At 62.7% G+C, this 55,757-nt stretch carries 53 protein-coding genes and 1 riboswitch (1 of these 54 running past the window's edge); of the genes, 25 read left to right on the top strand and 28 right to left on the bottom strand.

Annotated elements, in window-relative coordinates; translation table 11 throughout:
• Positions 1-49 precede the first annotated feature (49 nt).
• Both WH303_RS06845 and WH303_RS06840 read right to left on the bottom strand, forming a co-directional pair.
• On the bottom strand, positions 50-1,507 hold the full coding sequence (locus WH303_RS06845) for a SulP family inorganic anion transporter (RefSeq protein WP_339517587.1): 1,458 nt from the start codon (positions 1,505-1,507) through the stop codon (positions 50-52).
• Positions 1,508-1,798: 291 nt separating this feature from the next.
• Positions 1,799-3,454 carry an NAD+ synthase gene (locus WH303_RS06840; RefSeq protein WP_339517586.1) on the bottom strand — a complete coding sequence of 552 codons (1,656 nt, stop codon included), beginning with the start codon at positions 3,452-3,454 and terminating at the stop codon, positions 1,799-1,801.
• Between the two features lie 196 nt (positions 3,455-3,650).
• On the opposite strand from WH303_RS06840, the gene WH303_RS06835 reads away from it, so the two are divergent.
• The 3 genes from WH303_RS06835 to WH303_RS06825 all read left to right on the top strand — a co-directional run bounded on the left by WH303_RS06835 (position 3,651) and on the right by WH303_RS06825 (position 6,365).
• Positions 3,651-4,724, top strand: a complete 1,074-nt coding sequence (locus tag WH303_RS06835; RefSeq protein ID WP_339517585.1) for a threonine aldolase family protein — start codon at positions 3,651-3,653, stop codon at positions 4,722-4,724.
• Positions 4,725-4,767: 43 nt separating this feature from the next.
• Positions 4,768-5,994, top strand: a complete 1,227-nt coding sequence (locus WH303_RS06830) for a GNAT family N-acetyltransferase (RefSeq protein WP_339517584.1) — start codon at positions 4,768-4,770, stop codon at positions 5,992-5,994.
• 173 nt (positions 5,995-6,167) lie between these two features.
• On the top strand, positions 6,168-6,365 hold the full coding sequence (locus WH303_RS06825; RefSeq protein ID WP_021025136.1) for a CsbD family protein: 198 nt from the start codon (positions 6,168-6,170) through the stop codon (positions 6,363-6,365).
• 251 nt (positions 6,366-6,616) lie between these two features.
• On the opposite strand, the gene WH303_RS06820 is transcribed toward WH303_RS06825, so the two are convergent.
• Together WH303_RS06820 and WH303_RS06815 are read right to left on the bottom strand one after the other, a co-directional pair.
• Positions 6,617-7,303, bottom strand: a complete 687-nt coding sequence (locus tag WH303_RS06820) for an RBBP9/YdeN family alpha/beta hydrolase (RefSeq protein ID WP_339517583.1) — start codon at positions 7,301-7,303, stop codon at positions 6,617-6,619.
• A gap of 90 nt (positions 7,304-7,393) precedes the next feature.
• Positions 7,394-8,320 carry a LysR family transcriptional regulator gene (locus WH303_RS06815; protein ID WP_021025134.1) on the bottom strand — a complete coding sequence of 309 codons (927 nt, stop codon included), beginning with the start codon at positions 8,318-8,320 and terminating at the stop codon, positions 7,394-7,396.
• 191 nt (positions 8,321-8,511) lie between these two features.
• On the opposite strand from WH303_RS06815, the gene WH303_RS06810 reads away from it, so the two are divergent.
• The 3 genes from WH303_RS06810 to WH303_RS06800 all read left to right on the top strand — a co-directional run bounded on the left by WH303_RS06810 (position 8,512) and on the right by WH303_RS06800 (position 11,309).
• Positions 8,512-9,147, top strand: a complete 636-nt coding sequence (locus WH303_RS06810) for an FMN-dependent NADH-azoreductase (RefSeq protein WP_339517582.1) — start codon at positions 8,512-8,514, stop codon at positions 9,145-9,147.
• Between the two features lie 235 nt (positions 9,148-9,382).
• On the top strand, positions 9,383-10,261 hold the full coding sequence (locus WH303_RS06805) for a DMT family transporter (RefSeq protein ID WP_339517581.1): 879 nt from the start codon (positions 9,383-9,385) through the stop codon (positions 10,259-10,261).
• 334 nt (positions 10,262-10,595) lie between these two features.
• The gene (locus WH303_RS06800) at positions 10,596-11,309 is read left to right on the top strand and encodes a Crp/Fnr family transcriptional regulator (RefSeq protein WP_021025131.1); all 714 of its coding nucleotides are present in this window, start codon (positions 10,596-10,598) and stop codon (positions 11,307-11,309) included.
• A 184-nt stretch (positions 11,310-11,493) separates the two neighbouring features.
• Here the strand turns inward: WH303_RS06800 and rnhA are convergent, their stop codons facing one another.
• Both rnhA and WH303_RS06790 read right to left on the bottom strand, forming a co-directional pair.
• Positions 11,494-11,943 (bottom strand): ribonuclease HI, encoded by a 450-nt coding sequence (gene rnhA / locus WH303_RS06795; RefSeq protein ID WP_027010474.1) that lies wholly within the window; start codon positions 11,941-11,943, stop codon positions 11,494-11,496.
• Between the two features lie 105 nt (positions 11,944-12,048).
• Positions 12,049-12,912, bottom strand: coding sequence for a class I SAM-dependent methyltransferase (locus WH303_RS06790; RefSeq protein ID WP_339517580.1), 864 nt, complete (start codon positions 12,910-12,912; stop codon positions 12,049-12,051).
• On the opposite strand from WH303_RS06790, the gene gloB reads away from it, so the two are divergent.
• The 3 genes from gloB to WH303_RS06775 all read left to right on the top strand — a co-directional run bounded on the left by gloB (position 12,911) and on the right by WH303_RS06775 (position 15,680).
• The gene (gene gloB, locus WH303_RS06785; RefSeq protein WP_339517579.1) at positions 12,911-13,684 is read left to right on the top strand and encodes a hydroxyacylglutathione hydrolase; all 774 of its coding nucleotides are present in this window, start codon (positions 12,911-12,913) and stop codon (positions 13,682-13,684) included. The genes WH303_RS06790 and gloB overlap by 2 nt on opposite strands.
• On the top strand, positions 13,684-15,234 hold the full coding sequence (locus WH303_RS06780; protein WP_339517577.1) for a transglycosylase SLT domain-containing protein: 1,551 nt from the start codon (positions 13,684-13,686) through the stop codon (positions 15,232-15,234). Before gloB ends, WH303_RS06780 begins: the two co-directional genes overlap by 1 nt.
• A gap of 113 nt (positions 15,235-15,347) precedes the next feature.
• Positions 15,348-15,680 carry a tetratricopeptide repeat protein gene (locus tag WH303_RS06775; RefSeq protein WP_339517575.1) on the top strand — a complete coding sequence of 111 codons (333 nt, stop codon included), beginning with the start codon at positions 15,348-15,350 and terminating at the stop codon, positions 15,678-15,680.
• A 79-nt stretch (positions 15,681-15,759) separates the two neighbouring features.
• On the opposite strand, the gene gsiD is transcribed toward WH303_RS06775, so the two are convergent.
• From gsiD to WH303_RS06735, 8 genes are all read right to left on the bottom strand, one after another.
• Positions 15,760-16,722, bottom strand: coding sequence for a glutathione ABC transporter permease GsiD (gene gsiD, locus WH303_RS06770; protein WP_339517574.1), 963 nt, complete (start codon positions 16,720-16,722; stop codon positions 15,760-15,762).
• 15 nt (positions 16,723-16,737) lie between these two features.
• Entirely contained in the window at positions 16,738-17,658 is a 921-nt protein-coding gene (gene gsiC, locus WH303_RS06765) for a glutathione ABC transporter permease GsiC (protein ID WP_339517573.1), read from the bottom strand.
• 3 nt (positions 17,659-17,661) lie between these two features.
• A complete protein-coding gene (gene gsiB, locus WH303_RS06760; protein ID WP_027010471.1) occupies positions 17,662-19,194 on the bottom strand; it encodes a glutathione ABC transporter substrate-binding protein GsiB in 1,533 nt (510 codons plus the stop codon).
• A 101-nt stretch (positions 19,195-19,295) separates the two neighbouring features.
• The gene (locus WH303_RS06755; RefSeq protein WP_339517572.1) at positions 19,296-21,200 is read right to left on the bottom strand and encodes a dipeptide ABC transporter ATP-binding protein; all 1,905 of its coding nucleotides are present in this window, start codon (positions 21,198-21,200) and stop codon (positions 19,296-19,298) included.
• A 328-nt stretch (positions 21,201-21,528) separates the two neighbouring features.
• A complete protein-coding gene (locus tag WH303_RS06750) occupies positions 21,529-22,548 on the bottom strand; it encodes an isoaspartyl peptidase/L-asparaginase family protein (protein WP_339517571.1) in 1,020 nt (339 codons plus the stop codon).
• A gap of 53 nt (positions 22,549-22,601) precedes the next feature.
• A complete protein-coding gene (locus tag WH303_RS06745; protein WP_339517569.1) occupies positions 22,602-23,483 on the bottom strand; it encodes an alpha/beta fold hydrolase in 882 nt (293 codons plus the stop codon).
• Positions 23,484-23,491: 8 nt separating this feature from the next.
• Positions 23,492-23,953 carry a type II 3-dehydroquinate dehydratase gene (aroQ, locus tag WH303_RS06740; protein WP_021025119.1) on the bottom strand — a complete coding sequence of 154 codons (462 nt, stop codon included), beginning with the start codon at positions 23,951-23,953 and terminating at the stop codon, positions 23,492-23,494.
• 157 nt (positions 23,954-24,110) lie between these two features.
• Positions 24,111-24,458 (bottom strand): hypothetical protein, encoded by a 348-nt coding sequence (locus tag WH303_RS06735; protein WP_027010469.1) that lies wholly within the window; start codon positions 24,456-24,458, stop codon positions 24,111-24,113.
• 207 nt (positions 24,459-24,665) lie between these two features.
• Between WH303_RS06735 and WH303_RS06730 the strand changes: the two genes are divergently transcribed.
• Positions 24,666-26,483: a glutamine--tRNA ligase/YqeY domain fusion protein gene (locus tag WH303_RS06730; protein WP_339517566.1), complete on the top strand. Its 1,818-nt coding sequence runs from the start codon at positions 24,666-24,668 to the stop codon at positions 26,481-26,483.
• 77 nt (positions 26,484-26,560) lie between these two features.
• On the opposite strand, the gene WH303_RS06725 is transcribed toward WH303_RS06730, so the two are convergent.
• Positions 26,561-28,207 carry an acyl-CoA synthetase gene (locus tag WH303_RS06725; protein ID WP_339517564.1) on the bottom strand — a complete coding sequence of 549 codons (1,647 nt, stop codon included), beginning with the start codon at positions 28,205-28,207 and terminating at the stop codon, positions 26,561-26,563.
• A gap of 136 nt (positions 28,208-28,343) precedes the next feature.
• On the opposite strand from WH303_RS06725, the gene dnaG reads away from it, so the two are divergent.
• The 5 genes from dnaG (at position 28,344) to WH303_RS06700 (ending at position 35,275) form a co-directional block, all read left to right on the top strand.
• Positions 28,344-30,407, top strand: coding sequence for a DNA primase (dnaG, locus tag WH303_RS06720; RefSeq protein ID WP_339517562.1), 2,064 nt, complete (start codon positions 28,344-28,346; stop codon positions 30,405-30,407).
• A gap of 352 nt (positions 30,408-30,759) precedes the next feature.
• A complete protein-coding gene (rpoD, locus tag WH303_RS06715) occupies positions 30,760-33,225 on the top strand; it encodes an RNA polymerase sigma factor RpoD (RefSeq protein ID WP_027010614.1) in 2,466 nt (821 codons plus the stop codon).
• A 139-nt stretch (positions 33,226-33,364) separates the two neighbouring features.
• Positions 33,365-34,195, top strand: coding sequence for a formate dehydrogenase accessory sulfurtransferase FdhD (fdhD, locus tag WH303_RS06710; RefSeq protein ID WP_052329793.1), 831 nt, complete (start codon positions 33,365-33,367; stop codon positions 34,193-34,195).
• Positions 34,196-34,502: 307 nt separating this feature from the next.
• Positions 34,503-34,808: a winged helix-turn-helix transcriptional regulator gene (locus tag WH303_RS06705; protein ID WP_027010615.1), complete on the top strand. Its 306-nt coding sequence runs from the start codon at positions 34,503-34,505 to the stop codon at positions 34,806-34,808.
• A gap of 113 nt (positions 34,809-34,921) precedes the next feature.
• Positions 34,922-35,275, top strand: a complete 354-nt coding sequence (locus tag WH303_RS06700; RefSeq protein WP_116925004.1) for an FKBP-type peptidyl-prolyl cis-trans isomerase — start codon at positions 34,922-34,924, stop codon at positions 35,273-35,275.
• A 100-nt stretch (positions 35,276-35,375) separates the two neighbouring features.
• Here the strand turns inward: WH303_RS06700 and WH303_RS06695 are convergent, their stop codons facing one another.
• Positions 35,376-37,412, bottom strand: a complete 2,037-nt coding sequence (locus tag WH303_RS06695) for a VC_2705 family sodium/solute symporter (RefSeq protein WP_312988692.1) — start codon at positions 37,410-37,412, stop codon at positions 35,376-35,378.
• Positions 37,396-37,674 carry a hypothetical protein gene (locus WH303_RS06690; protein ID WP_339517558.1) on the bottom strand — a complete coding sequence of 93 codons (279 nt, stop codon included), beginning with the start codon at positions 37,672-37,674 and terminating at the stop codon, positions 37,396-37,398. The genes WH303_RS06695 and WH303_RS06690 overlap by 17 nt, the downstream gene beginning before the upstream one ends.
• 212 nt (positions 37,675-37,886) lie before the next feature.
• On the opposite strand from WH303_RS06690, the gene WH303_RS06685 reads away from it, so the two are divergent.
• The 4 genes from WH303_RS06685 (at position 37,887) to WH303_RS06670 (ending at position 41,832) form a co-directional block, all read left to right on the top strand.
• Positions 37,887-39,098 (top strand): ABC transporter substrate-binding protein, encoded by a 1,212-nt coding sequence (locus tag WH303_RS06685; RefSeq protein WP_339517556.1) that lies wholly within the window; start codon positions 37,887-37,889, stop codon positions 39,096-39,098.
• 151 nt (positions 39,099-39,249) lie between these two features.
• On the top strand, positions 39,250-40,182 hold the full coding sequence (locus WH303_RS06680; protein ID WP_339517554.1) for a hypothetical protein: 933 nt from the start codon (positions 39,250-39,252) through the stop codon (positions 40,180-40,182).
• Positions 40,183-40,273: 91 nt separating this feature from the next.
• On the top strand, positions 40,274-40,846 hold the full coding sequence (locus WH303_RS06675; RefSeq protein WP_021025586.1) for a sigma-70 family RNA polymerase sigma factor: 573 nt from the start codon (positions 40,274-40,276) through the stop codon (positions 40,844-40,846).
• Positions 40,843-41,832 (top strand): hypothetical protein, encoded by a 990-nt coding sequence (locus tag WH303_RS06670; RefSeq protein ID WP_339517915.1) that lies wholly within the window; start codon positions 40,843-40,845, stop codon positions 41,830-41,832. The genes WH303_RS06675 and WH303_RS06670 overlap by 4 nt, the downstream gene beginning before the upstream one ends.
• Before the next feature lie 110 nt (positions 41,833-41,942).
• Here the strand turns inward: WH303_RS06670 and WH303_RS06665 are convergent, their stop codons facing one another.
• The 5 genes from WH303_RS06665 to WH303_RS06645 all read right to left on the bottom strand — a co-directional run bounded on the left by WH303_RS06665 (position 41,943) and on the right by WH303_RS06645 (position 45,472).
• Positions 41,943-42,590 (bottom strand): LysE family translocator, encoded by a 648-nt coding sequence (locus WH303_RS06665; RefSeq protein ID WP_021027395.1) that lies wholly within the window; start codon positions 42,588-42,590, stop codon positions 41,943-41,945.
• A gap of 193 nt (positions 42,591-42,783) precedes the next feature.
• A complete protein-coding gene (locus tag WH303_RS06660) occupies positions 42,784-43,641 on the bottom strand; it encodes a siderophore-interacting protein (protein ID WP_339517551.1) in 858 nt (285 codons plus the stop codon).
• Between the two features lie 278 nt (positions 43,642-43,919).
• Positions 43,920-44,525, bottom strand: coding sequence for a lipocalin family protein (locus WH303_RS06655; RefSeq protein WP_339517550.1), 606 nt, complete (start codon positions 44,523-44,525; stop codon positions 43,920-43,922).
• Between the two features lie 131 nt (positions 44,526-44,656).
• Complete coding sequence (locus WH303_RS06650; RefSeq protein ID WP_339517549.1) at positions 44,657-45,157, bottom strand: MgtC/SapB family protein; 501 nt, start codon at positions 45,155-45,157, stop codon at positions 44,657-44,659.
• Positions 45,158-45,262: 105 nt separating this feature from the next.
• Positions 45,263-45,472 (bottom strand): CsbD family protein, encoded by a 210-nt coding sequence (locus WH303_RS06645; RefSeq protein WP_021027398.1) that lies wholly within the window; start codon positions 45,470-45,472, stop codon positions 45,263-45,265.
• A 277-nt stretch (positions 45,473-45,749) separates the two neighbouring features.
• On the opposite strand from WH303_RS06645, the gene WH303_RS06640 reads away from it, so the two are divergent.
• Together WH303_RS06640 and WH303_RS06635 are read left to right on the top strand one after the other, a co-directional pair.
• The gene (locus WH303_RS06640) at positions 45,750-45,974 is read left to right on the top strand and encodes a hypothetical protein (protein ID WP_148293193.1); all 225 of its coding nucleotides are present in this window, start codon (positions 45,750-45,752) and stop codon (positions 45,972-45,974) included.
• Between the two features lie 205 nt (positions 45,975-46,179).
• Positions 46,180-46,476 carry a DNA-directed RNA polymerase subunit alpha C-terminal domain-containing protein gene (locus tag WH303_RS06635; RefSeq protein WP_021027399.1) on the top strand — a complete coding sequence of 99 codons (297 nt, stop codon included), beginning with the start codon at positions 46,180-46,182 and terminating at the stop codon, positions 46,474-46,476.
• A gap of 53 nt (positions 46,477-46,529) precedes the next feature.
• On the opposite strand, the gene WH303_RS06630 is transcribed toward WH303_RS06635, so the two are convergent.
• Positions 46,530-47,768 carry a voltage-gated chloride channel family protein gene (locus WH303_RS06630; RefSeq protein ID WP_339517545.1) on the bottom strand — a complete coding sequence of 413 codons (1,239 nt, stop codon included), beginning with the start codon at positions 47,766-47,768 and terminating at the stop codon, positions 46,530-46,532.
• 81 nt (positions 47,769-47,849) lie between these two features.
• A riboswitch (Fluoride riboswitch) is annotated at positions 47,850-47,915 on the bottom strand.
• 182 nt (positions 47,916-48,097) lie between these two features.
• On the opposite strand from WH303_RS06630, the gene WH303_RS06625 reads away from it, so the two are divergent.
• Positions 48,098-49,438, top strand: a complete 1,341-nt coding sequence (locus WH303_RS06625; protein ID WP_445228105.1) for a serine hydrolase domain-containing protein — start codon at positions 48,098-48,100, stop codon at positions 49,436-49,438.
• 251 nt (positions 49,439-49,689) lie between these two features.
• On the top strand, positions 49,690-50,025 hold the full coding sequence (locus WH303_RS06620) for a Rap1a/Tai family immunity protein (RefSeq protein ID WP_339517543.1): 336 nt from the start codon (positions 49,690-49,692) through the stop codon (positions 50,023-50,025).
• A 189-nt stretch (positions 50,026-50,214) separates the two neighbouring features.
• Here the strand turns inward: WH303_RS06620 and WH303_RS06615 are convergent, their stop codons facing one another.
• Both WH303_RS06615 and WH303_RS06610 read right to left on the bottom strand, forming a co-directional pair.
• Entirely contained in the window at positions 50,215-50,793 is a 579-nt protein-coding gene (locus tag WH303_RS06615) for a hypothetical protein (protein ID WP_339517542.1), read from the bottom strand.
• A 271-nt stretch (positions 50,794-51,064) separates the two neighbouring features.
• Complete coding sequence (locus tag WH303_RS06610; RefSeq protein WP_339517541.1) at positions 51,065-51,262, bottom strand: hypothetical protein; 198 nt, start codon at positions 51,260-51,262, stop codon at positions 51,065-51,067.
• A 1,465-nt stretch (positions 51,263-52,727) separates the two neighbouring features.
• Here WH303_RS06610 and WH303_RS06605 point away from each other — a divergent pair.
• Together WH303_RS06605 and WH303_RS06600 are read left to right on the top strand one after the other, a co-directional pair.
• Positions 52,728-53,411: a hypothetical protein gene (locus WH303_RS06605; protein WP_339517539.1), complete on the top strand. Its 684-nt coding sequence runs from the start codon at positions 52,728-52,730 to the stop codon at positions 53,409-53,411.
• A gap of 35 nt (positions 53,412-53,446) precedes the next feature.
• Positions 53,447-54,034 carry a hypothetical protein gene (locus tag WH303_RS06600; RefSeq protein ID WP_339517537.1) on the top strand — a complete coding sequence of 196 codons (588 nt, stop codon included), beginning with the start codon at positions 53,447-53,449 and terminating at the stop codon, positions 54,032-54,034.
• Between the two features lie 8 nt (positions 54,035-54,042).
• Here WH303_RS06600 and WH303_RS06595 read toward each other — a convergent pair whose 3' ends face one another.
• The 3 genes from WH303_RS06595 to WH303_RS06585 form a co-directional block, all read right to left on the bottom strand.
• The gene (locus tag WH303_RS06595) at positions 54,043-54,309 is read right to left on the bottom strand and encodes a hypothetical protein (protein WP_339517536.1); all 267 of its coding nucleotides are present in this window, start codon (positions 54,307-54,309) and stop codon (positions 54,043-54,045) included.
• Complete coding sequence (locus WH303_RS06590) at positions 54,306-54,596, bottom strand: hypothetical protein (protein WP_339517534.1); 291 nt, start codon at positions 54,594-54,596, stop codon at positions 54,306-54,308. Before WH303_RS06590 ends, WH303_RS06595 begins: the two co-directional genes overlap by 4 nt.
• Positions 54,597-55,549: 953 nt before the next feature.
• On the bottom strand, positions 55,550-55,757 hold the end of the coding sequence (locus WH303_RS06585) for a Panacea domain-containing protein (protein ID WP_312462912.1). Its footprint extends 371 nt past the window's final position; the window shows 208 of its 579 coding nt (coding positions 372-579); its start codon lies off the right edge, out of view — the gene reads right to left on this strand; it ends in the stop codon at positions 55,550-55,552.

Genomic DNA, 55,757 nt, shown 5'->3' with positions numbered 1-55,757 from the left:
GGCCAAATCTCCAGGCAATGGCAGCCCAAGCCCTGGCCCCATCCGATGTCTAAACGCCGTCCAGCCGCAGGTCCAAACGGGCAGCCAACGCCTGGCTTTGGGCGTTCAGGCCCGTCACCCGCACGGCGCTGCCATGCTTGCGCAGCCGCGCGCAGACCTTGGCGAGCGCCTGCACCGCCGTGATGTCCCAAAGATGCGCCTGCGCCATGTCGATGCGCACCGGCCGGCCCTCGATCTCGCGCACATCAAAGGCATCGACCAGCAGATCGGCCGACGCAAAGAACAGCTGGCCACGCACGGCGTAGACCAGCTCGGCATCGCCGCTGCGCTGCACCTGCAGCAGCCTGGACACCTTGAACATGAAGAACACGCCGCTCAGCAGCACGCCCACCGCCACGCCAGCGGCCAGGTTGTGGGTGGCGATGGTGACCACCACGGTGGCGAGCATCACCAGGCTCGACAGCTTGGGATGCTTGAGCAGCGCGCGGGCCGATCCCCAGTCCAGGGTCGAGGCCGACACCATGACCATGATCGCCACCAGCGCCACCACCGGCACCTGGGCCACCCAGGGCTTGAGCAGCACCATCAAGCCCAGCAAAAAGGCACCGGCAAACAAGGTGGACAGCCGGCCACGCCCGCCATAGCGCACATTGCTCACACTCTGGCCAATCATGCCGCAGCCTGCTATGCCACCAAAGCAGCTGGCCGCGATATTGGCCAGGCCCAGGCCGCTGCATTCGCGGTTCTTGGCGCTGGGGGTATCGGTCTGCTCATCGACCACGCTGGCCGTCATCAAGGATTCGAGCAGGCCCACCATCGCAATGGCCAGCGCCGGCAGCGCAATCAGCTGCAGGGTCTGCCAGGACAGCGGCACATCGGGCAGCGCCCAACTGGGCAAGGTAGCGGGCAGGTGGCCCAGGTCGGCCACAGTCTTCAGGGGCAGATCCAGCGCATGGGCTGCGCCCGTCAGCACCAGGATGCAGATCAGTGGCGAGGGGATGGCCGCGCTGATGCGCGGCAGCCCATAGATGACCACCAGGCCCAGCGCCAGCATGGCCCAGGTCGCGCCATTGGCGCCCACCAGGTGCGGCAGCTGGGCCGCAAAAATAAGCATGGCCAGCGCATTGACAAAGCCGGTGCGCACCGAGCCCGATACAAAGCGCAGCAGCACGCCCAGGCGCAGCCAGCCAAACAGCACCTGCATGGCGCCCGCCAGCAGGCCCGCTGCCAACAGGTACTGCAGGCCATGGGCCTGCACCAAGGGCGCTGCGACCAGGGCCACCGAGCCGGCAGCGGCCGACACCATGGCCGGCCGGCCACCCACAAAGGCAATCACGATGCTGATGACAAAGGAGGCGAACAGGCCCACCGATGGATCCACACCGGCGACAAAGGAAAAGGCGATGACCTCGGGGATCAGCGCAAAGGTGGCGACCGCGCCGGCCATCAGCTCGCGCGGCACGCTCGGCGCCCACTGGGCGCGAAAATAATGAACAAAAGGGGACATGGCAAAGCGCGCACCCGGCAGCGCCGGGTACAGCTCCAAAAAGACGAAGGAATGGCGGCGGCGCAGGCGAGCCGCGCGATGCCGCGATCAAAGGAATTGAGGGACGCGCGCCGCGCTATGGCGGATTGAGCCGCGAAAAGCCTGACTGGCGCGTGGCGACCTGGCGCGCCATGCGTGCGCGCACAAAGCTCAGGAAACGCGCAGCCCCCAGCCGCCCCGCGTCAGGCGCGAGGGGTGGGCAGGCACAGCGCATCAAAGGCATGGGCAAGGCGTGGGCAGCGGCTTGGCCGCTCAGCCCCGGAAACCGTTGGTGATGGGGTAGCGCCAGTCGCGGCCAAAACCCCGGGCCGACAGGCGCGGGCCCACGGCAGCCTGGCGGCGCTTGTATTCGTTGATGCGTATCAGGCGCACCACCCGCTCCACATCGGCGCGGGGGTAGCCGGCAGCCACAATGCTGTCGATGTCGGCGTCCTGCTCCATATAGCGCGCAATGATCGCATCCAGCACTTCATAGGGCGGCAGGCTGTCTTGGTCCTTCTGGTCCGGGCGCAACTCGGCACTGGGCGGGCGGGTGATGATGCGCTCGGGGATCGGGTTGCGGCCAGTGCCATAGGGGTCATGGGCATTGCGCCAGCGCGCCAGCTCAAACACACGGGTCTTGGGCACATCGCGCAGCACCGCAAAGCCGCCCGCCATGTCGCCGTACAAGGTGCAGTAGCCAGTGGCCATCTCGCTCTTGTTGCCGGTGGTCAGCACAATGGAGCCAAACTTGTTGGACAGCGCCATCAGCAAGGTGCCGCGAATGCGGGCCTGCAGGTTTTCCTCGGTCGTGTCTTCGGCACGGCCGGCAAAATCCTGCGCCAGTGCGGCCTTGAAGGCTTCGAACTGGGGCGCAATCGAGATCTCTTCATAGGCCACCGACAGGCGCTCGGCCATCTCGCGCGCATCGATCCAGCTGATGTCGGCCGTATAGGGCGAGGGCATCATCACCGTGCGGACCTTGTCGGCCCCCAGCGCATCGACCGCAATGGCCAGCACCAGGGCCGAATCGATACCGCCCGACAAACCCAGCACCGCACCAGGGAAACCGGTCTTGCCCAGGTAGTCGCGCACTGCCACCACCAAGGCCTGCCACAGCTGCTGGTTGGTGTCGCCAGGCTGGGCGATGGGGCCGGACAGCTGCAGGCCCGTGGCCGTGGCCTCGACCTGCACCGACAGCAGATGTTCGTCAAAACCCGGCGCGCGGGCGGCCACCTGGCCATCGGCATTCAGCGCAAACGAGTGGCCATCGAACACCAGCTCATCCTGCCCACCCACCAGGTGGGCATAGACCAGCGGCAAGCCGGTCTCGCGCGTGCGCTCGGCCAGCAGGGCCTCGCGGTGGCCGGGCTTGTCCATCTGGAACGGTGAGGCATTGATGACCGCCAGCAACTGCGCACCCGCCGCCTTGGCCGCCCGCGCGGGCTGGCTGGCCCAGGCGTCTTCACAGATCAGCAGGCCAATGCGGCTGCCCGCCACCTCGAACACACAGGTCTGCGTGCCTTCGACAAAGTACCGGGTCTCGTCAAATTCACGGTAGTTGGGCAGCAGCTGCTTGCGGTAGCAGTCCAGCACCTGGCCGGCGCGCAGCACGCTGGCGGCGTTGTAGCAGCGGCCATGGGCGGCATGCTGCGCCGCCTGCGGGTGGCCCAGCACCACCGTCAGATCCGGCCACTGGCGGCTGGCCTCCAGCACCTGCGCCACGGCGGCATCGCAGGCCGCCAGGAACGAGGGGCGCTGGAACAGGTCCTCGGCGGCATAGCCGCAAATGCCCAGCTCGGGGGTCAGCAAGAGCTGCACCCCCTGGGCCGCAGCCTGGGCCGCCGCATCAATGATCTTGCGGGCGTTGCCCGGCATATCGCCCACAACAAAGTTCAGCTGGGCGCTTGCAATGGAAAAATAGGACATGGATGACTCGATGGCAAAGGGGCAGTGCACCAGGGCCACAAGGGGGCTGGGCAGGGCCCGCACCTGGCGCAGCCAAAGAGTCTAGCCTACAAAGCCCCAGGGCTGGGAAGCGGCGCGCAAATCCCGCCAATCCGGGACAGCTGGCGCGCGGTTTGCGGGCAGAATCAGGCTTTTGCACCACTACCTGCAGCGTCCCATGAACTTTGGCAGCGACAACCAAGCCGGCGTCTCCCCCCGCATCCTGCAAACCCTGGTGGAGGCCGCCAGCGGCATCCAGTCCGCCTACGGCAACGACGAATGGAGCCAGCGCGCCGAGCAGATGCTGGGCGAGGCCTTTGGCACCCCTGTGAAAGTGTTCTTCGTCACCACCGGCACGGCGGCCAACTGCCTGGCGCTGTCCACCATCGCCCAGCCCTGGAACGCCGTGGTCTGCCACAACATGGCCCATATCGCGGTCGATGAGAACAGCGCCCCGGCGCTCTTCACCGGTGGCGCCAGCCTGCTGCCGATGGCCACGGACAACGGCAAAATCAGCGCCGAGGACCTGGCCGCGTTTGTGGAACGCACCCCCCATGACGCGCCCCACAACATGGTGATCAGCGGTCTGAGCATCTCCCAGGTGACCGAGAACGGCCTGGTCTACCAGCCCCAAGAGATTGCCGCACTGGCCGCCCAGGCCCATGCGCTGGGCCTGGGCCTGCATATGGATGGCGCGCGCCTGGCCAATGCGATTGCCGCGCTGCAGTGCCACCCGGGCGATATCACCTGGCGCGCAGGTGTCGATGTGCTGAGCCTGGGCGCGTCCAAGAACGGCGCGTTGATGGCCGAGGCGGTGGTGTTCTTCGACCCGGCACTGGCCCAGAACTTCTCGCTGCGCATCAAGCGCAGCGGCCAGTTGGTGTCCAAGAGCCGAACCATCGGCGCGCAGTTCTGCGCCTGGCTGGAGGGCGGCCACTGGATGGAGCTGGCCCGCCATGCCAATGCAATGGCAGCCAAACTGTCGGCCGCACTCGTCGCCACGCCCAGCGTGCGCCTGAGCTGGCCCACCCAGGCCAATGAAGTGTTTGTGCGGATGCCCATTGCGCTCTATGAACATCTGCGCGCCCAGGGCGTGCGCTGCTCCGACTGGTACGCGACCAGCGTGCCGGCCGGCACCCAGTTGCAGGCGGGCGAGGTGGTGGTGCGCTTTGTAGCCTCCTGGTCCAGCAGCGATGAGGAGATCGCCGCGCTGATGGACCTGGTGCACAGCCACCAGCGCCAAGCCGCATAACCTGCCCCCTGCAGCGGCGCTGCAGGCAGACCACAATCGGGCCATGACCTCGCTGCCCGCTGACCCCACGCCCGCACCCCACCCCGGCCCCAGCCTGGAGCTGCGCATTCTGCCCAGCATGGCCGCGTTCGATGCCACCGCCTGGGATGGGCTGCTGGCCTTGCAAGAGCGCCCCACCCCCTTCATGCGCCACGCCTACCTGCAGGCGCTGGAAGACAGCGGCAGCGCCACTGTGGAGAGCGGCTGGCAGCCTTGCCACCTGAGCCTGTGGCAGGACGATGCGCTGGTGGGCGCCTGCCCGATGTACCTCAAAAGCCATTCCTATGGCGAGTATGTGTTTGACTTTGCCTGGGCGCGGGCCTATGCCGAGCATGGCCTGGATTACTTCCCCAAGGCGGTCATTGCCGTGCCCTTTACCCCCGTGCCCGGCAGCCGCCTGCTGGTGGCCGATGGCCGCTTTCGCGCGCCCTTGCTGCATGCCGCCACCCAGTTTTGCGAGCAGCAGGAGGTCTCTTCGCTGCACCTGCTGTTTGGTGCTGCCGCCGATCTGCAGGCGGCAGAGGACATTGCGCTGATGCAGCGCGAGAACGTGCAGTTCCACTGGCGCAACCGCGATGCTGCGCAGGCCGGTGATGCCAGGCCCTACACCGACTTTGATGATTTTCTGGCCGAGCTGCAGCAGGACAAGCGCAAGAAGATTCGCCAGGAGCGGCGCAAGGTGCAGGCCGCTGGCGTCACCTTCCGCCATGCCTGCGGCAGCCAGATCAGCGCTGCCGATTGGGACTTCTTCTACCAGTGCTATGAGCGCACCTATCTGGAGCATGGCAACGCGCCCTACCTGACCCCGGCCTTCTTTGCCGCGATGCGTACCGAGATGGCGGAGCACTGGCTGCTCTTTATCGCCGAGCGCGAGGGCCGCCCCATCGCCGCCAGTCTGATCGCCATCGATGCGCCAGGCAGCGGGCCGCGCCATGCCTATGGCCGCTACTGGGGTGCGCTGGAGCGGGTGGATTGCCTGCACTTTGAGGCCTGCTACTACCAGCCCATTGCATGGTGCATACGCCATGGGCTGCAATGCTTTGAAGGCGGCGCGCAGGGCGAGCACAAGATGGCGCGCGCGCTCCTGCCGGTGCGCACCCCCAGCGCCCACTGGCTGGCCCATGCCGGTTTTGCCCAGGCGGTAGAGCGCTATCTGGCGCGCGAGTCCCAAGGCATGGCCGAGTACCAACGCGCGCTGCAGGACCACAGCCCGCTCAAACAGCGGCCATAAGCCCGGCCCGGGTTGGTTCGGGCTGCACCCAAGTTGTAATTAATCTTGTCGCTGTTGGCCGCGCGCTGAATGCTGTCGGCGATACCGCACAACAAGCACGACTGCGCACTGACAGCCCCTGGCAGGCCCGCTGCGCACAATGGCTACACCTCAACCAAGCAAGGAGTGACACCATGAACAAGGACCAAGTCGTAGGCAAGATCAAGGACCTGGCAGGCGAAGCACAGGCCGGTGTCGGCAAGGCCATCAACAGCCCCAGCCAGATCGCCAAGGGCAAGGCGCTGGAGGCCGAAGGCGAAATCCAGAAAAAGGCCGGTGATGTGAAAGAGAGCTTGAAGGACGCCGCCGACGCGGCCAAGAAGCGCCTCTGAGCCTGATTGACCGCCGGGGTGTAACAGCGGCCTTGATGAACGTCACTAACACATACAAATTACCGACATTGAGGCGCTCAATTTAAGGCAATATAAGCCTATTGATTCAACCGAACCCCTCCTTGGCCAGCATTCGTTGCTGGCATTTTTTTGCCCACAGCCAAAGTGCAGGCAGCGCGAAGACCGCCTGCGCACGAACCGTGCAGAAATGCCAGGCATGGAGGCGGAAAAAAGGGACTGGGGGGCGCGAATCAGGCTGCTTGCGCTTGCACCGGCGCCAACGATGCCAAGGCACCCAGCAAGGCCCAGCCCAGCGGCCATTCGCCATGGCCCGATTCCACATTGATATGGCCGGCCGAGGGCACGCGCACAAAGGTGCTGCCCCAGCTTTTGGCATAGGCGCTGGCCATGCGGATCGGACAATAGGGATCATTGCTGCTGGCAGCCACAATGCTGGCAAAGGGCAGCGGGTTCGCGGGCACGGGTGTGAAGTCTTCAAACAGCGCGCGGCGTTCCGGATCGGCTGGCGCCACCAGCAAGGCCCCGGCAATGCGGCCGCTTTGCTGGTTGCGCAGTTGTTCAACCGCATGCACGCTGGTGATGCAGCCCAGCGAATGGGCCACCAGGATGACCGGGTGCGGCGCGGCCTCAATGGCCTCTTGCACACTGGCCACCCAGGGGCTGCGGTGGGGTTGCAACCAATCCTCCAGCTCCACACGCAAGGCACCGGCAATGCGCTCGGCCCACAGGCTTTGCCAATGGCCGGGGCCGGAGTTGCGCCAGCCCGGCACGATCACCACCGAGACCGGCGCACCCGTCTCGGCTTCACCACGCCACCCTGGCTGCACAGGCCGCTGGCCATTGCGCTGTGCGGCCGCAATGGCCGCATGGCGTGGCGGGGTGGAGGGGTTGATCGTGACAAGACAGGCACCGGACATGCATGCATTGTCAAAGCAGGCTCTTAGATCAACAACGACTATTTTTTAGTATTGTTATTTCTAAAACTAATATGAAGCAGCGCCAGGCATTCAAGTCCCATCGGTTTGGCCAATGCGCTGCAGCGGCAGGTTCTCGCCCATGAAGTCCAGAAACGCGCGCTGCGCTGGCGCCATATTGCGGCGCGAGACAAAGGCCGCATGCAAGATGCCTTCGGGGATGCTCCAGCCGGCCAGCAGCTCGACCAGGTCGCCATTGGCGACCTCATCGCGCACCATGGCTGCGGGCATCCAGCAGGCGCCAATACCGTCGAGCACCGCATATTTCAAGGTCACCAGGTCATCGGCCACATAGCGGGCCTGGTGGTGGATGGTCACATGCTCGCCTTCGGGCCCCACCAGCTGCAAGGTGCTGTTGCCATCGGCGCTGGTCAGCGACATCGTCGGGATCTTGCTGCCCAGGTCCTGCGGGGTCTGCGGCACCCCATGCACGGCCAGCAGCTCGGGGCTGGCCACCAGGCGCTGGCGCGTCATGCCCAGACGCTTGACCACCAGGCTGCCGCTGTCATTGAGGTTGGCACGCACCCGCAGCGCTACATCAATGCCCTCTTCGATCAGGTTGATGGTGCGGTTGGTCACCAGCATCTCGATGCGCACCTTGGCATAGGTACGCAAAAAGGCCGGCAGCAGCTTGCCCACCGCACCCTGGGCCAGGGTGACAGGGCAGGACACGCGTACCGTGCCCGAGGGCTCGCGCTGGGTCTGCTCCATCTCGGCCTGCGCATTCTGCGCCGCCTCACGCGCCGTTTGCGCATGGCGCAAAAAGGTCTCGCCGGCATCGGTCAACGACAGCCTGCGCGTCGTGCGCTGCAGCAGCCGCACGCCCAGCTGCGCCTCCAGATCGGCAATGCGGCGCGACAGGCGCGACTTGGGCACCCCCAGCGCGCGGCCCGCCGCAGCAAAGCCGCCGCGCTCGACCACTTCGGCAAAGTAGTACATGTCGTTGAGGTCGTATTTCATCGTGAGAGGCAGCGTTAGCGCGGTCTGCGCGGGCACAGGCGGCAAAAAAGTCTGCCTATCATAGTTCTAAAAATAGAACAATCCAACCCAATTCCAGCCCTCAATCCGGCCCGCCAGCAGTGACAGAATTCAGCCATTGGCAAAAATGCTGCGAGTGCAGCAAAAGCCGTCACCTGATTGAAGGACTGACCATGAAACTGCTGCATATCGATTCGTCCATCCTGGGCGCCAACTCCGTCTCCCGCCAACTGAGCGCCGAAGCCGTCAAGGCCTGGGTCGCGGTACACCCCAACACCCAGGTCGAGTACCTGGACCTGGCCGTCAACACCCCTCCCCACCTGAGCGCCGAGGCCATGGGCTTTCGCACCGGCCAGGATGCCAAGACCGAAGCCGAGCGCGAGCAAAATGCCATCTCCGAAACCCTGGTGAGCCAGCTGCTCGAAGCCGACGTGTTCGTCATCGGCGCGCCTTTCTACAACTTCAGCATCCCCACCCAGCTGCGCAGCTGGATCGACCGTGTGCTGCAGGGCGGCCGCACCTTCCGCTACACCGCCAACGGCCCTGAAGGCCTGGCCGGTGGCAAGAAGGTGATCGTGGTCGAATCGCGCGGCGGCATCTACTCGACCAGCGAAGGCGGCCGTGCGATGGAACACCAGGAAACCTACCTGCAAACCATCTTCGGCTTTATCGGCATCACCGATGTGCATTTTGCCCGCGCCGAAGGCCTGGCCATGGGCCCTGAAGCCCGCGCCGCCGCCATCAGCAAGGCCCAAGCCGAGATCGCCCAGGCCGTGGCCACGCCCATGCAGCAGACCATCGCGGCCTGATTGCCGCGCGCTTGAACAGCAGGAGGCCGGGCGCCCAGCGCCCCCTCCGACTGCAGCCCGGCACCTACCACCCAGTGCCCGGGCCTTATCGCCGATCGAAGAAGAACCTTCCGATCGGCTTTTTGCGTCTGCATGACAAGGCAAGCCGCTGAATCAGCCTATTCAAACGGTGACTGAAAAATGGTCAACCCGTGGTTACAATCGGCCGCCTCTGCTGCGCTAAAACTGCTTTTTCATGAGCCAACTCGGTATCGCCTTGCATGTCTGCGGGCTGTGGATTCTCTCTAGCCTCGATGCCAGCGGCAAGCTGCTGGTCCTGGCGGGGGTGCCGGTGCTGATGGTGGCCTGGTTCCGCTATGTCGGCCATGTGGTGCTGATGGGGGTGTTTGTGCTGCCCAAGCGCGGCATGGGGCTGTTTCGCACGCAGTCGCTCGCGCGCCAAGTCCAGCGCTCGGTGCTGATGATTGCCACCACCTTGCTGTTCTTCCATGTGCTGAGCATGGTGCCGCTGGCCGAGGGCACGGCGATGAACTTCATGGCCCCTTTGCTGCTGATGGTGCTGGCGCCCTGGCTGCTGGGCGAGCGGCCGCGCTGGCACCGCTGGGCAGGCGTGCTGCTGGGCTTTGTCGGCATGCTGGTGGTCATCCGCCCAGGCGGGCAGCTGTCCACCGAGGGGGCCATCTGGGGCGTGGTGACGGCCAGCACCTTTGCACTGTTCCAGATCAGCACGCGCCGCGTGGCAGCGGACGACCCGCTCACCAGCAACCTCTACGGGGGCCTGTTTGGCGCACTGGTGCTGAGTGCCTTGCTGCCCTTTTTCTGGAAGCAGCTCGATCTGAGCATCTGGCAATGGCTGCTGCTGGCCTCCACCGGCCTGTCCGGCTTTGTCGGCCACTGGCTGCAGATCATTGCCTACAGCAAGACCAGCGCCACCTTGCTGGCGCCGTTCAACTACCTGCAGATCGTCTCGGCCACCACCTTGGGCTGGCTGATTTTTGGCCAGCTGCCCGATGCGGCCACGGCCGCCGGCATGGCCTTGATCTGCTGCGCAGGCCTGGGTGTGGTGCTGGTCGAAGTGTGGCAGCAGCGCCTGCGCAAGCGCCTGGCAGCCTGAAAAAACGGCCTCAAACAAGAGGGAAAGCGCTGGGAGCGTTGGCCCCAATACCCCAGCATTTAAGACCAGCTTCACCATTGAAGAAGTACCCCTTCGTCATTCGCGCACACCGGGGAAACCCAAATATCAAATTGATAGCGATATATGCAAACCCAATGAGCATATAGCGCCTATTCCTTGCTGCTGCGCAGGTTGCAAAAACGGACAACTTGGATTGCCGCACGCATGAGGGGCTCGGGTGACAATTAACAATTTGGCGGCAATGCTATACATTCGGTGATGACCGTCGCACAAGCGACAAAATTCATAATTCCAGTCACCGAGACGACATGCCATGGACGATCCAATCCTGACCCCCGAAGAGCGCGAAGCCATCAACACAGGGCGCTGGTTCAGCACCCTCTCGCCGACTTTGCGCCATGACATTCTGCGCTGTGCCTATGTCAAGCGCTTCAAGGATGGCGGGTTGATCTTCTCCCGTGGCGATGAGCCCGAAGAGTGGGTGTCCGTGGCCCGGGGTTCCGCCCGCGTGAGCTCGGCATCGCTCACCGGCAAGCAGATCACCTTGACCTATGTCGAGCCAGGCACCTGGTTTGGCGATGTGGGCCTGTTCGACGACGACAGCCGCACGCATGACGTCTATGCCCATGGCGAGACCACGCTGGTCTGCGTGAGCAAGGCCGACTTCCAGCGCATTCTGCAGACCCATGTGGAGTTCTACCAAGCGCTGGCACGCATGCATGCGCGCCGCATCCGCAGCCTCTACGGTATGGTGGAAGACCTCAACACCCTGCCACTGCGCGCACGCCTGGCCAAGCAGCTGCTGCACCTCTCGCGCAGCTACGGCGTGCCCGGCAAGGAAAGCAGCGAAACCCGCATCGGCCTGCAACTGGCCCAGGAAGAGCTGGCCCAGCTGCTGGGCGCCTCGCGCCAGCGCGTGAACCAGGAGCTCAAATCGATGGAGCGCGAGTCCTCCATCCGTATCGAGCCCTCGGGCCTGACGGTGCGCGACAGCAATGCGCTGCGCCGCATTGCTGCGTCTGAGTAAAAAACCGCGCATTCGCCCACCACCCGCACTGGCGGGTGGGCGCCGTACAGCACGGGCGCAACGCCCGGCTTAAAACACGCCGTAGCGGTAGGCCACATACAAAGCGGCCAACACACCGACAACGGCCAGAATGCGCATGATGCGTCCCATTGCTCGTTCTCCCTGCTTGCAATACTAAAAGGGCTCAGCCCCGGCCCAGCGCCATCGCCACCCCCCGGTTGGCCAGCGCGTCAGCCCGTTCATTGCCGGGGTCACCGGCATGGCCCTTGACCCAGTGCCAGGTGATGCGGTGCTCGCCGCCATGCACCAGCGCATCGAGGCGCTGCCAGAGATCGACATTCTTCACAGGCTCCTTGCTGGCAGTGCGCCAGCCCTTGGCCTTCCAGCCCGTGATCCATTCAGTGATGCCTTTGCGCACGTACTGGCTGTCCAGATACAGCTGCACATCACAGGGGCGCTTCAAGGCTTCGAGCGCCTGAATCACCGCCATCAGCTCCATGCGGTTGTTGGTCGTGCCCAGCTCGCCACCAAACAGCTCCTTTTGCGCAGTGCCAGCGCTCAGCAAAGCGCCCCAACCGCCAGGGCCAGGGTTGCCCTTGCAGGCACCGTCCGTATAAATCACCACTTGGTTCACACCCACTCCTTGGCACTTGCCGCAATTACAGGGGGCCACTATAAGCGCATTTGCTCGACATGTTCGGCCCCGGTGCGCAGCGCACTGCCGCCTGGCACCGCAACGCTATTCCACGCCGCGCTGCGTCTGGCTCAACCGCTCACGGGCGGCCACCGCAGGGCGCGCAGCGCCGCTGGGTGCCGGCGCCTTCCACGGCGCAGCCAGTTTGTGCATGCTGGGCACTTTTTTCACCGCCTCGGCAAAATACACCCCGCCCAGCACCGGCCAGGCCGTGGGCCCGACCCGGTCCATCCATTCCCAGCGGCTCAGCCAGGTGTCACTGCGCATCGCAGGGCGAAAGCAGCCAAAGCTGGCGCTTTGCAGCTCCAGCCCCAGCAGCTTGAGCCAGTCGCGCAAACGCCCATAGCCAATCAGATTGTGGTCATCGGGCATCGGCGGGAGCTTTTGCAGGCCCGGAATGCGGCGGGCCCAGGTGTGCATGCCCCAGAGGCTGGCCGGATTGATGCCGCTGATCAGCACCCGGCCCTCGGGCACCAGCACACGGGCCACCTCGCGCAGCACCGCATGCGGGTCAGCGCTCAGCTCCAAGGTATGGGGTAGCAGCACCAGGTCCAGGGTATCGGGGCCAAACGGCAGTGCATGGGCATCACACAGCAGGCTGGCAGTGGTGGCCTCTGCGGCGTTTGTGGCCAGGCCCGGCTCGCTTTGTAAAGGCGGTGCAAAGCTCTGTACATCTGCCAGGCGGCTTTGTTGCCACTGCGCGGCCTGCTCGGTCGAGTCAAGCGCCAGCCAGCGGTGGGGCGTGCGATTGTTGCGCAGCCCCTGCAGCGGGAAAAGCCCGATCTGCAGGCTATGGAAGCCAAAAATATCGGCCACGGCATCGTCGTAACATGTTTGCTCCCAGGACAGCATGTAGCTGCCCAGCGGCGTCTGCCACCAATTTTGCGTGCCTATAATTTGGTCATTCATGCATCTGTTACCTCTGCCCGCTTTCAACGACAACTACATCTGGCTGCTGCACGACGGACAGCGCGCGCTGGTCGTCGACCCAGGCCAGGCCGCGCCCGCGCTGGATGCGCTGCGCCGCCTGGGTCTGCAGCTGCAAGCCATTGTAGTGACCCACCACCATGGCGACCATACCGGCGGCGTGGCCGAGCTGCGCGAGGCCACCGGCGCCCGGGTCTACGGCCCGGCCACCGAGGACATTCCCCAGCCTTGCCAGCCCATGCAGGGCGGCGACAGGCTGGAGCTGCTGGACCTGCCGTGGCAGGTGATCGATGTGCCCGGCCATACCGCCGGGCATATCGCTTATTACTGCGCCGATGTGGCCGGGCAGCCGGTGCTGTTCTGTGGCGATACCTTGTTCTCAGGCGGCTGCGGCCGCCTTTTTGAAGGCACGCCCGCGCAGATGCATGCATCGCTGTCGGCGCTCGCTGCGCTGCCCGCCAACACGCGGGTCTGCGCCGCCCATGAGTACACGCTGTCCAACTTGCGCTTTGCCCAGGCGGTAGAGCCCGACAACCCCGACATCGCCCATTACCTGGCGCACTGCGAGCAGCTGCGCGAGCGCGGCGTTCCCACCTTGCCTGCGCAACTTGGCAACGAGCTGCGCATCAACCCTTTCCTGCGCTGCAGCCTGGCCACCGTGGCCCGCGCTGCGCAGCAGTTTGATCCCTCCACCCCTGGCAGCGACCCGGTCGCCGTTTTTGCCGCGCTGCGTCGCTGGAAGAACCAATTCTGATGAAGTATCTGTACCTGTGGAGCCTGAGCGCCCTGCTCGCCCTGACTGGCTGCGCCACGACCGAAACCGGTGGCCCGCCCACCGCCAATGCGAACGATGCACCGAAGATCAGCTCGGTACCGCACACCCCCAACTACCCCAGCGGCCCCTTGAGCCCCATCAATGCAGCCAGCCTGCAGGGCAATGGCGCCGTCACCAGCCTGGCCGTGCCCGATGACCTCTGGGACCGCATCCGCCGGGGCTTTGCAATGCCCGATCTGGAAAACGACCTGGTCAGCAACCAGGAGCAGTGGTATTCCAGCCGGCCCGACTACATCCAGCGCATGACCGAGCGCTCCTCCAAGTACATGTTCCACATCGTCGAGGAGCTCGAGCGCCGGGGCATGCCCACCGAGCTGGCCCTGCTGCCCTACATCGAGAGCGCCTACAACCCGCAGGCGGTCTCCAGCGCCAAGGCGGCCGGCATGTGGCAGTTCATGCCCGCCACCGGCACCTATTTCGATCTGAAGCAGAACATGTTCCGCGATGACCGGCGCGACGTGCTGGCCTCGACCCGTGCAGCCCTGGACTACCTGCAAAAGCTCTACAACATGTTTGGCGACTGGCACCTGGCACTGGCCGCCTACAACTGGGGCGAAGGCAGCGTGGGCCGCGCCATTGCGCGCAACCAGAAGCAGGGCCTGGGCGGCGCCTACACCGACCTGAGCATGCCCGATGAGACGCGCAACTACGTGCCCAAGCTGCAGGCGGTCAAGAACATCATTGCCCACCCCGAGCGCTTCCAGGCCGAGCTGCCGCTGATCGAGAACCACCCCTACTTCCAGGCCGTGACCCTGGACCGCGATATCGACACCGCCCAGGTGGCCGAGATGGCCGGTGTCACGATGGATGAGTTGAAGTCGCTCAACCCCTCGTTCAACCGCCCGGTGATCTTCAAGGCCGGCACGCCGCAGGTGCTGCTGCCCTGGGACAACGCCAATGTATTCCGCCGCAACCTGCAGGCCCATGAAAAAGGCCAGTACGCGAGCTGGACCGTCTGGACCGTGCCCAGCACCATGACCGTGGCCACCGCCGCCGGCATGGTCGGCATGAGCGAGAACGACCTGCGTGCGGTCAACAATATTCCGCCGCGCATGATGGTCAAGGGCGGCTCGTCGCTGATGGTGCCGCGCTCGGCCGCTGTCAAGCAGGATGTCTCCAGCCACCTGGCCGACAACGCCCACATTGCGCTGACCCCGGAAGTGGTCACCCGCCGCACCACCGTCAAGGCGCGCAAGGGCGACACCGTCGCCCGCGTGGCCCAGCGCTACCGCGTCACCGCCGCGCAGGTGGCCGACTGGAACGATGTCGGGGTCAAGACTGCGTTCAAGGTGGGCCACCAAGTGGTTCTGTACATGCCCGTGCGCGTAGGCGCAGCACCCGCCACCAGCGGCGGCCATGCAGCCCGTGGCAGCCGCAGCAGCAATGCCAAAAAGCCCGCCGTGCGCCAGACGGCCACCAAGAAGGCCCCGTCCAAGCGCAGCACCAGCACCACCAAGAAAAAGCGCTGAGGCAGCCCGCGCCACCCCAGCACAAGACGCTCCCCGGAGCGTCTTTTTTTATGCGCACAGACTCTGCGGACAAAGGCCGCGCACTATGCTGAGCGCAATACAAAGGAGAGCGCATGCGCGAAGGATTGGAAAAACTGCTGGCCAAGGGGCAAGACAGCGCGGTGCTACGCTTTGGCCTGGGCCAGGCCTGCTTGAAGGACGAAGACTATGCGGCCGCCGCGCTGCACCTGGCGCAGGCCGTCGCCCAGAACCCGCAGTACTCGGCCGCCTGGAAGCTGCTGGGCAAGGCCCAGCTCGAATCAGGCGCAACGGACGCCCGCGCGCAAGCGCAGGCCAGCTGGCAGCAAGGCCTGCAGGTGGCAGAGCAGCAGGGTGATACGCAGACCGCCAAGGAGCTCACGGTGTTCTTGAAGCGGCTCCAGAAACTGGGTGCCTCACCGGCCTAAGTTGGCCGGCCAACAAAAAAAGCGGCAAGCAGCCCAAGGCGTTTGCCGCTTTTGCTTGGCAGATGATCTGCCCAGGTGCTCAGTTGTCCAGCTTGGGGTCCAGCGCATCGCGCAGGCCATCACCCAGCAGGTTAAAGGCCAGCACCGTCACAAAGATCGCCAGGCTCGGGAACAGCGCCACATGCGGCGCGTTGAGCATATCGCTGCGCGCCTCGTTCAGCATCGCGCCCCACTCCGGCGTTGGTGGCTGCGCGCCCATGCCCAGAAAGGACAGGCTCGCTGCCGTGATGATCGAGGTGCCGATACGCATGGTGAGATAGACGACCACCGACGACACGGTGCCCGGCAGCAGGTGGCGCAGCATGATGACCCGATCGGGCGCGCCGATGGAGCGTACCGCCTCGATATAGGTCTGCTGCTTGAGCGCCAGCACATTGCCGCGCACCAGGCGGGCAAAGGCGGGCACGCTGAACACCGCGACGGCCATGATCACATTGATCATGCCGTTGCCCAGGATGGCAACGATACCGATGGCCAGCAGGATGCCGGGGAAGGCAAACAGCACATCGGACATGCGCATCACGCAGCGGTCCCACCAGCCTTCGTAGTAGCCGGCCAGCAGGCCCAGGATGGCGCCAATGACCGCGCCAATGGCGACCGACACAAAGCCGGCCGCCAGCGAGATGCGCGCGCCCACCAGGATGCGGCTGAAGATGTCGCGGCCCAGCGAATCGACACCGAACCAGTGCTTGGCCGTGGGGGGAGAATTCAGCGCGTCGTAGTCAAAGAAGTTCTCGGCATCGTAGGGCACGATCCAGGGCGCCAGGACGGCCACCAGCACCAGTGCGATGATGAAGATGCCAGCGAACAAGGCCAGCTTCTGGCGCTTGAACTTGCGCCAGAACTCGGCCATCGGCGTGCGCATGCGCGTGGATGCGGCCAGGTTGGCAGGCAGGGACGGCGCAGCAGCGCCGACGGTAGAGACCGTGTTGGCTGCCGCCACGGCGCGGTCGGCAGATTCAGGAGCGTTCGGAGTAGTCATGGCCAAAGCACCTGCTTAGCGGTAACGGATGGTGGGGTTGATCCATGCATAAAGCAGGTCGACCACCAGATTGATCAGGATGAATTCCAGCGAGAACAGCAGCACCAGGGCCTGGATGATGGGGTAGTCGCGCATCTCGACGGCGTCGACCAGCAAGCGGCCCATGCCCGGCCAGTTGAACACCACCTCGACAACGATGGAGCCGCCCAGCAAAAAGCCGAACTGCAGGCCCATCATGGTCACCACCGGAATCATCGCATTGCGCAGGCCATGCTTGATGACGACCACGGTCTCCTTCAAGCCCTTGGCACGTGCGGTGCGCACATAGTCCTCTTTGAGGATGTCGATGAAGGAGCTGCGGGTAAAGCGTGCCATCACGGCCGCCACGGCCGCGCCCAGGGTCAGCGATGGCAGCACATAGTGCTTCCAGCTGTCCGCACCCACGGTGGGCAGCCAGCCGAGCTTGACCGAGAAATACTGCATCAGCAGCATGCCTAGCGCAAACGACGGGAAGGAGATGCCCGACACCGCCAGGGTCATGCCCAGCCGGTCAGGCCACTGGTTGCGCCAGACGGCCGAGACAATGCCCAAAAACATGCCCAGCACCACCGACCAGGCCATGGCCACCACGGTGAGCCAGAAAGTGGGGCCAAAGCGCTCGGCAATCTCTTGCGAGACCGGGCGCTTGGTCCGGATGGATTTTCCAAAATCGCCCTGCAACGCATTGCTGAAGAAGCGCACGAACTGCTGGTGCAGGGGCAGGTCCAGCCCCAGGTCCTTGCGGACCAGTTCGATCGTCTCCGGGCCAGCTTCGGGGCCAGCAGCCAGGCGCGCGGGGTCACCGGGCAGCATGTGCACGAAGCCAAAGACCAGCACGCCAACGATGAGCAGTGTCGGTATCAGCCCGAGCAAGCGTTTGAGCAGGTAGCGATACATGGATTACTTCAGGTCGACGTCGGTGAAATTGAAGTTGCCATCCGGGATCACGTAGAAGCCCGTCAGCTTCTTGGACTTGGCCGACACCAGTTGCTCGGTGTTCAGGAAAATCCAGGGCGCATCCTTCCAGATCTTTTGCTGGGCATCGGCGTAGATCTTGCCGCGCTCAGCCGCATCGGTGGTCACCAGCGCCTTGGCAATGTCAGCATTGACTTCGGCATTGTTGTAGTAGGCGGTGTTAAAGCCGCGTGGAGGCTGGCTTTCACCGGCCAGCAGTGGGCGCATCGCCCAGTCGGCTTCGCCGGTGGACGAGGACCAGCCCACGTAGTACATGCGCACCGCAGCCTTCGCTGGATCCTGCACCGATTCCACTTCAGCGACGCGCTGGCCTGCTTCCAGGGCGCGCACCGTTACCTTCACTCCTACCTGGGCGAGTTGCTGCTGGGCAAACTGGATGACCTTCTGGGCGGTGGAGTGGTTGTAGGCCGACCACAGGGTGCTCTCAAAGCCATTGGGGTAGCCCGCCTCCTTCAGCAAGGCCTTGGCCTTGGCTGGATCGTAGGGCCAGGGGCCCAGCTTGGTGGCAAATTCCACACCCTTGGGCAGCACGCCTTCGGAAGGGATGGCGTAGCCGGCAAATGCGACCTTGGCCAGTGCTTCCTTGTTGATCGCGTAGTTCAGCGCCTCACGCACCTTGGGGTTGTCAAAAGGCTTTTGCGTGGTGTTCAGCGAGATGTAGCGCGCAATGATCGAAGGCGCCACCACGATGTCGAGGTTGGCATTCTTCTTGAGGTTTTCAACGGCTTCGGGCGGCACGCTGAAAGCGAACTGCGCCTCACCGGTCTGCATCATCGACGAGCGGGTGTTGTTGTCCACCACAGGGCGCCAGGTGATCGAATCCACCTTGGGCAGGCCTTGCTGCCAGTAGCCGTCAAACTTGCTGACCTTCACATAGTCCGAAGGCTTCCACTCGACGAACTTGAAGGGGCCGGTGCCCACGGGATGCTGGGCAATGTCCTTGCCGTATTGCTTGAGCGCAGCGGGCGAGATGATCACGCCCGAGGGGTGGGCCAGCGAGTTGACGAAAGGTGCAAACTGCTCCTTGAGCGTGAACTTGACAGTGTGCTCGTCCACCGCCTCGGTCTTGGCGATGTTCTTGTACAGGTTGTAGCGCTTGAGCTTATTGTCTGGGTTGGTGACGCGGTCAAAGTTGGCCTTCACCGCTTCGGCATTGAAGGGGGTGCCGTCATGGAACTTCACGCCGCTGCGCAGCTTGAAGGTGTAGACCAGACCGTCCTTGCTCACGTCGAAGCCGGTGGCCAGCACCGGGATCATCTTCATGTCCTTGTCGAAGCTGTACAAGCCTTCATAGAAGGACTTGGCCATCGCTTGCGACACGGTGTCATTGGCGTCATAGGGGTCCGTCGTCGTGAAAGACGAGTACACGGCCACCGTCACATCCTTGGCGGCAAACGCCGGCAAAGCCGAACCCGCCATCAGCATGGCTGCGGCGATCGAAGTCAAACGTCGTTGCATATCAACTCTCCTCTTCAGGTTTTGCATCGGCTGGCCCACCACGGCGGCGACCAGACCCACTACATTCTTGGCGTTACTCAGCTGGGCACTCCTGCGCAGGCTCAAGCCGGCTGCAGATCCTGCACCTGGCCGGCAGGCACCGCGGGCTGCGGCATCTCTTGGGCCACCCAGTGGCCCGGACCCACTTCGCGCATGGGCAGCACGCGCGGCGGGTCGTCCACCCCGCGCACGGGGCTGGGGATCTCGGCCACATTCAAGGTGTGCTGGCGGCGCTGCGTGGGGTCGGCAATCGGCACGGCCGCCATCAGGCGCTTGGTATAGGGGTGCTGCGGGTTCTCGAACACCGCGCGGCGCGGCCCGATCTCGACGATCTGGCCCAGGTACATGACGGCCACGCGGTGGCTGACGCGCTCGACCACGGCCATGTCGTGCGAGATGAACAGAAAGGCAATGCCAAACTCCCGCTGCAGGTCCATCATCAGGTTGATGATCTGCGCGCGGATCGACACATCGAGCGCAGAGACCGCTTCATCGGCAATCACCACCTTGGGGTTCAGGGCCAGCGCGCGGGCAATGGCGATGCGCTGGCGCTGGCCGCCCGAGAATTCATGCGGGTAGCGGTTGGCGGCAACCGGGGGCAGGCCCACCTTCTCCAGCAGCCACTCCACCTTTTTCTCGGCCTGCTCGCGCGGCAGCAGCTTGTGGATCAGCATGGGCTCCAGAATGCTGTAGCCCACGGTCAGGCGCGGATCGAGCGAGGCAAACGGGTCCTGGAAAATGAACTGGATATCGCGGCGCAGCGCCTGCAGCTGCGCGCCTTGCAGCTTGGCAATGTCGCGCCCGGCCACCTGCACATCACCAGACTGGAAATCGATCAAACGGGCCAGCGCGCGGCCCGTGGTGGATTTGCCGCAACCGGATTCGCCCACCACCGCCAAGGTCTCGCCCGGCTGCAGGCTCAGGCTCACCTGCTCGACCGCATAGACCTGGCGCTTGACGCCGCCAAACAGGCCTTCCTTGATCGGAAAACGCGTCACGAGCTTGTTGACCTGCAGCACCGGCTCACCGGCTTGCACGGTCGATGTCTCGGGCGCGGCGGCCTCGGCCTGCGTGCCCTGGCCCAGCAGGCTGAAGCGCTCTGGCAAATCCTTGCCGCGCATGGCGCCCAGCTGCGGCACGGCGGCCAGCAGGTTGCGCGTATAGGTCTGCTGCGGGTTGGCAAACAGCTGCACGCAGTCCTGCTCTTCGACCTTGTCGCCGCGGTACATCACCAGCACGCGGTCGGCCACCTCGGCCACCACGCCCATATCGTGGGTGATGAAGATCACGCCCATGGACATCTCGCGCTGCAGCTCCTGCACCAGCGCCAGAATCTGGGCCTGGATGGTCACATCCAGCGCCGTCGTCGGTTCATCGGCAATCAGCAGCGAGGGCTTGCAGGACAGCGCCATCGCGATCATCACGCGCTGGCGCATGCCGCCCGACAGCTGGTGCGGGTGGCGCGTGAGCACATTGCGGGCCTCGGGAATGCGCACCAGCTCCATCATGCGCAGCGCCTCGGCCATCGCCGCGCTGTTGGACTTGCGCTGGTGCAAGCGAATCGATTCGGCAATCTGCTCGCCCACGGTGAACACCGGGTTGAGCGAGGTCATCGGCTCCTGGAACACCATCGCCATATCGGCCCCACGCACCTGGCGCATCTGGGCGGAGGTGGCCTTGGCCAGGTCGATCGTGCCGGCATGGCGGCCGCGCAGCAGCATCGAGCCGCTGTCGATCTGGCCCCCTCCGGTCTCCACCAGCCGCATCAGCGCCAGCGACGTGACCGACTTGCCCGAGCCCGACTCGCCCACCACCGCCAGGGTCTGGCCGGCATAGACATCGAGGTTCAGGTTCTTGACCACCTGCACCCGCCCCTGCTCGGTCTTGAAGCTCACGGACAGATCGCGCACCTGCAAAACGGGCGGCGTCAGGTCATCGTGCACGGAAGTAGAACTGGGGTTGGACATAGGTAGAAGGGGCAGTGCGGGGCTTCGCGAAGAAGGCACAAGCCGTAAAGCAGGACAGGCACCCGGGTTGGGACAAATCCTTGAGAAAAATCCCCGTGTTGGCAAGAACACTGAGGCATAGATATTCACCTGGGTGACAGTGTTTGCAATTGTAGAAAGCCGGGGGGCGGGTTTGGATGCAAAACGGCCTATGGTTTTCACCTACGCAATTCCCGCAGAGGCGCGCACCATTGTGGTGCGGCGGCCTGCCCGTTGCAGGCAAACCACTCCGTCATCGCCGGGGTCGGGCCGGAGCCCGTTGGTGGGCCCCTGGCTCAGCGATGCACGATCACGCTGGAGCCAAGGCGTCGTTGGCATAAATGGCGACCAGCGCCTCGCCATCGATGCCGATCTGGCCCCGGTACATGCCCTCGGAGTTGAAGCACAGCGAGACCTCACCATCGGCACCCACGGCGATCAGGCCGCCATCGCCGCCCAGCGGCGGCAGCACGCGGTGGATGACCTCGGCCGTGGCCTGGGCCACCGACTCGCCCAGCAGCTCGATGCGTGCGGCCACGGTGTGAGCGGCCGAGCCCCGGATAAAGGCCTCGCCGACGCCGGTGCAGGAGACAGCCACCACACCATGCTTGGCATAGGTGCCCGCGCCCACCACGGGCGAGTCACCGACACGGCCGGGCTTCTTGTTGGTCAGGCCACCGGTCGAGGTGGCGGCAGCCAGCTGGCCATGCACATCCAGCACCACCGCACCGACCGTGCCCATCTTCTTGCGCTCATCGAGCGGCGCAGCCTGGGCCTGGGTCTGGCTTTGCGCGCTGTGGTCCAGCGCCACCTGCTCGCGGCCCGACGCCAGCGCTGCGGCCTGCACGGTGCGCAGCTGGGCCAGGCGCTGCTCGGTCGAGAACCAGTCGCGCGCCACCATCTCGCAGCCCTGGGCCTGGGCAAAGCGCTCGGCCGCCGCGCCAATCATGAACACCGGCCCGCCCGCCTCCATCAGCGCCAGGGCCGCACGCACCGGGTTGCGCACGGTGCTGACACCGGCCAGCGATCCACAGGCCAGATCGCGCCCGCGCATCACACAGGCATCCATCTCATGCGTGGCATCGGCCGTGAACACGGCGCCGCGCCCGGCGTTGAACAGCGGGCATTCTTCGAGCAGGCGCACGGCCTCCACCGCCACTGCTTCGGCAGGCGCGCCTGCCGCCAGTTTTTGCTGCGCGCCTTGCAGCACATCGCGCAAGGCATCGCGGTAGGCCTGCTGTTGCGCGGGGGTGATGGAGGCGCGGGTGATGGTGCCGGCGCCGCCATGGATGGCGATCACGGGGCGAAAGGAAGAGGTAGAGGTGGTCATAGTGCTTGGGCCGGTCGCGCCGTTGCGCGGCCAGCCGGTTCCAGGTAGGTCAATCAGGAAGAGAGCAGCGGCAGCAGCGTGGCCATAAAGGCCTCGGGCTGCTCATACTGCACCCAATGGCCGGCGTCGGGCAGCCGCACAAAGGCCTGCAGATGGGGCGTGACCGCGCGGTATTGGTGCTCCAGCGCGGGCATATAGCTTTTGTACAGCGCGTCATAGGCGCCATAGATCGCAGCGACCGGGCAGGCAATCTGCGGCAGCGACTGCGCCAGGATATCGGTGTTGGCCAGGCGCCGGCGTGGCAGGCGGTCCCGCACAACATTGTGCTGGTGCACGGCCAGGGCCTGGTCGTCGATCTTGGCGGCATCCCAGAGCATCAACGCGCCCAGGTTGTAGCGGTGCATCTCCTGCTGCTCGGCAGGGTCGCTCAGATGGCGCCAGCCCTTCAAGCTGAACTGCTTCTCCGGCACCACGCCCATGGCAGGGGCCCCCACCAGCACCAGGCGCTCGACCGCCTGCGGGTAGGCGGCGGTCAGCATGGCCGCCGTCATACCGCCGAAAGAGAAACCCATCAGCTGGCAAGGCAGCAGATCCAGCTGCGCCATGCCGGCATGCAAAGGTGCGAGCATGGCATCGGCGTCCGTTCCCACGGCCGGCGGGTCGGAATCACCAAAGCCCGGCAGATCGGGCAGCCAGAGTTCATGGCCTTGGGCGAGCAGCGCATCGATATTGCGGATCCAGTGGGTCCAGCTGCCGCTGCCGCCATGGAGCATCACCAAGGGCAGCGTGCCAGGGCGGCGCGGGCCCCAGCTATGCCAGACCACGGTCTGGCCTTCAAAAACGGTGGTCCGCCGCGCCGCCTTGGCCAGCAGCGTCTCGTAGAGCGCCGGCAGCGGCAGCAAGCCCGCAGCGCTGGTGTCTAGAACATCGGACATCGCAGCACTCAGGCGGTGGGCGCCAGCAGCACCTGGGCCACCGCATCGATCGCAATGCTGTAGCCCTGCACGCCCAGGCCGCAGATGACCGCCTTGGCCACGGGCGCAATATAGGAATGGTGGCGGAAGGCCTCGCGGGCATGGACATTGCTGATATGCAGCTCGATCACCGGCAGCGCCGCGCCCTTGATCGCATCCATCAAGGCCACGCTGGTGTGGGTGTAGGCGGCGGCATTGAGCACCACGCCGGCCAGCCGGCCTTCGCGCTGCAGCTGGCCCGCCTCGTGCAGCCAGTCGATCAAGGCGCCTTCATGGTTGCTCTGGTGAAAACGCAGCGCCAACTGGTTGCGGGCTGCCGCCTGGGCACACAGCTGCTCGACATCAGCCAAGGTGTGGGCACCATAGATGGTGGGCTCGCGCAGGCCCAGCAGATTCAGGTTCGGGCCGTTCAGTACAAAAACAGTTTTCATCTCAGCTTCCACAACGGACAACAGCTGTGGATTATCCGAGCATTCGGCACCCCAGTGCACAGCCCAAGCGACAGCTGGGCGGTTGGGAGCCCCGGCAAGCGCGCATAAAAAAAGCCCTGGCGGGCCAGGGCATCGGTTGCGCAAGCTGCCAGGCAGCTCAATAGCGGTAGTAATCGCGGTCGTGGCGATGGTGGCGGTAGTAGCGGCCGGGAGGTGGGCCGTAGTACACGGGCGCTGGGCGGTAGACCGGTGCGGGGCGATAAACGACGGCAGGGGGCGGAGGCGCCACATACACGGGTTGAGGCGCATACACAGGGGGAGGCGCCACATACACGGGCTGGGGTGCGTACACCGGCGCGGGGGCCACGTACACCGGTGCAGGCACATTGATGCCCACCGACCAGGACACCCGGCTGGCATGGGCGCCAGCACTCATCAGCGCCAAGCCAGTCAGCACCGCAGCAGCGGCCCAGCGAGAGCCTTGTTTCAGCATCGAATTGCGCATATTGATCTCCTTGCGAGAATCCCTGAAAAATGTCATTGGACTTTCAACGCGGCAAGCAGGCAGAAAGATACCAAAGGCGCTGCAAATTATGGTTTCAAGACAAGATATCCTGTTGCAAAGCGTAAATGGCATACCCAACATTGGGTCAGAGCCCCAGAAACCGCAATACGTTCCAGCCATCAGGGTACTCCCTTAGAATACACAACTATGAATGCATCTGCCCCGAGCGCTTCGCACAACGGTAGTGACGAAGTGGTCAAACCCACCAATTTCCTGCGACAAATCATCGAGTCCGACCTCGAAAAAGGCAACTACGCCCAGCGCCACTGGGGTGGCACGCCTGGCGATGCCCAGCACCACCAGCAGGGCCCCATCGACCAGGCCAAGATCCGCACCCGCTTTCCACCTGAGCCCAACGGCTACCTGCACGTGGGCCACGCCAAGTCGATCTGCCTGAACTTTGGTCTCGCACGCGACTTTGGCGGCGTCTGCCACCTGCGCTTTGACGACACCAACCCGGAAAAGGAAGACCAGGAATATGTGGACGGCATCATCGATGCCGTGCGCTGGCTGGGCTTTGACTGGAAGGACCCGAGCGGCGAGCAAAACCTCTACTACGCCAGCAACTACTTCGACTTCATGTACCGCTGCGCGGTCTACCTGATCGAGCAAGGCCTGGCCTATGTGGATGAGCAATCCGCTGAAGAGATGCGCGCCAACCGGGGCGATTTCACGCGCCCTGGCGTCAACAGCCCGTTCCGCGACCGCAGCGTGGCCGAGAACCTGCAGCGCTTTGCCGACATGAAAGAGGGCAAGCTGCCCGATGGCGCGGCCGTGCTGCGCGCCAAGATCGACATGACGGCGCCCAACATCAACCTGCGCGATCCTGCGATCTACCGGGTGCGCCATGCCGAGCACCACAACACCGGCAACCAATGGTGCATCTACCCGATGTACACCTTTGCGCACCCGATCGAGGACGCCTACGAGCACATCACCCACTCGATCTGCACCCTGGAGTTCGAGGACCAGCGCCCCTTCTACGACTGGTTGCTGGACCACCTGCGCACGGGCGGCCTGATCGATGCGCCCCAGCCGCGCCAGTACGAGTTCTCGCGCCTGAACCTGACCTATGTGATCACCAGCAAGCGCAAGCTCAAGCACCTGGTGGACAACCAATTGGTCAGCGGCTGGGACGACCCACGCATGCCCACCGTCGTCGGCCTGCGCCGCCGTGGCTACACGCCCGCATCCATCCGCAATTTCTGCGAACGCATTGGTGTGACCAAGGACTACGCCTGGATCGACTACGCCACCTTGGACGGCTGCCTGCGCGAAGACCTGGAAAACCAGGCCCACCGCGCGATGGTGGTACTGGACCCGGTCAAGCTGGAGCTGAGCAACTGGGCCGAGGTATTTTGCAGTGCCGAGCACCTCGAAGCCTGCAGCCTGCCCGCCCTGCCCCACCCGGCAGAAGGCCAGGTCGCGCCTGAGCGCCACTTCAGCCTGGGCCGCGAGGTCTGGATCGAGCGCGAAGACTTTGCCGAAGTACCCCCCAAGGGCTATAAGCGCCTCTTCCCCGGCAACAAGGTACGTCTCAAGGGCGGCTATGTGATCGAGTGCACCGGCTGCGAGAAGGATGCCGATGGCGTGATCACCAAGGTGCTGGCCACCGTGGTGCCCGACACCAAGAGCGGCACCCCTGGTGCGGACAGCGTCAAGGTCAAGGCCGCCATCACCTGGGTGGGCGTAGCCGATGGCGTGCAAGCCGAAGTGCGCCTCTACGACCGTTTGTTCACCGATCCGCAGCCCGATGCCGGCGGCAAGGACTTCCTGGCCCTGCTCAACCCGGACAGCCTGAAGGTCGTGACCGCCTATGTCGAGCCTTCGCTCAAGGCCGCGCAGCCCGACGACAAGTTCCAGTTCGAGCGCTTTGGCTACTTTGTGGCCGACCGCCATGACCACCGCAGCGACAAGCCGGTGTTCAACAAGATCACCGGCTTGAAGGACTCCTGGGGCAAGTAAGCTTCCGGGCCTGATCCGCCGAACCCAACCCGCCCCGGCTAGCTGCGGCGGGTTTTTTCATGGATGTTCAGGCTGGATCAGCTGTCTATCGCGTCTGCAGACCCCGCCTGCTTGCGCAGCTCGAACTTCTGGATCTTGCCGGTGCTGGTCTTGGGCAGCTCGCCAAACACCACCGCACGCGGGATCTTGAAGCCAGCCAAATGCTTTTTGCAGTGGGCGACGATGTCCTCGGCGCTCACCTGGGCGCCGGGTTTGAGCTCGACAAAGGCGCAAGGCGTCTCGCCCCAGCGCGCATCGGGCTTGGCCACCACGGCAGCGGCCAGCACGGCGGGGTGGCGGTAGAGGACATCCTCGACCTCGATCGACGAGATGTTCTCGCCACCCGAGATGATGATGTCCTTGCTGCGGTCCTTGATCTTGATATAGCCATCGGGGTCCTGCACCGCCAGGTCACCGGTGTGGAACCAGCCACCGCGAAACGCCTCCTGCGTGGCTTCGGGGTTTTTCAGGTAACCCTTCATCGCGATATTGCCGCGCAGCATGATCTCGCCCATGGTCTGGCCGTCCTGCGGCACGGCTGCCATCGTCTCCGGGTCGCGCACCTGGGCATCGCGCTGCAGGTGGTAGCGCAGGCCCTGGCGGGCGTTGAGCCGGGCACGCTCGCCCACATCCATGCCCTGCCAGTCGGGCTGCTGGGCGCAAACCATCACCGGGCCATAGACCTCGGTCAGCCCATAGACATGGGTCAGGTCAAAGCCCAGTTGCTCCATGCCCTCGATCATGGCCGCAGGCGGCGCAGCACCGGCCACCATGCATTTGACGCCAGCGGGCACGCCCTCCTTCAAGGCCGCCGGCGCATTGACCAGCAGGCTGTGCACAATCGGCGCGCCGCAGTAGTGGCTCACGCCATGGCGCTTGATCGCCGCAAAAATGGCCTGCGCATCGACCCGGCGCAGGCAGACATTGACACCGGCGCGCAGCGCCACCGTCCAGGGAAAGCACCAGCCATTGCAGTGGAACATCGGCAGGGTCCACAGGTAAACCGCAAACTTGGGCATGTCCCATTCCAGCACGTTGCTGATGGCATTCACCGCCGCGCCCCGGTGGTGGTAGACAACGCCCTTGGGGTTGCCGGTGGTGCCGCTGGTGTAGTTCAGCGCAATCGCGTCCCACTCATCGCCGGGCAGCTGCCAGTCAAAGCTGGCATCGCCCTGGGCCAGCAAGGCCTCGTAGCTGAGGTTTCCCAGCCGCTCGCTGGCCTCGCCGTAGAGCGCATCTTCCACATCGATGAGCAAGAGGGGCGCCTGCGATTGGCGCAGCGCAAGGGCCTTGGCCACCACACCGGCGTATTCGGGGTCCACGATCAGCGCCTTGGCCTCGCCGTGGTCCAGCATGAAGGCAATCGTCTGCGGATCGAGCCGGGTGTTGAGGGTGTTGAGCACGGCCCCTGCCATCGGCACGCCAAAATGCGCCTCCACCATCGGCGGCGTGTTGGGCAGCATCACCGCCACCGTGTCGTTCTTGCCAATGCCATGCTGCTGCAAGGCGCTGGCCAGCTGGCGGCAGCGCGCATAGGTCTGCGCCCAGGTCTGGCGCAGCTCGCCATGGATGATGGCGAGGCGCTCCGGGTAGACCTCGGCGCTGCGGGCGATAAAGCCCAGCGGGGTCATCGGCGTGTGGTTGGCTCCGTTTTGCTCGAGCCCGGTGTCAAAAATGCTGTTCATCAGTGCTTGCCTCCTCTGCAAACACTGTGCCACAAGCGGCTGACGCGAAGATTGCGCGCTGTCACACGATCGATAGCCGGGATTTGCCATTGACCCGGGGGCAGATTGGGGTGGCGCTGCGGCGGCGCAGCCCGGCATGCGCGACAATAGCCGGGTGTCCATCCCCCAGTCATTTATCCAGGAGCTGCTCTCCCGCGTCGACGTTGTCGATGTGGTCGGCCGCTATGTGCAGCTGAAAAAAGGCGGCGCCAACCTCATGGGGCTGTGCCCCTTCCATGGCGAGAAATCGCCCTCCTTCAGCGTCAGCCCCTCCAAGCAGTTCTACCATTGCTTTGGCTGCGGCAAAAACGGCAATGCCATCGGCTTTCTGATGGACCACACCGGCATGGGCTTTCGCGAAGCGGTGACCGACCTGGCCCAGAGCGTGGGCCTGCCGGTGCCCGAGGACGATGTCTCGCCCCAGCAGCGCGAGCGCGCCGCGCAGGCGCGCGAAAAGCAGGCCTCGCTCACCGATCTGCTCGAAAAAGCCGGTGACGCCTACCGCAAGCAGCTGTCGCAGTCGCCCAAGGCCATTGCCTACCTCAAAGGCCGGGGCGTGAGCGGCATCACCGCCAAGCGCTTTGGCCTGGGTTACGCGCCCGAAGGCTGGCGCAGCCTGGCGAGTATCTTCCCGGCCTATGACGATGCCAAGCTGGTCGAATCGGGCCTGGTGATTGAATCGGACGACGGCGAAGGCAAGCGCTACGACCGCTTCCGCGACCGGGTGATGTTCCCCATCCGCAATATCAAGGGCGAATGCATCGGCTTTGGCGGCCGCGTGTTTGGTGATGAAAAGCCCAAATACCTGAATTCGCCCGAAACCCCGGTCTTCCACAAGGGCCGCGAACTCTATGGCCTGTTCGAGGCCCGCACCGCCATCCGCGAGCATGGCTATGTGCTGGTGACCGAAGGCTATATGGATGTCGTCGCGCTCGCCCAGCTCGGCTTTCCGAATGCGGTGGCCACCCTGGGCACCGCCTGCACGCCCGACCATGTGCACAAGCTCTTCCGCTTTACCGACACCGTGGTCTTCAGCTTTGACGGCGATGCCGCCGGCCGCCGCGCCGCCCGCAAGGCGCTCGATGGCGCGCTGGCCTACGCCAGCGACACCCGCAGCATCAAGTTTCTTTTTCTGCCCGCCGAGCACGACCCAGACAGTTTTGTGCGCGAATACGGCGCCGACGCCTTTGCCCGCCATGTGCATGACGCCACGCCGCTGTCGCGCTTCTTGCTCGAAGCAGCCAGCGAGCTCTGCGACCTGGGCCAGGCCGAAGGCCGGGCGCGTATGTCGAGCAACGCCCGCCCGCTGTGGAACCTGCTGCCAGACGGTGCCCTCAAGCGCCAGCTGCTCGGCGAGATCGCCGACAAGGCCCAGTTGCCCGCCGCCGAGCTGGAGGGCCTGTGGCAAAAGACTACGGCCCAGGAACAAGCCCGCCAAAGCGGCGCTGGCCAGGCAGCGGCCAGCAGCGGCCCGCGCCATGCGCCCTCCTGGGATGCGCCGCCGGTGGGCGCTGACAGCATGCCCGCCTATGGCGATGCGCCGCCCTGGGGCAGCGACACGGCCATGGACCGCTACCCCGGCCAGCGCAACGACAGCTTTGGCGAGCCGCGCGGCGCCCATGGCGGCGGCAACGGCTACACCAAGCGCAGCGGCGAGTGGCGCCCCGGCCAGGGAGGCCGCAAAGGCGGCTGGCAGCCCCGCCCCGAGCCGCAACCGCCGATGCCCAGCGTAGCCGTGACCCGCGAAGACCAGGCCGCGCGCCTGCTGCTGTCGCACATGGCCTTTTTGGAGAATTTCTCGCCCGAGGACGCCGCCACCCTGGCCCAGTTGCCCGCCCCCCATGGGCCGCTGTTCGCCTGGGTGGAGCAGCAGTTCCTGGCCCACGGCGCCCAGTCCTGGGCGGTGCTGCGCGAGCACCTGCGCGGCCATGCGGTCGAGGCCTTCGCCACCGCGCTGATGCGGGGCCAGCATGCCCAGATTGACGGCCCGCTCGATGAGATCCGCGCCGAGCTGCGCGACTCCCTCAGCCGCATCGTGCTCGACCAGCTCGAAGAGCAAAACCGCCAGCTGGTCACCCAGGCCTCCGACCCGCAAGCGCTGCGCCGCTACCAGAGCAATTTCCACCGTATCGGCCTGCTCAAGCGCCAGGTCAATAAATAGGCGCGGCTCCAAATACCCAGAGGGCATATAAAAATATTTGCCCCGATTGCCGTACAGGCCCTTGACATTGGCCAAAAAGGTATAATATTTGACACATCGGCAAGAGCGACAGCAGCACCTCCGGACCGGGCCCGTATGAAGAATCATGCGATTTGCCACCAGCGCAAGTGCCCAAAATACCGCAAGGACTGCATTCCAAATGTTCGCCCCCACATCTTGCCTTGAGGCTTAGCGCCTCGTGCAGCCGCGTTGGCCGCCACAGTTTTGTGGCGATCGACCACTGCAGTTTCAATGCGCCGGTGATGGCGCTTGCCAGTTTTCTTTGTGTGTTCTCTTTGCTCTGAGGGTGTCCATGCCAGCTACAAAGTCCGCGAAGTCGTCCGTCAAGTCGTCCACTACCACCAGCGCGGCCAAAAGCGCCAAAGCTACAGCAGCCAGCCCTGCCGCCAAACCGGCGGCCAAACGCGCTACTGCTGCAGCAGGCAAAACCGTAAAAGCCAGTGCTGCGCCCACCCCAGCCAAGGCAGCGACGAAGAAGGTTAGCTCCGTGTCCGAAAAACAACGCCTGTCCCAGGCCGAACTGCTCAAGGCAGCCGATGCCCTGCTCAACGCAGGTGCCCCCAAAAAGCGCGCCGCCAAGAAAAGCGAAGCCGCCGAAGAAGATACCCCGGTGAAGGCCAAGGCCGCCACCAAGACTGCGACCAAGGCCAAGACCGCCAAGGCCGAAGACGACAAGCCCAAGGCGCCGCGCAAGACCGCCGCCAAGACCACCAAGGCCAAAGCCAAGGACAAGGGCGATGAAGATATCGACGATACCGATTTCTCGGACATCGAAGAGGACATCGCGGGCGACAGCGAAGAGGTCGTAGAGGTCTCCGCATCGCCAGACGCTCCGACCGAAAAGGTCAAGCCGCTGCGCATGAAGGTCTCCAAGGCCAAGGAACGCGCCTTGATGAAGGAGTTCGGCCTCGACGAAGCCGTGCTGACCGAAGAGGAAATGTCCACCCGCCGTCAGCGCCTCAAGGCCCTGATCAAGCTGGGCAAGACCCGTGGCTACCTGACCAATGCCGAAATCTCCGACCACTTGCCCGACAAGCTGGTCGATGCCGAGACGCTGGAAGTGGTGATCTCCATGTTGAACGACATGGGCGTGGCCGTCTACGAACAGACGCCTGACGCAGAGACCCTGCTGCTGAACAACACCGGCCAGTCCGCCACCACCGAAGAAGAAGCCGAAGAAGAAGCCGAAGCGGCTTTGTCGACGGTGGATTCCGAGTTCGGCCGCACCACCGACCCGGTCCGCATGTACATGCGTGAAATGGGCACGGTCGAGCTCTTGACCCGCGAAGGCGAAATTGAAATCGCCAAGCGCATCGAAGGCGGCCTGCAGGACATGATGCTGGCCATCAGCGCATCGCCCGCGACCATTGCCGAGATTCTGGCGATGGGCGAAGAGATCCGCGAAGGCAAGGTCGTCATCTCCACCGTGGTGGACGGCTTCTCCGACGCCGACGAAAACGACGACTACGTGGCCGAAGAAGACTTCGACGAATACGACGAAGAAGACGACGACGACGGCAAGGGCGGCTCCAAGGCGCTGACCAAGAAGTTGGAAGAGCTGAAGAACGAAGCGCTGTCGCGCTTTGCCAAGCTGCAGTCGCTGTTCGAGCAGCTGCACGCCGCCTATGACAAGAGCGGCTACGGCACGGCCCAGTACACCAAGGTGCAGGGCCAGTTGTCGGCCGAGCTGATGACCATCCGCTTCACCGCCAAGACCATTGAGAAGCTCTGCGACATGCTGCGCGAGCAGGTCGACAGCGTGCGCCAGAAAGAGCGTGCCCTGCGCAAGATCATTGTCGAGAAGTGCGGCCTGCCCCAGGAGAAGTTCATCCAACTTTTCCCTGCCAACCTGCTCAACCTGCAATGGATCGAGAAGGAAGCACAAGCGGGCAACAGCTGGAGCGCCATCATGGGCCGCAATATCCCGCCCGTGCAGGAGCTGCAACAGAACCTGATCGATCTGCAAGCCCGCGTCGTCGTTCCGCTCGATGAGCTCAAGCTCATCAACAAGCGCATGAACGACGGCGAGCGCGCATCGCGCAATGCCAAGAAGGAAATGATCGAGGCGAACTTGCGCCTGGTGATCTCGATTGCCAAGAAGTACACCAACCGGGGCCTGCAGTTCCTGGACCTGATCCAGGAAGGCAACATCGGCTTGATGAAGGCCGTGGACAAGTTCGAATACCGCCGTGGCTACAAGTTCTCGACCTATGCGACCTGGTGGATTCGCCAGGCGATCACGCGCTCGATTGCGGACCAGGCCCGTACCATCCGTATTCCGGTGCACATGATCGAGACCATCAACAAGATGAACCGCATCAGCCGCCAGCACTTGCAGGAGTTCGGCTTCGAGCCCGATGCCTCCATCCTGGCCGAGAAGATGGAGATCCCGGAAGACAAGATCCGCAAGATCATGAAGATCGCCAAAGAGCCGATCTCGATGGAAACGCCGATCGGTGATGATGACGACAGCCACCTGGGTGACTTCATCGAAGACAGCGCCAACACAGCGCCGGTCGATGCGGCGATGCAGGCCGGCCTGCGCGACGTCGTCAAGGACATCTTGGATGGCCTGACCCCGCGCGAAGCCAAGGTGCTGCGCATGCGCTTCGGTATTGAAATGTCCACCGACCACACGCTGGAAGAAGTGGGCAAGCAATTTGACGTGACGCGCGAGCGCATCCGCCAGATCGAAGCCAAGGCGCTGCGCAAGCTCAAGCACCCCAGCCGCTCGGACAAGCTGCGCAGCTTCATCTAAGCGCTTGCCCAGCCCTGCAAGACCTGCGGATCGCAAGACCCAGGTCTTCCCACCCAACCCCGCCTCGGCGGGGTTTGTTTTTGGGCGCGCCTGCCCACGGCGCAGACGCCGTCATTCGCTTTGCGTCACAATCAGCGCCATGCCTTCCGATCTGCCCCGCGCCGTCCAGCCCCTGCCCGCCACCGTGATCACGCCGGAGGCCTCGGTCTCGCGGCTGGATGCGGTTGCGGCCGAAGTACCGGTGGCGCTGGTGTTCAACGGCATCTCGCATGCGGTGATGATGTGCAGCCCGCAGGACCTGGAAGTGTTTGCACTGGGCTTTGCGCTGTCCGAAGGCATCATCGACCAGGCAGCCGACTGCTATGGCATCGAGGTGCAGCCGCTGGCGCCCTGCGGCACCGACCCGGAAGCACCGGGCATCAGCGTGGAGATGCAGATCGCCAGCCGCTGCTTTGTGCGCCTCAAGGAACGGCGCCGCGCCCTCACCGGCCGCACCGGCTGCGGCATCTGCGGCATCGATTCGATGGACGCCCTCGATCTGGTGCCCGAGCCCCTGCCGCAGCTGCCCGACTGGGCCCAGCGCGTGGATCTGGCGGCCTTGCAGACGGCGTTTTCTCAGCTGCCCCAGCTGCAGCTGCTCAACCAGCAGGCCGGCGCCGTCCATGCCGCCGGCTGGGCCACGCCGGCTGGGCAATTGCAGGTGGCGCTGGAGGACGTAGGCCGCCACAACGCACTGGACAAGCTGCTGGGCCATATGGCGCAGCAGCAGATGCTGGGCCAGCCCGGCTTGGTGGTGATGACCAGCCGCGCCAGCTACGAGCTGGTGCGCAAATGCGCCCGCATGGGCCTGCCGGTGCTGGCCACCATCTCCGCGCCCACCACGCTCGCCATCCAGGTGGCCAACCAGGCCGGCATGCGCCTGTTTGGCCTGTGCCGGGGCCCCCGTGTGGTGCGCTACAGCGCCCTCTGACAAGTTCCAGACTGGCACCAGACAGCTGCCAGACCGCTATAAAACCGGGCGCCCGCCCGGCTGCGCACAGGTGCCACTTCTGCGCTGCAGCGCCTTGCGGACGGCCTTTGCACACTCAAAAACCGTAGCAATTGAACAACACTTCCGCTGCCGCCTGGGTCCAATCGTCAGCTGCGCCTATACATCGTGGATGAAGAGCTATTAAACTTGTAGCAGATGTTGCCGCGACGCTGATCGCACCCTCTCAGTGGATTTGCATGCGAAGGCCTGGGCCTCGCTCCTCAACACAGCGCAAGGAGACCCTTACATGAGCGCCAAGGAAAACACCGCCATCAACCAGCTCTTCGAGCGGTTGGAGTGCCGCTACGCTTTGCGTGTGCTCTGGGCATTGCGGGACGGACATCCCCAGACCTTCCGCTTGCTGCAAGACAGCGTGGGCGGCATCACGCCCAACACGCTCAACACCCGCATCAAGGAGCTGCGCGAGGCGGGCTTTCTCGACCACAACAGCGACGGCTACACCGTCACCCCCTCGGGGCAGGACCTGCTCAAGCGCCTGTCCGATGTGCAGGCCTTTGCCACGCGCTGGGTGGCAGCGCAGACCAAGAAGTAAATTCCTGCCCGCCGAGGCCCTTTTTTGCCCCCTGGAGCCCGCCTTGTGCGGGCTCTGTGTTTGGCAGGCGGGTATGATCGCTGCTGGTAGCAAAGCACTCACAAAGGATTTACATGACCACCGTCACCACCCCCTCCGGCCTGCAGTACGAAGACACGGAAGTTGGCACCGGCGCCGAAGCGGCCAAGGGCCAACAAGTCACCGTGCACTACACCGGCTGGCTCTTCAACAATGGCGAGCAAGGCGCCAAGTTCGACTCCAGCAAGGACCGCAATGACCCCTTCGTGTTCCCCCTGGGCGCCGGCATGGTCATCAAGGGCTGGGACGAAGGCGTGCAGGGCATGAAGGTGGGCGGCAAGCGCACGCTGATCATCCCCGCTGAATTGGGCTATGGTGCACGCGGCGCAGGCGGCGTGATTCCTCCCAACGCCACGCTCAAGTTTGACGTGGAACTGCTGAAGGTCTAAGCGGCGCAGGCCTTCTGGCCTGTGATCCACACCATCCCAAAAACTGCACATGGCGTCCAGCCTGTGCAGTTTTTTCATATCCGGGCCCGCCTGGTGGAGGCTATTTGGCCAGGGGCGCGGACTGCCTGGTGCAGCAGCTGACCGCCCAAGTCACAAATACGCCAAGCGGCACGCCAAACACCGCCGCCAGCGTGGGCTGGATGCCCCACCACAGATGGGCAGAGGCCTGCGCCCCGGGCGCCAGGCTGTTGATCGGCATATTGACGACCATGTAGTACAAGGTGATGCCCAGGCCCGCAGCCATGCCGCACACGGCGCCCCGCCGCGTCGCGCCGCGCCAGTACAGGCCCAGCAGCATGGCCGGCACAAAGGCCGCAGCAGCGATCGAGAACGAGGCCGACACCAGCACCAAAATGCCCGAGCTGCGCACCGAGGCGACGGCCGCGGCCGCAAGCGCCACCAGCAGCAAGGTGAACTTGGACAGAATCACGCGTTGCTGCGGCGTGACCGACTTGCCCCGCTCGACCAGGTAGAGATCGCGCACCAGCGCATTGCTGATGGTCAGCAGCAGACCATCGGCCGTCGATAGCGCAGCGGCCAGCCCGCCGGCCGCCACCAGGCCCGAGACTACAAATGGCAGGCCGCCCAGCTCGGGCGTGGCCAGCATGATCAGGTCGGCGCCCAGGTGGATCTCGCCCCACTGCACAATGCCGTCACCGTTCACATCCTCGATCGACAGCAAGGCGTTGTCCATGCGTGTCCACTGCGCAATCCAGGCCGGCAGCGCATCGAAATGGCTGCCCACCAGGCCTTGCATCACCTCCAGCTTGACCAGGGCCGCGAGCGCCGGCGCGCTGGTGTAGAGCAGCACCACAAAGAACAAGGTCCAGACCACCGAGCTGCGCGCAGCGGCCGGGCTGGGCAAGGTGTAGTAGCGGGTGAGCAAATGCGGCAGACCGGCGGTGCCCAGCATCAGGCAGAACATCAGCGCCATGAAGTTGCGCCGCGACAGGCTTTCCTGCTCCTGCGCGCTTTGCTCCGAGCCCAGCATCGGCGCATAGGGCAAGGTGTGCTGCGGCATGCCGCCCAGCGGCTGGGCGCGGGCATAGTTCTCACGCATCGCTGCCGTCCACAGCTCGCGCGCGCTCGCCTCATCCTGCGGCAGCGCTGCCAGCTCGCGCCCAGCGGCCAGCACCTGGTTCAGGTCGGCATTGCTGATGCGCAGCTGCTGCACCTTCTCCTGCAGGCGCGTGCGCTCGGCCTCCAGCGCGGCGGGAATATTGCGCAGCCGCGATTCATACAGCATGCCCTTTTGCAAAAACACCAGCTCCACATCGCGCTCGGCCGAATCGCTCAGCAGCCCCTTCTCGTACTCGGCGATCTTGCCCAGGTCCTGGGTGTAGGCCACGGCTGCGACCGGGCTGCCCAGGCGCTGGTAGGCCAGCCAGGAGACCGGAATCAGAAAGGCCAGCAGGATCATCACGTACTGCGCGACCTGGGTCCAGGTGATGGCGCGCATGCCGCCCAGAAAGGAGCAGACCAGCACGCCGCCCAGGCCCAGCATGATGCCGATCTCGAACTGCACGCCGGTCAGCCGCGAGGCGATCAGGCCCACCGCATAGATCTGCGCCACCACATAGGAAAACGAGCACATCACCGCAGCGACGGCGGCAATCACGCGCGGCCAGCGCCCGCCATAACGCAGCTGGAAAAAATCAGGCAAGGTGTAGAGATTGAGCGCGCGCAGCTGCGGCGCAATCAGCAGCGCCACCAGCACAAAGCCGCCGCTCCAGCCCAGCAGATAGGCCAGTCCCCCGGCTTGCTGGCTGGTGCCGGCAAAGCCCTGCAAATAGAGCGCACCTGAGAGCGACAAAAAGGACGCCGCGCTCATCCAGTCGGCCGCCGTGGCCATGCCGTTGTAGACCGGCGGAATGCGGCGCCCCGCGACGTAGTACTCCTCCGAATCGGCCGTGCGCCCCCAGACACCGATGGCCGCATACATCATCACCGGCACAAACAGAAAGAGCGGCCCGATCCACTGGCGCGACAGACCGGCGCGCTCGGCCCAGGCCACCAGGCCGATGAAGCAGCCCAGGCCCAGCAGGTACAGCACAAAGAACTTATGGTTTCGTGCCATGGTCAGTGCGGGCAACCTGCACGTCTTTCTCCGGATGGCGGTGCATGTACAAGGCATAGCCGGCAACCAGCAGCACATACAGCACCGGCAGCACCGATGCCCCATACAGGTAGGCCGTGCCATGGCCCCAGATCGCATCGATCTCGGGCGCCCAGTACAGGCCGCCAAAGGTGCTGAGCACCAGCACCAGCAAGACCAGCAGCTTCATCGCGTTGAGCGGCATGGGTTCAAAAGGGGCAGGTTTGGGGTGCGAGGAATCCATCGGGGCCTTTCAAGCCGAATGACTGAGACAGCAGCGGGCTGCAGCCAGCATTCTTGCATTTTGTCGCAGATGGGACTGGTTTGCCCAGCGCCCTAGGGGAAGCACCGTGATCACCCGCGACATCGCTTTTGATAATGCCTGCACAGGCCTGGGCCGCGCTGCAGCAAAGCCCGGCACTGCCAACGACGACAAAAAACAGACAGGAGACAAGCATGACCCTTCGCACATCCACCGCTGCTGCCAGCTTGCTGGCATGCGCCACCTTGGCCGTCCAGGCCGCCGGCATCTCCGATGACAAGGTCAGGATCGGCGTGCTCAGCGACATGTCGGGCCAGTACGCAGACTCGGGGGGCAAAGGCTCGGTCGAGGCAGCCAAGATGGCGGTCGAAGACTTTGGCGCCAAGGTACTGGGCAAGCCGGTGGAAGTGGTCTTTGCCGACCACCAGAACAAGGCCGATATCGGCGGCACCAAGGCACGCCAGTGGTGGGATGCCGAAGGCGTGGACATGATCGTCGACATCAACAACTCGGCCATCGCCGGCGCGGTGTTCACGATGGCCAAGGAGCGCGGCAAGGTCGCCATCAGCACGGGCGCGCTGTCCACCGGGCTGACCAATGAATTCTGCGGCCCCACCTCGATCCACTACACGGTCGATTCGTACTCGCTGGGCAAATCGGCGGTGCAAAGTATCCTGGCTCAGGGCAAGAAGGACTGGTACATCGCGGCCGTCGACTACGCCTACGGCAAGGTGACGGCAGCCACGGTCACCGACTTCGTCAAGGAAGGGGGCGGCAAGGTGCTGGGCACCGTCTACCACCCCTTCAATGCCAGCGATTTCTCGTCCTTCATGATGCAGGCCCAGGCCAGCAAGGCCCAGGTGATTGCGCTGGCCAATGCCACGCAGGACACCGTCAACTCCATCAAGACGGCGCGCGAGTTTGGCATGACCAAGAACCTCACCTTTGTGCCCCAGCTCATCTACATCAACGATGCCCATGCGATGGGGCTGGAGCTGGGCCAGGGCCTGACCTTTGCGACCGCGTTCTACTGGGACCGCAACGATGCCTCGCGCGAATGGGCGAAAAAATACCAGGCCCGCATGAAGAAGATGCCCTCGATGAACCAGGCCAGTGTCTACTCGGCCGTCACCCAGTACCTCAAGGCCATCGAGGCGGCGGGCACCGACGACGGCCTGGCCGTGACCAAGCAGCTCAAGACCATGAAGATCAACGACATGTTCTCGCAAAACGGCTATGTGCGCGAGGATGGCCGCATGGTGCATGACATGTTCCTGGTGCAGATGAAGACGCCCAAGGAATCTAAGGGCCCCTGGGACTACTACAAGATCCTCGACACCATCCCGGGCGAGCAGGCCTTCCAGCCGCTGTCCAAGAGCACCTGCTCGCTGGTCACGCAGAAGTAAGCGCGGTTGCGGCGCAGGCGCCGTGGGAGCGCCTGCAAGTACACCTGCCAAGGCGACTTACAAATAAATACGATTGCAGGCGGGGTCCTTTAACCCCTTGCGGGCGGGCAGCGCGATTCAGGGCAGACCACCACTTCTGCAGCGCCCTGCCATGCACACCATCCTCCAACCCGCCCCTGCTTCGTGCCGCGCACGCAAGCCCCGTAGCCTCCACGCACTGGCCTCGCTGACCTTGTTTGCCAGCAGCCTGCTGGGCAGCCTGCCCGCGCAGGCCACTCCGATAGCCGATGTGCAGATCATTGACCGCAGCAGCGGCCAGCGCCTGCCGCTGTACTACCACCAGGGCGAGTACTGGGTGGCAGGCCAGCCGGGCAGCAGCTATGCGGTCGATATCAACAACCGCAGCCGGGGCCGCATCCTGGCTGTGCTCAGCATTGATGGCATCAATGCCATCAGCGGCCAGACTGCGGCGGCCGTGCCCGACGATGGCTATGTGCTGGGCAGCGGCCAGCAATGGGCCATTGCAGGCTGGCGCAAGAGCGACCAGCAGGTGGCGGCCTTCTACTTCTCGCACAGCGAAGACGCGTATGCCGCACGCACCGGCCGGCCGCGCGATATTGGCGTGATTGGGGTGGCGGTGTTCCGCGAGCGCGAACCCCGGCCCCAGCCGCCCATCCTGCGCAACCGCGAGGCGCAAAAAAGCACGGCACCGGCCGCCGAAGCCAGCAGCGCCGATAGCGCAGCGCCTGCGATGCCACCGCCTTCCAGTCCTGCCGCCGCTGCCGCACCCAATGCCTCGGTCGCTGCCCCATCGCGCCAGGCCACCGCCCCCGCCGCCGCGCCCACACCGGTGGCGCCGCGCCTGGGCACGGGCCATGGCGCGCTCGAGCGCTCCGTCACGCGGACCACGGAGTTCCACAGCGCCAGCAGCAGCCCGGCGCAGATCATCCGCATCCGCTATGACAGCTATGCCAACCTGTTGGCCCAGGGCGTCATCCGCGCGCCGCAGCCCGCCGTGCAGCCGGCGCCCCGCCCTTTTCCGGCATCGCCCTCTGGCTATGTACCTGATCCGCCTGCCTATTGAGGTCTTGCCGCCGCAGGCATCACCGCGCTGCGGCGTGCGATTTTCTCCACAAGGGCCACCAGCGGGTGCAGGCTTTTGCATAATCTGCCGCATGGTAGATGCACTGCAAGACGACCAAGCGCTGATGCTGGCCTACGCTGGCGGCCAAGTCGCGGCGTTCGAGCAGCTCTACCATCGCCACAGCCAGCGCCTGTGGCGCTATTTTTTCCGCAACACCGGCAATGCCGCGCTCGCCGATGACCTGGCGCAGGAGACCTGGTTTGCCTTGGTCGATGGCGCCCAGCGCTACCAACCCCAGGCGCAGTTCACGACCTGGGCTTTTACCCTGGCCCACCACAAACTGGTGGACCACTGGCGCCGCCACAAGGCCCACCGCAGCCTCGACGAAGAGGACAGCGAAGGCATGCGTCTGGCCGAGACCTTGTTTGCCAACTCCGGCTTTGACCCCGAGCGCCTGCAGGGCCGCAAGGACCTGGCGCGTGCTTTGCTCGCTGCCCTGGCCCAGTTGCCGCCCGAACAGCGCGAGGCCTTTTTGCTGCAGGCCGAGGCCGATATGTCGGTGGCCGACATTGCCACAGCTACGCAGGTGACCCAGGAAACCGCCAAAAGCCGCTTGCGCTATGCCCGCGCCAAACTGCGCCAGGCCATCGAGGTGACCGCATGAACGCACCGCAAGACCCCAAGCGGCCCGATGCCCTGGTCGACCTCTACCGCGAGGCCAGCGCGCAGGACGCCGGCCCAAGCGACGCCAGCACGGCGCAGATCCTGGCCCATGCGCGCGCCAAAGCCGCACAGGGCCTCAGGCCAGCCGCTACACCGGCCGGTCTGGACAGCAGCGGCCAGCAAGGCCAGCACTTCCGAGGCGAAGCCGCCAATGACCGCCGCTGGTGGCTGCAGGCCCTGGGCAGCCTGGCCGCCATTGGCCTGGTCAGCTGGCTGGCGCTGCAGCACCTGAATGAGCCTGGCGCGCCGCAGCTGGAGGCGCCCCAAATGGACAGCGCGCCCAGCGCTGCATCGGCACCGCCTCCGCCACCTAGCGCGCCCGCAGCGCCCGCCGCACCTGCTGGTACTGACAGGGCGGCGAGCCCCGCCAGCGCCAAGATGCGCAGCGAAGCGGCACCGATGGAAAAGGCTGCAAGCCCTGCCGCCGACGCAGCGCACGCGCCTGCCCCCGCTTCTGCGGCTGGCGCAGGCGCAAGCAGCGCCAACACCGGCCCCGCGCCAGCCATCGCACCTGTGCCGCAGGCAGAGCGCCGCATGCCGTCGGCAGCCGCGCCTACGCCGGTAGCGCCGCCGATGCCAGCACCTGCGGCCCCCGCTGCAGCCGCCGTTGCACCCGCATACCCTGCTGTTCCACCCGCTGCCAGAACGCAGGCGGCCGAAGAAAAACGCGCGGCCGAACGGCCAGCGCCACCGATGGCTGCAGCACCGGCTGCATCAGAAGCCGCCTCCGCACTGTCTGCTGCGGCACCTGCCCTGCCCCCATGCAGCCCCGATCTGGACCCCCAGGCCCTGGCCGAGCAGCGCCGCCGCATCCAGGCCTATGACAAGGCCCTGGCCGCTGGCCTGCCAGCACCTGCGCCGCTGCCGGTATGCCGCCCTGCGCCCGCCCATGAGGCAGAGCCTGCGCAGCCAGTGGACAGCCGCTGAGTCCCCGCCAAGCAGTGTGCAGACATAAAAAAACAGGCCTGCATGTCGCAGGCCTGTTGGCTTGGTATCAGCGAAGATTAGCGAAGAAGCGGCGCTGGATTTAGGCGGATCTAAGCCATCAGGTCATAAAGCCCATAGCCAAAACCGGCAACGCCAATGGCCAGCAGCAGGCAGGACGCGACCAGCAAGATGCGCTTTTCGCGGGCGGGCGAAATCAAGCTGCGCACCAGGAGCGCAATGAGGCCCAGCATGCTGAAATCCAGCACCACCCAGACAACGGTCAGCACCGCCAGGCTGTGGTCGGGCGCAGGCAGCACGCCAATGAACTGCGGCAAGAACGACGCAAAGAAAATGATGTCCTTGGGGTTGGAGACACCAAGGATAAAGCCCTGGCTGAAGCCGCCTTGCTTGCTGCCGGGGGCCGGTTCCGCAGTCATGGCACTGCCGGGCTCGGCATCCATCGCCCAGGCATCGCGGATCATGCCCCAGGCAATCCAGACGATGTAGAGGCAGCCCGCCAGGCGCACCAGCTTGAAGGCCGATTCATCGATGACCAGCAAGCCCTTGATCAGCAGCGCCGACAAAAAAATCAGCACCAGCGATGCCAAGTTGGTGCCGCAAATGGTGGCGAATGCATGGCGCATGCCGCCTACCAGGCCGGCTCGGGCCACCAGCAAGGTCACGGGGCCCGGGGTGATCAGCAAGGTAATGACCGACAGCGCAAACAGAAACACCAGCGAAAGATTGAGTTCAGACATGGGCAGCAGAGAGCGGGAAGAACGCGCGCCTGCAGTGCAGGGCAAAAAGGGCGATTGTGCCGCGAAGCACCGCACAATTCAATGCATTGGGCAGTCACTTGCCCAGCAGCGTCCGCACCCATCAGCCGATAAAAAACCGGGCCGTTTGCCCGGTGAGTGAATGCGGATGGCGCGTGCTTACATCGCCCTGGCGTTAAATCGCAATCCCCAGGTCATCCCAGTCCGCCAGCTTGCCGCCAGCGGCGGTAAATTTTTGGTAGGCGCTTTGGCGTTCGGCATCGATTTCGGTATTGCTGGCGCCGCGCTTCCAGTAGCCGGCGATGGACACATCAGCCTTGTCCATGCCCAGCTCGGACTGGAAGTATTTGCGCATCGCGCGCATCTCGTCGCGCTCACCCGCACCCCAGACCACATGGCCAGCAGCGTCCTCCAACTGGCGGGCCTGCTGCAGCAGCGGGTCGCGCCCATGACCTGGCAAGCGCTGCAGCTGCAGGCCAGCCACCCGTGGCAGCTCCGCAATCCCATGCAGATCGTCGCTGGCAATCCAGCCTACGCCGCCCAGCCCTGCGGGCCAACGTTGCAAGATCGAGTAGAGCGCAGGCAGGCCCGAATCATCACAGAACAGCGCCACAGGCCGGCCCTTGGCGTCGGGCAGCACGATGTTGACGCGGGGGCCTGTCAGCCGTAGCTGCTGGCCAATGGTGGCCTGCGCGGCCCAGCGCATCATGGGGCTGTCACCTCCATGCATCACCACATCAAACTCGGCGCAGCGGCTGTGCGGCGCAAAGCTTCGCACGGTATAGACACGCGAGACCGCGGGGGCCTCAAGATCAGGGTAGACGCGAAAAGCGACATTGGCCTCGTCCCAGACCGGGTCGTTGCCGACATCGCCCAGATGCATGCCCACCCGCAAGGTGTGGGGCGACGGGCGCTGCAGCGAGACGATGGTGGCGTCGATCTGGTGCAGGCCGCGCTGGTGCTCTTGGTCGCGAGGCGCCTGCACGGCCACTGGGCTGGAAGATGGGTTGGGAGAAGCGGAGGAATGGGACATCGATACACAGACCGCATGGGCCATCGGATGCGTGGAGAAAAGAGCTTGGCTGGCTGACAGACCGCAAGGGCCTGCCGGTGGCTAGCAAAAACGACCTTGGAGACGCTGCGGTCCCGGGTCGCCCCACGATGAAACGGATGCAAAGAGCCGCGCTGTGGCTGACGCTCTCGATGGCTGGATCATAAACCAGTTGAGAATGAATATCATTTAATACCCATGCCTTTCGCGCAGCCTTTGCAGCGGCTATGCAGCGGCTATGCAGCGGCTATGCAGCCATCTTACGCCGCCTTGCTGCTCTCGACCATCTCCAGCGCCGCGCCATGCGGCACCCGGATCAGCCGATGGGCATCGACCCCATTGCTGGCGGCGATGGCCACCAGGCGTGTGTAGGCAGCTTCATCAATGCTCGGCGTGCGCGACAAAATCCAGGCGTACTTGGCCGCATCACCGACCACCACGGCGTGTCCTGCATCATGGTCGACATAGACCACATGGTAGCCCGCATACAAAGGGCGAAAGAACGACACCTTGAGCGAGCCCACCTCGGGGCCGGACAGCAGCTTGGCCACGGCAGTGGCCGACTTCCATTGACCGCGTTCGGGGTCAAAGCCACGGTTGGTGACTTGCACCGTGCCGTCGTCCTGCAGGCAGTAGTCAGCGGTGCAAGAGGTCAGACCGCGCTCAAACACATAGTCAATCCGCGCCAGCTCATACCAGTGGCCCATGTACTGCTCGGCATCAAAGTCCTGCACGGGGCGAACATTCTTGGGCACCCGCACCCGCTGGCCGGTGTACCACAGGGCTGACACGGCAGCCGTCAAGGCCATGGCCAGCGGCAGGGAGGAGGTTCTGGAGGAGGCCGATGCCTCAGGTGTGCGGCGCATAAGGGGTTCCTTCATACAAAACCCTTTTGTACCGCCGATGGCAAGCCGGCTGCGTAGGCATTGCCACGGCAGCGGCCTAGGTCAATTCCGACACGGGCTTATTGCCCAGGCCATGCGCCGGCACAGCAGCATCAGCTGCCTTTTTTGGGCACCACATTCTTTGGCAGCACCATCAGCACAAACAGCGCAAACAAGGTGCACAAAATGGCGGCGGCCTCTTCACCGGCGCCCACCGCCATACCAATCGCTGCGGTGAACCAGATGCCAGCGGCGGTGGTCAGGCCCTTCACATCCTCGGTGTTTTCCTTGGCGGGTTTCAAAATGGCGCCGGCGCCCAAAAAGCCCACGCCGGCGATCAGGCCCTGGATCACGCGGCTGGAATCCATTGGCGTCATGCCCATCAGTTGCGCCACGGCCAAAAAGGTCGCAGCGCCCATGGCCACCAGCATGTGCGTGCGCAAGCCAGCGGCCTTGCCGCTGGCCTCTCTTTCATAGCCCAGCATGCCGCCCAGCAGCGCCGCCAACAGCAGTTTGAAAATAATGCGCGTGGCCTGCGCCAGATCGGTCAGATCAGACAGTTCGCCTGCAACGGTATTGATGATGGTCTGGAATGCGGAGTCAGAAGAATTCATGGCTCGGGCCTTGGTGCATCACGCAGCAAGGCGGCCACGTTCGATGGCCGCCTGCATGCAGAATAAAAAAGGCCTCCCTCGCGAAAGCCAGGGAGGCTGCTTGAATTACCAGCGGTAATTGTTCTTGGTTTCCCAATCCTTGACCTGCTTTTCTGCAGCGTCCTGCGCAATACCTTCGCGCTCCTGGATGCGGCCCACCAGCTGCTCGCGCTGGCCGTCTACCACGTCCAGATCGTCATTGGTCAGCTTGCCCCATTGCTCTTGCACTTTGCCCTTGAATTGCTTCCAGTTGCCTTTGATGGTGTCTTCGTTCATCTGTCACTCCTTGAGGGTTGCGGGTTGGTCGGTTGCTGTGATTCCAGTGTCACACCAACACCGGCCCCGCATTGCAGTCGTGCAAGCAGCATTACCGTAAGGACTCTCCCACAGCTGCCATGCAAGAGCGGCTTTGCGACTTCATCACAACAGAACATGGCTTTGTCTATGGCTATTCCATACCCAGTACATCTTGTAAAGCGCATACTGGGGGTGGCGACGAGGAGCGGCCTCGCATAGAACCGGCATTCCAGCGATATTCAAGGAGTTGAAAGCCATGACTTATGCATCCAAACCCCTTCCGGCTCAGGCACTGAGCCAGGAAGAGATTCAAGCCCGTTATGAAAAGGACAGAATTTCTTATCCAGATGGCGTGCCCGACTCCCGTATCACCTGGATCGAAAGACCAGAATACAAAGGCAATGAACTCAGTTACCGGGGCCAGAAGCCCAAGACCATCGTGACCTTGGTCAGCTCAGCCAGTCCCTCCAATCCCTCTTAGGGCCATGCCATTTCTACTGCCCCGCATGGCCCTCCATGGGTGCGCATGGCTCCACCCATCTCCCTCTTCACCAGCCCTCTGCCGAGGGCTTTTTCATGCCTGCAGCGGCATGCGCTGCATCTCGCACTGCGCCCCAGGGTTGTAAGCTTGTATTAGGACTGGGGTGCTAGCATCAAGACTCGCAACACAACCCTGTCTGTATCTGATGTCTCCGCTGAACGATGCGCAAGCCGCGCACGCCACACCGCTTGCAGGAAAGCTCTCCAACCGCGCATTCAACGCCCTGGCCCGCCACAACATCACGACCGTGGAAGAAGTCATCGCCGCCTATCCCGAGCGGCTGCTCAAACTGGCAGGCTTTGGCTTGCAGTCGCTGCGCGAGGTCGAGGCCGTGTTCTTTCCCGGTCAGTGCTATCTGGCCGAGCTCAAAGATGGGCAGCGCCCCACCAAGAAGATGCATGGCTCCCCGCTGGCGGCCCTGGGCCTGAGCCCAGCGGTCTGAGCGGCTGCCTGGCCAGCTGTGCTCAGACAGCCCCCGCCCAAACCACCGCCCCGTTAGTCCTGGCGCTGGCCATATTTGTGCTGAGCGATGCGTTGGGCCTGGTAGATGCCAGCGTGTCCTGAGAACAGATAGGCCGCCACGCAGGCGATCGCCGCAAAGGGCCCGATCTGCGGACCAAACAGCTCCAGCGCCATCAAGGTGGTGGCGATGGGCGTATTCGCGGCACCGGCAAAGACGGCGACAAAGCCCAAGCCCGCCATCATGCCCAGCGGCATCTGCAACAGTGGCGCCAACGCATTGCCCAACGTGGCGCCGATGTAGAACAGCGGCGTGACCTCCCCACCCTTGAAACCACTGCCGATGGAGACCACCGTCATCAGCAGCTTGCCCAGAAAATCCCAGGGCCGCACGGGGCCCTCAAAGGCCTGCACGATCTCAGGAATGCCCAGCCCGGTATAGCGGTAGGCATCGCATGCCCACACGGCTGCGGCGATGACCAGACCGCCGATAAAAGGCCGCATCGGCGCATAGACCACGCGCTTCTTCATGAAGGCACCAAGCCTGCGCGTAGCCGTGGCAAAGAGCATGCCCACCAGCCCAAACAGAATGCCGGCAATCGCAACGGCCAGCACCGGCCACCAGCCCATGGGGGCCAATACGCCCAAGGCGTAATGCGTGTGGTGGATGCCCCAGGCCAGGCTGATCTGGTCAGCAAGGAGCGCTGCCACCACACAAGGCAGCAGCGCCTCATACCGCATGCGCCCAATAGCCACCACCTCCATCCCAAAGATGGCCCCCGCCAGCGGCGTGCCAAACACCGATGCAAAGCCCGCGCTGATGCCCGCCATCAGCAGCAGGGGCCGATCCTGCGCGGCGAGGCGAAAGCGCTGGCTCAGCTGGTCTGCCAGCGCCCCGCCCATCTGCACGGCCGTACCCTCGCGCCCCACCGAGGCGCCAAACAGATGCGATAGCACCGTGCTGACCAAGGCCAGCGGCCCCATGCGCAAAGGCAGCGTATTTTTGGGCGCATGCACTTCGTCCATGATGAGGTTGACGCCGCCTTCGGCCGACTTGCCCAGGCGCTGGTAGACCCAGCCCACGGCCAAGCCCGCCAGCGGCAGCAACCAGACCAGCCAACGGTGCTGGTCGCGCCAGCGCGTTGCCGCGTCAAGCGCACAAAGAAAGACAGCCGAAGCCGTCCCCGCCAAAGCGGCCGCCAGGGCCGACAGCAGCAGCCATTTGCCCAGATGGGGAAGCAGTGCAAGGGGTTCGAGGGTTGAGCGTTTGGGCATACAGGTCAAAAGCGCGAGTGCATCGGCCTGACCTGGCAAGAAATGTATACGCGACAACGTCTACAGCCCCGAGCCAGGTCAGGTTCTGTAGACGTCATCAGCCGCATGGCGCGGCGGTTAAGGAGGAACGTCATCTCCTGGGTGGGAGTATAGCGGGGGCCGCGCCTCCCTGCTCAGGCTCCTTGGGAAGGTATAGGTCTTGCAGTCGCCTTCCCGGCAAACCATCCATTCAACCGCAGTACGGCAGTGCATCTTTCGCGCGGCATAGCCAGGGCGGCTGGCTGCTCTATAAGATACTGCGATCAGCACTACCGCATGGGAGAGAGCACATGGCAGCACCGCAATGGTTGAATCGCAGACCGGGCCTGATCGCCGCATCGCTGTTGCTGGCGCTCAACGCAGCCGCGGCTCCTGCTTCGCCCTCCCCGCCCTACCCAGACGCCGCCGACAGCGACCCCATCAAACTGGGCTGGATGCAGGGATCGCCACCGCCCGCCGACCGCATTCTGCGCTTTGACGACGGCTCGTATTTCCAATTCCCGGCGATGCGCTGGAGTGTGTCGCACTTTCGCGAGCTGATGCCGACCGTCAATATCTCGCGAGGACTGCGGCCTGCGGCCCCGCTGCGCAGCGCCTTGCGCGATGATATTGACGGCTTGGAATTTAAGCGCCTGGATACCGGTGAAACAATGCGCTGGCGGGACTCGCTGGCCGCCAACTACACCGACGGCATCGTCGTGCTGCACAAGGGCCGCATTGTTTACGAGCGCTATGCCGGCGCACTCCAGCCCGATGGCCAGCATGCGGCGATGTCGGTCACCAAGTCCTTTGTCGGCACCTTGGCTGCGATGCTGGTCGCAGAGGGAACACTGGACCCCGACCGCAAGGCCGCAGACTATGTGCCCGAACTCGCCATGTCTGCCTTTGGCAGCGCCACGGTGCGCCAGGTGATGGACATGACCACCGGCATCCGGTTCAGCGAAGACTATGCCGACCCCAAGGCAGAGGTCTGGGCCCATGCGGCCGCAGGCAATCCACTGCCCAAACCCAAAGACTTCACAGGCCCCCGCAGCTACTACGAGTTTTTGCAGACGGTTCAGCCGCAAGGCATGCACGGCGAGGCATTTGGCTACCGCACCGCCAATACCGATGCGCTGGGTTGGATCATTGCGCGTGTCAGCGGCCAGTCCGTCGCGCAGCTTTTGTCCAGCCGCATCTGGAGCCGCCTGGGCGCCGAGCAGGATGCCTATATGTCCGTCGACGCGACCGGCACCCCATTTGCCGGCGGTGGCCTGAACACGGGCCTGCGAGACCTGGCGCGCTTTGGCGAGATGGTCCGCAACAATGGCTATTTCAATGGCCAGCAAATCATCCCTGCGGCCGCGATCGCCGACATCCGCCAAGGCGGCAGGCGCGCCGATTTTGCCAAAGCCGGCTACGCCCTCCTGCCTGGCTGGAGCTACCGCAATATGTGGTGGATCACGCACAACGCCCACGGCGCCTTTGCCGCACGCGGCGTGCATGGGCAGGCGCTCTATATCGATCCGACCGCGCAGATGGTCATTGCCCGATACGGCTCGCACCCGGTGGCTGCTAATGCGGCAAATGATCCGAGGTCATTGCCGGCGTTTGAGGCACTGGCGCAGCATTTGATGCGAGCTCGGCGCTGAGGCACGCCAGCAAGCGCATCAGCAGCGTACGCTGGTCTGCTTAAGAGGCTCTCTGCATGATCGTAAAAAAGAAGACAGATTCCTACGCTTGGCGGAGCTTGCGGGCGACTCCAGCACATAGATACCTGCTGCCCAACATGGGACCTAAACAGCAGGCCTTGCTAAATATGAGGTATTACATCCTTGGCCCGGCGCTGGTTTTTGCCACAGCCTGACCTATAAAATCTGGACTGCATCCTTGGGAGACTGAATTGATTCGCTATCTGATTTCTGCAATGTGCCTCGTGGCCGCCACCAGCGCAAATGCCTATTCCGGCAATGACCTCCTCAACGACCTCACCAGTACCAAGCGCAAGGGTCTGACTCCTGGGAATGCATTGCAAGACGGTGTGGGAATGGGATATATCATGGGCGCAAGCGATATGATTTCCCAATCTGGGACCGTTTGCTATCGCCAGAACGTAACGAATGGGCAAATTAGCGCTGTGGTGCAGAAGTATTTGGAAAGCAACCCTGAGACGAGAGATGCCAAAGCGGCGCTTCTCATTTACATCGCCCTCAAAGCACACTTTCCTTGCGAGAAGTAGTACGGCCCTATCCCGTTGGCGTACCCAGACTCTCGCAGCGAATCACTGACCTCTGGCTTGATGCGGTAGGCGCAGTGGTTCTTGTTCAGGATGATCGGCGCGCTACAGCAGTTTTAGGTTGAGTTTCGGGCTGTCCAGGGCCTCAGCCAAGGTCCCACCGAGGCTTGCTGGAATATGCGTTATTGCTTCTTAAAAGTCCTTGGCGCCTATTTCTGCAGCTTTTCGCATGGACTCTAAAATTTCTTGCTTGCTCTGGAACGACCCAATCCGGACAGCAAGCTCCTTCCCGCCGTTATCCTCCACCGTCAAAGATGTGCTTCCGGATACCCATGTATAAATCCAACCCTCGGATTTCACACCATATTCATTTCGGTACTCTAGCGTTTTTCTATCGGAGTGCTTTCCATAACGCGCAGTGATGGCCCCGATCAATTCACCAACATACCAAGGTTTAACTTTCAAATCAATGCTATATACTTGATTTGCCTTCAGATATATAGAACCAGATTCCACAGGCACCCCTCCAAACGAGGTTGCTTTCAAGCATTGCTGCACTGCTTCAGAGTTTCCAGGATTTTTTCTTGCACAGTCTATGGATTTGAAATTATATAAAGAGCCGGTATAGGTAGCTTCCATATAATTTGGAAGCCTTTCTCGCAACTCTTCCGCAGAAGCGCCCAGGGCCAGCCCCTTATAGCTAAAACTTTCAGCGTGCACTGAACAACTTACGAATGCTAGAAGCATTACCGCTGCATAGTTGAAACGCATACCCTCTCCTCGAACAAAAAGACATGCAGCCAGATGCCATAGCCCTGGAGATAGGGCACAGCGATGCAGTCGCAATCGGTCATATGGCGTCGACAAAGTTTCGCTAGAAGCTCCACCTCAGAGCCAGAACCTGGCGAGCAGCGCGTATCTCATCGAGCGGATTTAGACAACGCTCAAGATTGCCAACCTGTGACCCGTCCTGCCAATAAAAAAGCCCACTGAAACGGGCGATGTTAACTTGCCTGGCTGCGCTATACAGCCGTCAGCACATCTACTTTTTCAGCAGCAGAGTGGCAATACCAATCGGGATCACCACCCCACAAAGGATCATCATGGTCAGCTCCGTGACTGCACCTGGTCGCTGCAGACCCACCTCTGCCATTGCCATGAGCGACCAGACCCGAAGCCCCGACAGAAAAACCATCAACACGACGACGGCAAGCATCATGTAACCCACGAATTTGACCATATCCCCTCCACTGAGAAAAGCCCATGCTACCAAATGCCAGCCCCTTCCTTGGTGGGTCATCGGAAGTACAGCAGGCATCGATCATTGCAAGCAACGCGAAGCTGGCACCCCAGGCTGCCTTGTCGAGTGTTGATACGATCGAGCAGCAGTGGAAATGCCGAGGTGCAGACCAGCCATACCAGACGCAACCCTGCATACCTGCACTCCCACCACGCCTCAGACACAGGAGAAAGCCCAGCCGGCTATCAGGGCAGATGGGCCACCGGAACATGACGATGTTCGTGACCGCCTATGCGAAGGGATGGATGGCGACAGTAGCCATAGAGGCTGTGAGAAGCCCTAGCGTGAGCCAATGCCCGGAAATGAAAAAACCGCCCAGAAGGCGGTTTTTTCAAAATAGAAACCTCTGCGAGGTTTCTTACCAAATCCCTGTTATCCTGAAGTCTGGTTTTCTTCAGAGGGAAAATTTGGTAGGCGCGATTGGACTCGAACTAATACAGCAGCCTATCTAGATCAAGGCCCCAGAGGGAAACGGGGCTGGATCAACACCCTGGAACCCTCTGAAACCCTCGCCAATGTCCCACGGATTTGTCCCTGAGCAGTGCCGTATCTTGTGGTGCACAGCTCCCCTATATTGCTGCGCATTTGCTGCATTTGACATCCGGCGACAGATCAACGTCGACCTCTGCTCCGTCCGCTTCCTGACCCTGGCCTGCTCCGGGTATGAGGTCTGACATATGTTCCGTCCTTTCGATAGTAGCCGCGAACACTCACGGAGCCGCATGATCCCGTGACACAAGGTGCCGTATCGTAAGATGGATTGGGAGAGGAGGTTCCCAACAAATACGTGCTTGAGCCAATAGCCGGCAAAGAAGCTAACTGGTCTTCCAGGTAGTCAATTTGTGTCTGGAGATCACCGACAGGTGCATCGGAAGCAGCAGCGTTGTCACTGGATGTGCCTCTACCCAACGAACTCAGCGCCTGCTTTTGATATGCCTTTAACTCAGACAGCTGTTGCGTGAGAGCTTGGCGCCGTAGGGCAGTTTCAGCAGGCTCCCTGAACGGATCGTAAGTAGTGCTGGGAGACGGTGCAGAAGTAGGATACTGGGTGGCACAGCCAGCAAGCATTAAGACCAAAGCAACGACGGACAGCAGCTTCTTCATAAACATCTCAAGTTACGTGAATACAATGTAACATTTATTCACAAGATGTCAAAATTCCTCCAACCAGTTGTTGAACTGGGGGGATGGTGCCCGGCGTACGGCGCGACCACTCATCTGAGGCGCGCGACTACAAGATTGATCTGATCTTGCTGGCCAAGTGTGATCAGGCCCGCGCCCTGACGATTGATCGTGAAGGGAACTGGGTAGAGGGTGATGACTTGCTACACGAATAGCGTGATCCCACAACCAGCGGACCTAAGCTTCGATTAAAACTTTAACCCCTGCCTGGAATATTTGCACCATGTCGTTCTCCATCTCAATGCGTCAATATTTATCAATAAACCATCTCTCGACAGCAGCCTTATTTGCCAAGCAATGCCATAACATAGAAGAAAACGCGGGAAATGGACCTACTGAGGAAACTATTTTGCGTATGCATAGAGCCTGTGCAACGTCATCAATCATAGTTTCAGCAGCATTCCTTGAGGCCACCATCAATGAGTTATTTTCGGATTGCACTGATAATAGCGCAAAATCCAGAGTGAAAAAACTCCACGGCCACGAATTGATGGGAAGCTTATGGATAAAGGGCATTCCGCGCACAGCCTCTTACTCAATACTTGAGAAGTATGAAATCGCTCTCGAGCTAAATAAGCGGACTACTTTCTCTACCGGTGAGCATCCATATCAGGACATTAAACTACTCGTTGAACTTAGAAATGCACTTATACACTACGAGCCAGAAACAATTACTAGCCAACCAATAACTGAAGCTGTAAAACTTCACAAATTTGAAAAGAAGTTTAAGGGAAAATTTGCAATTAATTCTTTAACCGGAGTTGGCAATCCATTTTACCCTGACAAGTTATTGGGAGCGGGCTGCGCTCAATGGGCAGTGAAATCATCTGTGTCTTTCACAGATCATTTCTTCCAGCTTCTCGACATCGAGCCCACCTACAACCATGTGCGTGACCAGTATCTATAAATCCTCACCCACTGGTACAAGCAATAAGGCGAGCCATGAATTACAAAGACTTCAATATCGTTGATGAACGAAACAAGAAGCTATCACCAAATTACTTCAAATCTGTATTTTTTCGTGAAGATAGAATACGCTCGGAAATTGGTCGGTGCAAGTGGATGTGGCTATGCCTATTAGAAACCCTTTTTGGCGCGGAACTACTAGAGAACCTTGTCACAACCGCGTCAGCTGGTAAGCACGACCCCGTCAAAGACCCAAACATGGAATTCGGGCTTGCTCAACAGCTCAGCATGCATATACCAAGCGGAATTTTTACAAACCTATTTCACCATCAAATAATCCAACTTTTATACTATAAATTCCATCTCCAGTATCTCATACTATCCCGGGATGGAATACCGATTCCAGATCCTCAGAAGCGTGAAATCGATGTTAAAAGAGTTCGCTTTGCCCTTCAGAAACGCCTACTTTACCAATTCATTGCATTTCGAAGGGTGTATATCGTCACAGCAATAGCAGCAAGCTTGATATTGAATATCATTGCTTATTATGTAACTGAAAGCGCATACATAGCAGCCTATACAGCTATTGGTTTGGAGGCATTAAGGAGAATATTTAAGATTTAATTGGGACGTTAGCCCCAAAACTGCCCATGCAACAGTTTCAATCGGGAGGCCAGCGTTTCGGGATCGTGCTGCATGTGCAGGAGAGGTGTGGTGCCAATGCTCACATGCTCATACCAAATGTGGAAGGCGCGAGCTTTGGGTAGCATCTGGGCGGTATCCCTGATGGCACCCGCGATGGAGCTGGCGGTGAAGCTCAGGGCTTCTGAATGCTCATTCATGACCCGGGCCAGGTACTGACCGGGCGCGCTTTTTTCAATGTGCAGGCTCTGGATCATTTTTTCACTTCAGGGACGAACTGAATGGTGCCTATTTTCTCCGCCGCGATGTCCCCGCGTGTAGGCCGAATCCAATGGATCCACAGCCCCTTCATCCAGGCCAGCGCATAGAGCACACTGACCGCGAAGATGCCCCATTGCTCGGCCTTCCAGGAGGCGTAGAACCAGAAGGGCTGGCCCAACATTCCGAAGATGCACGCCCAGCGCCTGAAGCTCTCAGCGCGGGCCTGCGACAGCCAGGCAGCAGCTGCACCTAGCACCGCGATGGCAACCTGATCGATCTGCATTCGACACCCTTTAAAGCTGTATGAACATACAGTTTAAATATGCAGCGTAAAGCCCTTCAGATCGGTGGCTTCAAAGGAGGTGGGTTGGTAGGATTTGAAATCTGACCAAGCCTGCCGCGCACCTACGCAAGGACTTCACGCCTTCTGAGCGCGTGGCGATTGGTGAAGCGATTGAGTCCGAGGTGAAAGCGGAGGCCGACAAGCGCATGAAGTCTGGTGTTTAGAACCCTCAGGAAAATTTTCCTGAGGGTGGTCAGACCCGCGATCTTGTGGCCAAGGCCACCGGCTTCGGCAACGGCAAGACCTATGAGCAGGCCAAGAAGGTGGTGCAGCAGGCAGTGCCACTACACAGCTGAAAATCCAGCCGTGCGGGTGCAAGGATTGGATTTGAGATCTCTCCCTTTGGAGCACGGCCGCATTGGACCGCTTCCCTCGCCACCACGGCTCAGTTTTGAGCCATGGCAGGGGCTACCCAGAGTTTGGGTAGGCCCAATCAGATTTGAAATCCGATTGGGTCAGCCGGCTCTATTTTGAGCCCGTTGATTTCGCTGAACTTTCAAGCAAGCAACTTCTTGATGTAACGAGGAACTCGCGCAGAAGAGAGAAGACCGGCTTTGATTCTTCGCAATAGATCAGCGCTACAGGGATCTTTAGCCTGCCAAACGGCTTGGTCCACCATAGCTTGAACATGTTCCACAGACTCGATGCGAGGATCTCTGTAATACACGTAGCTATCATGCGTAACAAATGGATGTTCACCTGCACGTATGACACACGCCGAATCATGAGGAAAATCCGGCCTAATGGAGGTAACACTGACCATGATCACTTGAGGGTTGCCGCCGTAACCATCGAGGTTAGTAGGGCCAACCGCAATAACGAACAGATGCTTATGCTCTGCAGGTCCTGAAGGAACTAGCAGGCATGCGCCCTGCTCGCAATTCCATGGCATATCACGAAAATGCAGCGTTGAGCTGGGCTTGCTCAGTCAGGTGGCGAACCGCAGATTCAATGCCATCCTTAGAAAAGCCCAATGCGGAGAAAAGGCGATCCAGAGGGATAGGTGCACTAGAGCCATGTGGATCAATCCACTCCGGGCAACCTTCGCCATGGGTGTAGTTGACCAAATCAAATTTACTCAGATGACCAAATTCTTTCCAG

This window comes from Comamonas sp. MYb69 (assembly GCF_037479315.1).
Lineage (GTDB): Bacteria > Pseudomonadota > Gammaproteobacteria > Burkholderiales > Burkholderiaceae_C > Comamonas.
The sequence above is the reverse complement of the archived record's forward strand: the minus strand, read 5'-3'. Positions and strand labels throughout refer to the sequence as shown.

What these genes read in the sequence shown, in the direction of transcription:
- WH303_RS06730 (WP_339517566.1), top strand. Translation starts at nt 24,666, where the DNA reads ATGAATGCATCTGCCCCGAGCGCTTCGCACAACGGTAGTGACGAAGTG.
- WH303_RS06680 (WP_339517554.1), top strand. Translation starts at nt 39,250, where the DNA reads ATGCACACCATCCTCCAACCCGCCCCTGCTTCGTGCCGCGCACGCAAG.
- WH303_RS06705 (WP_027010615.1), top strand. Translation starts at nt 34,503, where the DNA reads ATGAGCGCCAAGGAAAACACCGCCATCAACCAGCTCTTCGAGCGGTTG.
- WH303_RS06745 (WP_339517569.1), bottom strand. Translation starts at nt 23,483, where the DNA reads ATGTCCGATGTTCTAGACACCAGCGCTGCGGGCTTGCTGCCGCTGCCG.
- WH303_RS06665 (WP_021027395.1), bottom strand. Translation starts at nt 42,590, where the DNA reads ATGTCTGAACTCAATCTTTCGCTGGTGTTTCTGTTTGCGCTGTCGGTC.
- WH303_RS06670 (WP_339517915.1), top strand. Translation starts at nt 40,843, where the DNA reads ATGAACGCACCGCAAGACCCCAAGCGGCCCGATGCCCTGGTCGACCTC.
- WH303_RS06790 (WP_339517580.1), bottom strand. Translation starts at nt 12,912, where the DNA reads ATGAATGACCAAATTATAGGCACGCAAAATTGGTGGCAGACGCCGCTG.
- fdhD (WP_052329793.1), top strand. Translation starts at nt 33,365, where the DNA reads ATGCCTTCCGATCTGCCCCGCGCCGTCCAGCCCCTGCCCGCCACCGTG.
- gsiC (WP_339517573.1), bottom strand. Translation starts at nt 17,658, where the DNA reads ATGTATCGCTACCTGCTCAAACGCTTGCTCGGGCTGATACCGACACTG.
- WH303_RS06735 (WP_027010469.1), bottom strand. Translation starts at nt 24,458, where the DNA reads ATGCGCAATTCGATGCTGAAACAAGGCTCTCGCTGGGCCGCTGCTGCG.
- WH303_RS06815 (WP_021025134.1), bottom strand. Translation starts at nt 8,320, where the DNA reads ATGAAATACGACCTCAACGACATGTACTACTTTGCCGAAGTGGTCGAG.
- WH303_RS06800 (WP_021025131.1), top strand. Translation starts at nt 10,596, where the DNA reads ATGGACGATCCAATCCTGACCCCCGAAGAGCGCGAAGCCATCAACACA.
- WH303_RS06655 (WP_339517550.1), bottom strand. Translation starts at nt 44,525, where the DNA reads ATGCGCCGCACACCTGAGGCATCGGCCTCCTCCAGAACCTCCTCCCTG.
- WH303_RS06835 (WP_339517585.1), top strand. Translation starts at nt 3,651, where the DNA reads ATGAACTTTGGCAGCGACAACCAAGCCGGCGTCTCCCCCCGCATCCTG.
- WH303_RS06825 (WP_021025136.1), top strand. Translation starts at nt 6,168, where the DNA reads ATGAACAAGGACCAAGTCGTAGGCAAGATCAAGGACCTGGCAGGCGAA.
- WH303_RS06675 (WP_021025586.1), top strand. Translation starts at nt 40,274, where the DNA reads ATGGTAGATGCACTGCAAGACGACCAAGCGCTGATGCTGGCCTACGCT.
- dnaG (WP_339517562.1), top strand. Translation starts at nt 28,344, where the DNA reads ATGCGCGACAATAGCCGGGTGTCCATCCCCCAGTCATTTATCCAGGAG.
- WH303_RS06775 (WP_339517575.1), top strand. Translation starts at nt 15,348, where the DNA reads ATGCGCGAAGGATTGGAAAAACTGCTGGCCAAGGGGCAAGACAGCGCG.
- WH303_RS06660 (WP_339517551.1), bottom strand. Translation starts at nt 43,641, where the DNA reads ATGTCCCATTCCTCCGCTTCTCCCAACCCATCTTCCAGCCCAGTGGCC.
- WH303_RS06845 (WP_339517587.1), bottom strand. Translation starts at nt 1,507, where the DNA reads ATGTCCCCTTTTGTTCATTATTTTCGCGCCCAGTGGGCGCCGAGCGTG.
- WH303_RS06610 (WP_339517541.1), bottom strand. Translation starts at nt 51,262, where the DNA reads ATGGTCAAATTCGTGGGTTACATGATGCTTGCCGTCGTCGTGTTGATG.
- aroQ (WP_021025119.1), bottom strand. Translation starts at nt 23,953, where the DNA reads ATGAAAACTGTTTTTGTACTGAACGGCCCGAACCTGAATCTGCTGGGC.
- WH303_RS06805 (WP_339517581.1), top strand. Translation starts at nt 9,383, where the DNA reads ATGAGCCAACTCGGTATCGCCTTGCATGTCTGCGGGCTGTGGATTCTC.
- WH303_RS06700 (WP_116925004.1), top strand. Translation starts at nt 34,922, where the DNA reads ATGACCACCGTCACCACCCCCTCCGGCCTGCAGTACGAAGACACGGAA.
- WH303_RS06635 (WP_021027399.1), top strand. Translation starts at nt 46,180, where the DNA reads ATGTCTCCGCTGAACGATGCGCAAGCCGCGCACGCCACACCGCTTGCA.
- WH303_RS06755 (WP_339517572.1), bottom strand. Translation starts at nt 21,200, where the DNA reads ATGTCCAACCCCAGTTCTACTTCCGTGCACGATGACCTGACGCCGCCC.
- WH303_RS06830 (WP_339517584.1), top strand. Translation starts at nt 4,768, where the DNA reads ATGACCTCGCTGCCCGCTGACCCCACGCCCGCACCCCACCCCGGCCCC.
- WH303_RS06630 (WP_339517545.1), bottom strand. Translation starts at nt 47,768, where the DNA reads ATGCCCAAACGCTCAACCCTCGAACCCCTTGCACTGCTTCCCCATCTG.
- WH303_RS06600 (WP_339517537.1), top strand. Translation starts at nt 53,447, where the DNA reads ATGAATTACAAAGACTTCAATATCGTTGATGAACGAAACAAGAAGCTA.
- WH303_RS06645 (WP_021027398.1), bottom strand. Translation starts at nt 45,472, where the DNA reads ATGAACGAAGACACCATCAAAGGCAACTGGAAGCAATTCAAGGGCAAA.
- WH303_RS06590 (WP_339517534.1), bottom strand. Translation starts at nt 54,596, where the DNA reads ATGCAGATCGATCAGGTTGCCATCGCGGTGCTAGGTGCAGCTGCTGCC.
- WH303_RS06695 (WP_312988692.1), bottom strand. Translation starts at nt 37,412, where the DNA reads ATGGCACGAAACCATAAGTTCTTTGTGCTGTACCTGCTGGGCCTGGGC.
- WH303_RS06605 (WP_339517539.1), top strand. Translation starts at nt 52,728, where the DNA reads ATGTCGTTCTCCATCTCAATGCGTCAATATTTATCAATAAACCATCTC.
- WH303_RS06820 (WP_339517583.1), bottom strand. Translation starts at nt 7,303, where the DNA reads ATGTCCGGTGCCTGTCTTGTCACGATCAACCCCTCCACCCCGCCACGC.
- WH303_RS06690 (WP_339517558.1), bottom strand. Translation starts at nt 37,674, where the DNA reads ATGGATTCCTCGCACCCCAAACCTGCCCCTTTTGAACCCATGCCGCTC.
- WH303_RS06615 (WP_339517542.1), bottom strand. Translation starts at nt 50,793, where the DNA reads ATGCGTTTCAACTATGCAGCGGTAATGCTTCTAGCATTCGTAAGTTGT.
- WH303_RS06625 (WP_445228105.1), top strand. Translation starts at nt 48,098, where the DNA reads ATGGCAGCACCGCAATGGTTGAATCGCAGACCGGGCCTGATCGCCGCA.
- WH303_RS06640 (WP_148293193.1), top strand. Translation starts at nt 45,750, where the DNA reads ATGACTTATGCATCCAAACCCCTTCCGGCTCAGGCACTGAGCCAGGAA.
- WH303_RS06685 (WP_339517556.1), top strand. Translation starts at nt 37,887, where the DNA reads ATGACCCTTCGCACATCCACCGCTGCTGCCAGCTTGCTGGCATGCGCC.
- WH303_RS06840 (WP_339517586.1), bottom strand. Translation starts at nt 3,454, where the DNA reads ATGTCCTATTTTTCCATTGCAAGCGCCCAGCTGAACTTTGTTGTGGGC.
- WH303_RS06810 (WP_339517582.1), top strand. Translation starts at nt 8,512, where the DNA reads ATGAAACTGCTGCATATCGATTCGTCCATCCTGGGCGCCAACTCCGTC.
- gsiD (WP_339517574.1), bottom strand. Translation starts at nt 16,722, where the DNA reads ATGACTACTCCGAACGCTCCTGAATCTGCCGACCGCGCCGTGGCGGCA.
- WH303_RS06595 (WP_339517536.1), bottom strand. Translation starts at nt 54,309, where the DNA reads ATGATCCAGAGCCTGCACATTGAAAAAAGCGCGCCCGGTCAGTACCTG.
- WH303_RS06780 (WP_339517577.1), top strand. Translation starts at nt 13,684, where the DNA reads ATGAAGTATCTGTACCTGTGGAGCCTGAGCGCCCTGCTCGCCCTGACT.
- rpoD (WP_027010614.1), top strand. Translation starts at nt 30,760, where the DNA reads ATGCCAGCTACAAAGTCCGCGAAGTCGTCCGTCAAGTCGTCCACTACC.
- WH303_RS06725 (WP_339517564.1), bottom strand. Translation starts at nt 28,207, where the DNA reads ATGAACAGCATTTTTGACACCGGGCTCGAGCAAAACGGAGCCAACCAC.
- gloB (WP_339517579.1), top strand. Translation starts at nt 12,911, where the DNA reads ATGCATCTGTTACCTCTGCCCGCTTTCAACGACAACTACATCTGGCTG.
- WH303_RS06750 (WP_339517571.1), bottom strand. Translation starts at nt 22,548, where the DNA reads ATGACCACCTCTACCTCTTCCTTTCGCCCCGTGATCGCCATCCATGGC.
- WH303_RS06650 (WP_339517549.1), bottom strand. Translation starts at nt 45,157, where the DNA reads ATGAATTCTTCTGACTCCGCATTCCAGACCATCATCAATACCGTTGCA.
- gsiB (WP_027010471.1), bottom strand. Translation starts at nt 19,194, where the DNA reads ATGCAACGACGTTTGACTTCGATCGCCGCAGCCATGCTGATGGCGGGT.